We start from the raw sequence: 57,514 nt of genomic DNA, 5'->3' as shown, positions 1-57,514 counted from the left end.
TGTTTCAGACTCAGGTGAAGGTCGCTGGACTATCCTTGCAGGTATTGAAGAAGCGGTTCCAATGGGCGTTCTGAGCGCAGCATTGTTTGAACGTTTTTCTTCGCGCGGACGGGGTGATTTCTCGAATCGGATGCTGTCTGCAATGCGCAGTGAATTTGGTGGACATCTGGAAAAAATTGATGCGCTTCCAACGAAGGGGTCATAATAATGTCTCCTGAAACAGAGCCCGGTCTCAAAGAAATTCCCGTCAGAAAAAGCCTGGTGTTTCTAATTGATGTTGACAACACCTTACTCAACAACGACCAAATTTTATATGAATTCGGTCAACTTCTTTACACAGAGTTTGGCTCCGCCAACGCTGCGCGCTATTGGGATATCGTAGAGCAGTTGCGAATTGAATCTGGCTATGCCGACTATTTTGGCGCATTACAGCGTTTTCGATCTGATCCAGCCTTTTCGTCAGACAATGCGCCTGACAATGCATCTGACAATACGCACAGCACAAACAATCAGGCATTACTACGACTATCCAGTTTTCTGATGGATTATTTATTCGCAGACCGTTTGTATCCTTATGCGCTGGAACTGATTGCACAGCTTGAAACGATAGGCAGTACCGTGATTGTGTCTGATGGTGACATAGCCTATCAACCACGAAAAATATTTCGCTCGGGCTTGTGGGACGCGGTAGGTGGTCGTGCTCTCGTTTATATTCACAAAGAAAAAATGCTGGCCTCCATTGTCCAGCAATATCCTGGGCAGCATTATGTGATGATAGACGATAAATTGCGCGTCCTTACGGCAATGAAAAAATTGATGCAAAACCGCCTGACGACTGTCTTCGTTCGACAAGGTCATTTCGCTTTGGATGCGGACACACTGGCCATGTATCCACCAGCAGACATCAGTGTAGCTTGCCTCGGCGATCTGATGGACTATAAATACAGTGCATTCGTCAGCTTTGACAGTCCGATCACTGTCAACTCATGGCCGTTCAGCAGTTAAAACTACCAAATGGAAACTATATGAATGCTCATACCAGCCAATTGCGTGATCTGGGTCAAAGTGTATGGCTGGATAATATTCATCGCCAGTTACTCACAAGTGGAACACTGCAATGCTACATCGTTGATTTGAATGTGTCCGGCTTAACCTCAAATCCTAGCATTTTTGAACATTCCATAGGATCAGGGACTAGCTATGACGCAAGTATTCTTCAGCTCTACAAGGATGGATTGGCGGGTCAGGAACTCTTCTTTGCGTTAGCGCTGGAGGATTTGACACAGGCCGCTCAATTACTGCGTCCTATATTTGATGCCAGCGACGGTGTGGATGGCTGGGTCTCGCTTGAAGTGTCGCCACTTCTGGCACATGACATGCTCAACACGGTCAGAGCCGCCACGCATTTACACAATCACGCGGCACTGCCTAACCTGTACATCAAAATCCCAGGTACGCCAGCAGGTATTCTGGCGATTGAACAAGCTATCTTCGACGGCATACCGGTCAACGTCACTTTGCTATTTTCGCGCGAACAGTATCTGGCTGCGGCCAATGCCTATTTACGTGGCATGGAAAGACGTCAGCTGGCAGGCTTGCATTTGCATATTCAGTCTGTGGCGTCGGTATTTGTGAGCCGCTGGGATGTCGCAGTGAAAGAAGAAATATCACCCGAGTTTCATAACCGCCTTGGTATCGCCGTTGCTGTGCAATGCTATCAAGCCTATTGCGAGTTGCTCTTGTCTGAGCGCTGGCAAAGGCTAGTGGCTGCCGGCGCAAGGCCACAGCGCCTGCTGTGGGCCAGCACCGGAACAAAAGATGCCAAGGCCTCAGATACCATGTATGTCGAGGCGTTAGTGGCAGCCAATACAATCAATACCATACCAGAGAAAACACTCCTTGCATTTGCAGACCATGGCAAAGTGGTTGGCGTATTGCCGGCTGATGGAGGTTATGCCAATTCGGTAGTAGAAGAATTCAGGCGTGAAGGTGTTGATATTGAAGCGCTCGCGGCACGACTGCAAGACGAAGGTGTGATGGCATTCACTACATCCTGGAATGAATTGATGTCCGTCATCAATGAAAAGAGTAAGCAGGCTGACATACCTTCAAATACGATGCACACGGTTCCGCAAACAGCAAGAAACTTACCATGAATACCCGCTACCCTCTCAAGGAGTATAGCGCTATCGCCACGCCAGATGCGCTGGATGTACTTGATGTGCTTTGCATCAACACCTTGCGTACACTTTCCATCGACATGGTGCAAAAGGCGAATTCTGGTCATCCCGGCACGCCTATGGGCGCAGCACCAACAGCGTATTGCCTCTGGCAGCGTTACCTGAATTTTGATACTAACGATGCTGATTGGCTCAATCGCGATCGTTTTGTATTATCGGTCGGCCATGCGTCAGCTTTGCTCTACAGCATGCTTTATTTATGCGGAGTAAAAACAAAAGGGAATAATGCATCTGACAATCTTGCCGTCAGCATGGCAGATCTGCAAAGTTTTCGGCAGGCTGGCAGCCGCTGCACAGGCCATCCGGAACACGGCTGGACGACAGGGGTAGAAGCTACCACAGGGCCACTTGGCCAAGGTCTGGCTAACAGCGTTGGTATGGCTATTGCACAGCGCTGGCTTGCTGCTACCTACAATAGGCCTGACTATGCCGTGTTTGACTACAATGTGTACGCCTTATGTGGTGACGGCGACATGATGGAAGGTATCAGTGCGGAAGCCGCCTCCCTGGCGGGCCATTTGGAACTCGCCAATCTTTGCTGGATTTACGATAGCAATCACGTCAGCATCGAAGGGGCGACGGCCATCACCTTTACTGAAGATGTCGTGGCACGTTTTCGGGCCTATGGCTGGCAAGTCATCAGCGTCGCAGATGCAAATAACCTGGAACAACAGGCAAATGCCTTACAGCGTTTTGTTGACACCCAGGACCGGCCAACGCTCATCGTGGTGCAAAGCCATATTGGATATGGTGCGCCACACAAGCAAGACAGCCGGGAAGCACATGGAGAACCGCTTGGTGTTGACGAGGTAAGACTCGCCAAGCAGTTTTACCAGATGGACCCAGATACTCAATTTGTCGTACCGGATGGCGTACCAGTCCATTTCAGCACACATTTTGGTAAACGTGGAAGGAATGCTCGCGCATCGTGGGATAGCCTGTTCGTCGAGTACCGCAAGCAATATCCGCAGCTTGCGAACCAAATTGATTGCATGCAGCACAGCCAACTGCCGGACGGCTGGGATCTCGTTTTTCCAGATTTCCCGGCAGACGAAAAAGGACTTGCCACCCGTGAAGCATCAGGCAAAGTATTGAATGCCATCGCTACCCAGATGCCATGGCTGCTAGGCGGAGCAGCCGATCTGGCACCGTCAACCAAGACCCATTTAGATTTTGACGCAGCGGGTGATTTTGAGGCTTTCGTTACCAATGACAACGCCTACTTCAGCGCGGAACTGGGAAATGAATCCGCCAGCTACGCAGGACGAAACTTCCATTTCGGCATACGTGAACACGCCATGTGCGCTATTGCCAATGGCATGGCACTCTCGCGGTTACGGCCGTTTGCCGCCAGTTTCTTTGTATTTACCGACTACTCTCGTGCGGCAATCCGGTTGTCGGCAATGATGGGCCTGCCGGTCATTTATTTATGGACGCACGATTCCATCAGCATGGGTGAAGATGGGCCTACCCACCAACCTGTAGAGCAACTGGCCTCGTTTCGTGCCATGCCGGGCATGGTTCTGCTGCGTCCTGCCGATGCCAATGAAGTAGTGGAAGCCTGGCGTGTCACCATGCACATCAGTGATCGCCCTGTCAGCATAGTGTTATCACGACAGGCGCTGCCAACTTTTGACAGAACGCGATACGCCAGCGCCAGTGGTGTCGCAAACGGTGCCTATATACTTGCCGGTGCACTTGCAGAGAAGCCCGAAGTGCTGCTGCTGGCAACAGGTAGCGAAGTGGCGCTGTGCATTGCCGCGTATGAGCAATTGAAGACAGAAGGTATTTCCGCCCGTGTCGTCAGCATGCCATCATGGGATTTATTTGAAAGGCAAAGTACAGCCTATCGCGACGGCGTGCTGCCGCCAACAGTATTGGCCAGGGTGTCGGTCGAGGCTGCTTCGGCTTTTGGCTGGGAACGTTACACGGGTCAGCATGGCACAATGATCTCCATGCAGTCATTCGGTCTTTCTGCTCCGGGGAAAGTGGTTGAAGCACATTTTGGTTTCGATGTCGCGCATGTCGTCGCCGCTGCCAAAGCACAGGTTTTACGTCATCGCTCAGTGGTCGAGTAACGCCATGCCGGTATCTATTCATCCAATGGCAGGCAAGTCAGGGCCGGTATCCTCACTCATCAATGTCGCGAAATTAATCACGGCTTATTTCGCCTTAAAGCCGGACCCGTCAATTCTGGAACAAAGAGTTAAGTTTGGTACATCGGGGCATCGTGGCTCTGCATACGACAGTTCATTTAACGAAGCCCACGTACTGGCAATCACGCAGGCAATTTGTGATTTTCGCAACTTAAATGACATCAACGGCCCTCTTTTTCTGGGAATGGATACCCACGCTTTATCAGAACCTGCGTGCGCCAGTGCAATGGAAGTACTGGCCGCCAATCGTGTGGAAGTAATGCTTGCCAGTAATGATGAATACACGCCTACCCCCGCGATTTCGCTGGCCATATTAAGTTACAACAAGCACCGGGACCGTCATACCGGGCTGGCAGACGGTATCGTTCTTACGCCCTCACACAATCCGCCTTGCGATGGTGGATTTAAATACAATCCGCCCAACGGTGGACCTGCCAGTCAGCAAATTACTGAATGGATAGAAATCGCGGCGAATCAATATCTTGATACAGATCTGGCTGGCGTGCGACGGATCACCAGCAGCAAAGCAATGCAGGCCAAGACGACCCATCATTACAACTTCATGGATTTCTACGTGGATGAGATCGGCAGCGTCATTAATATGCATGTCATTCGTGATGAACAGATACGAATCGGTGTGGATCCCCTTGGCGGTGCAGGCGTCCATTACTGGGCCGCCATCGCTGACCGTTATCGGTTAAATCTGACGGTGGTCAACGATGTGATAGATCCCCGCTTTGCTTTTATGCCACTCGATTGGGACGGCAAGATCCGCATGGATCCCTCTTCAAAATATGCCATGCAAGGTCTTATAGGCATGCAAGACAAGTTCGATATTGCTTTCGCCTGCGATACCGACCACGACAGGCATGGCATTGTCAGCAAGTCTGTTGGCTTGATGCCACCCAACCATTACCTATCGGTCGCCATTGACTATCTTTATAGTCATAGACCACATTGGACCAGCACTGTTGGAATAGGTAAAACAGTCGTCAGCACAAAGATGATAGATAGTCTGGCAAAAAAATTTAACCGCCGCCTGTACGAAGTGCCTGTTGGCTTTAAATGGTTCGTTGAAGGTTTACAGGGTAGTGAGCTGGGTTTTTGCGGAGAAGAAAGTGCGGGCGCAAGTTTTTTGCGCATGGATGGCTCTGTGTGGACCACAGATAAAGATGGCATTTCCAGCGCCCTGCTGGCTGCAGAAATGACTGCAAAGATGGGCTGTGATCCCGGTGTTTTGTATCGCAATCTCACGAGCGACCTAGGGGAACCCTTTTTTGAAAGGATAGATGCCCCTGCGACAAGGTCACAAAAACAAAAACTGATGGCATTATCTGCGAAGCAAATCAGCGTAAACAATCTGGGGGGCGACAAGATAGAACAGATACTCAGTCACGCACCCGGCAATGACGCTGCTATTGGTGGTATCAAGATCGTGACTGCCAATGCATGGTTTGCTGCACGGCCATCCGGCACTGAGGAAACCTACAAAATATATGCCGAAAGCTTTATCGGTGAAGCCCATCTTCAACAAATTCTTCATGAAGCGCAGGCTATTGTCGATACTGCGATTGCATCTGCTGAAGAGGAGATATAGTTCATGGCAGCATTTAATCCCTATGCTTTGCATCCGCTTTCTGTTGAGTTGCTTGAAAAAATGCACGCCTATTGGCGGGCGGCGAACTATCTGTCAGTAGGACAAATTTATCTGCAGGCGAACCCTCTTCTCAAACAGCCATTGAAACTGGAACACATTAAGCCGCGCCTATTGGGACATTGGGGTACAACTCCCGGTTTGAATTTTATCTATGTGCATTTAAACAGGCTAATCAAAGAGAATGACCTCAATATGATGTATGTGATCGGCCCTGGCCATGGTGGGCCGGGCATAGTGGCACATACCTATCTTGAAGGTTCGTACACAGAACGTTATCCAGCCATAGAAAGGAACGAAAATGGCATATTACGTTTGTTTCGCCAATTTTCATGGCCGGGCGGCATTCCCAGTCATGTATCGCCAGACATTCCTGGCTCTATCCATGAAGGCGGTGAATTAGGGTACTCCCTGGCACACGCTTATGGCGCAGCATTTGATAATCCTGACCTGATCGTTGCCTGCGTCATCGGCGATGGTGAAGCTGAAACCGGCGCTCTGGCAACAAGCTGGCATTCGAACAAATTTTTAAATCCTGCTCAAGATGGTGCGGTACTGCCAATTCTTCACTTGAATGGCTACAAGATTGCTAACCCCACATTGCTGGCCCGCATCAGCCGTGAAGAGTTGAATGATCTGTTAAGAGGCTATGGTCATGAACCTTACTTTGTTGAAGGTGATGACCCCGCACTGATGCATCAGGCTTTTGCTGCCACGCTGGACGCAGTATTGCAGAAAATCAGAGATATCCAACACATCGCTCGCAATGCCATTGCCAAAGATGCGCTACGACGTCCACGCTGGCCTATGATCGTATTCTCCAGCCCCAAGGGATGGACTGGGCCCAAATTCGTGGATGGCTTAGCGGTCGAAAATACCTGGCGGGCACACCAGGTACCGATTGCCGATTTCAAAAACCCTCAACATATGGCGCAACTTGAAACATGGCTGCAAAGCTATCAGGCCCATGCGCTTTTCGATGAAAACGGACAATTACTGGAAGAGTTGGCGGACCTGGCACCAACCGGACATCGCCGTATGGGTGCTAACCCCCACGCCAACGGTGGCGAATTATTGCAAGCCCTGAAAATGCCTGATATGCATAATTATGCCGTCGCAGTCCCTATGCCAGGTTCGGTTAAAGCTGAGGCAACGCGGGTACTTGGTGACTTCTTGCGGGAGGTGATGCTCAATAATCTTGACACAAAGAATTTCCGCCTCTTTGGCCCCGATGAAACCGCATCAAACCGCCTGGATGCAGTCTTAAAAGTCACCGGCAAAGCCTGGATGGCAGACACCAATGAGCTTGACCTTCACCTCAGCGCCAATGGCCGGGTCATGGAAGTCTTAAGCGAGCACCTTTGTGAAGGCTGGCTGGAGGCATATCTATTGACGGGCAGGCATGGACTATTTTCTTGCTACGAAGCCTTCATCCATATTATTGATTCGATGTTGAATCAACATGCGAAATGGCTCAAAGTCTGCAATAACATCCCATGGCGCACGCCGATTGCCTCACTCAATTATTTACTGACTTCGCATGTCTGGCGCCAGGACCATAATGGTTTCTCGCATCAGGACCCAGGTTTCATTGATCATGTCGCCAACAAGAAATCGGAAGTAGTACGTATTTATCTGCCCCCGGATGCCAATTGCCTGCTATCGGTTGCTGACCACTGCCTGCGTAGTCGTAACTATGTGAATGTCATTGTTGTTGGCAAACAGCCAGAATGGCAATGGCTGGATATGGCAGCAGCTGTGCGTCATTGCACCGCAGGTGCCGGTATATGGCATTGGGCCAGCAACGACATGGGCAATCCGGACGTCGTGATGGCTTGCGCAGGTGATGTACCAACCTTGGAGACCATGGCTGCGGTGAGCCTGTTACGTGACTATATTCCGGGCATTCGTATCCGGGTAGTCAATGTTGTTGATCTGATGGTACTGCAACCACAATCGGATCATCCCCACGGTCTGGACGAGCATGAATTTGACGCCCTGTTCACGACAGACAAGCCTGTTATTTTTGCATTTCATAGTTATCCGGCATTGGTACATAAATTGACCTACCGTCGACATAACCATGGCAATTTTCATGTTCGTGGTTATCGCGAAGAAGGAACAACCACCACGCCGTTCGATATGGTTGTACTCAATAACCTTGACCGCTACCAACTGGCACTCGATGCGATTATGCACATACCGCGCTTTAGAGACCAAATAGCAGATGCACAGGCACGGTATTGGACGACGATGGAACACCACAAACGCTTTATATGCGAACATGGTGAAGATTTGCCTGAAGTACGTGACTGGCGCTGGATGAATTAATTAACGCTGGTTCCCACTAGAAAAGTCGTGGCAATCACTTTCTCTGTCATGAACAATAAAAAAGCCCTTGATGATCAAGGGCTTTTTCTGTTTTTGAATATGCTCATCTATATACGATTAAACCACCATTCCAATGGTAGCCACAACGCCACAGCAAATGTGTAACGGCGAGATCACTCCGTCCATACCACATCCCCCGATCAGGCAACAAGGCGCATGGCTTTGCTGTTGGATGGTGCCATGTCCACGATTTTAAAGACCCTGACTGCATCCATCAGTTGTTGCGCCTGGTCCTGGGTGCTGCCGGCTGCTGCGGCGGCCTGTTCAACCAGGGCGGCATTCTGTTGGGTTGCTTCATCCATTCGTATCACAGCCGTATTGATCTGATCGATGCCCTGGCTTTGTTCGATACTGGCGGCGGTAATTTCAGCCATGATGTCGGTGACATTTCTGATGGAGTCCACGATCTCATTCATGGTCTTGCCAGCGTCATCTACGAGTTTGCTGCCGGTATCCACTTTCTCTACCGAGGTATCAATCAACTGCTTGATCTCTTTCGCGGCACTGGCAGAACGTTGGGCCAGGGTGCGGACTTCGCTGGCGACTACGGCAAAACCACGGCCCTGCTCGCCGGCACGTGCGGCTTCTACAGCGGCATTCAATGCCAGGATATTCGTCTGAAAAGCAATGCCGTCAATCACACCGATAATATCCACGATCTTGCCTGAGCTCTCTTTAATCGAATTCATCGTGGTGACGACATGACCCACCAGGGTGCCGCCACGCACCGCCACTTCGGAAGCGGCGATAGACAGTCGATTCGCCTGCTTGGCATTGTCTGCATTCTGTCGCACTGTTGAAGTCAGCTCTTCCATCGATGACGCAGTTTCTTCCAGGCTGGCGGCCTGTTGTTCAGTACGGCCAGACAAATCCATATTGCCCTTGGCGATTTCATCGGTTGCAGTCGCGATGGAACTACTTCCCTTGCGCACACGGGCAACAGTCTCTACCAGACTGACGCGCATTTTTTCCAGGCCTGCCATCAAATGTCCCATTTCATCACGGGAAGTAGCATGGACAGGTGCCGTCAGATCGCCAGCCGCAATCGCATCAAAATGCTCCAGCATCTGATTCAGGGGGCGGGTAATGGCACGCAATAACAAGACGCTGGAAACAATCACCAGTATCAATCCCACGAACAATGCGCTGATGCTCAACCAGCGGAAAGTACGGTTCATGGCCTGGCTTTCCAGATACTGTTGTTCTGTCGTTTTAGTCTGATAGGCAACCAGTTCATCTGCCTTTTCCGAAAACGCGGTATACAATTTTGCAGCTTTACCCATGACGATGGCATCAGCATCTTCCTGCTTACCAGCCTTCAACGCTACCACCAGTGGCTTGAAACCCTCGTTGAGGAAATTATTGCGCTTTGCAGTAACGTCATCGGAAATTTTCCTTTCTTCTGCATCACTGGGCAATGCCAGATATTTTTCCCAGGATTTATCAGCCCGGCTGATAAAGTCTTCAGATCGCTTGATGGTTGCCGCGGCTTCGCTGGCGTCAGGATGCATCACCACCCTATCAATTGCAGCCCTTGCACGCAAAGTGTTTACCTGAGTCTCACCAATGGCAACAGCGGACGGTAGCTGGTTGGTAAAAATATCGTTGATCACACCATTGCTGCGGTCACCACCAACCATGCCCAGTACCGCCACGATGACCAGCAGGCCTCCCATGACTGCCATGGTCAGAATAAGCCTGAACCGAATAGTAAGATTGAACATTGTGATCTCCTCAATTTAAACGCTGCAAATCATTGCCATTAAACAATATCCATTGTCCACCCAAGCTATTGCCATGCTGGTGAATTATTGTTAAATGTTTAGTTCTTTTTGACAATCCAGGATTTCAGAATAGCAAATATTTTCAATTGTTGAAGATTAAGTTGGCAAAAGGACATAGATCAAAAGCATGCGCTTTGAGAAATCATGCCGCAGCTTGTCGTCTTGATTCGCTTGACCAGTCCGGTACTGTTGAGTTTGCTCACAAGAATCAATAGAGAACAAGACTGTTATTTTTATGGCCCGGCATTTAGACTAGGGCATGTTGACACAGCCTTTTCCTTGATACGGACATCACTATGAATCACTGGATTTCCCTGGGGATCGCCATCGCAGGCGAGGTAATCGCAACGTCTGCACTTAAGGCAAGCGAAGGTTTTTCCAAACCAATTCCATCGATTGTTGTTGCAGCAGGTTACCTGATTGCATTTTACTTTCTGTCACTGACATTAAGGACCATGCAAGTTGGTGTCGCCTATGCGATATGGGCGGGGCTTGGTGTGGTTGCGGTGAGTGCAATTGCCTGGATCGTGTATGGTCAAAAACTTGATCTGCCCGCCATGGTGGGAATGGCTCTGATCATCTCGGGCGTCATGGTGATGAACCTGTTTTCAAAGTCTGTTGCGCATTGAGGGTGCTGGTTAATTTTTGACCGGAAGCAATACTGAATCTACTATTTCCCTCTTCCTGGATAAAGCCATGTATGCTCATCCACACTTGCAGAGGTGTACTTGATGGCATTCCAAAACTTATTTCTTCAAGAAATAAATCCGGACAAGACGATTCAGCATGCAATGCAAGGCACCTCAAGCACCCGTCCACACCACTTGCAGCGACTGGTCGTGGTTAAAATTAAGGAGTCGAATGGACCACAGTATTTCTTTGATCACCACTGTTGCTGCCGCTTTCGCCGGTGCACTGGTCCTCGGATTCATTGCAGAAAAAATTAAAGTTCCTGCCCTGGTTGGTTATCTGCTGGCAGGGATCATGATAGGCCCCGCCACACCTGGTTTTGTGGCGGATGTGAATATCGCTTCACAATTATCAGAGATTGGCGTCATGCTGCTGATGTTTGGTGTAGGCCTTCATTTCTCACCCAGCGATCTTTTGGCGGTAAGACGGATCGTCATTCCTGGTGCAGTCTTGCAAATGGGCGTGACTACTGCTGTGGGTGCAGTCATTGCGTCATGGTGGACCTGGAGCCTGGGCGGCTCACTGATTTTTGGATTATCACTGGCCTGCGCCAGTACGGTCGTTTTGCTGAAATCACTGGAAGCACGTAATTTGCTGAACACCATGAACGGTCGCATAGCAGTTGGCTGGCTGGTGGTTCAGGATTTGGTTACCGTGCTGGTACTGGTTTTGCTACCGCCGCTGGCGGGCGTGCTAGGCAGCACAACTGCCATCGCGGCAGGCTCTGCACCGCTGTGGATGACCATCGGTAAAACACTGTTGCAGGTATCCATATTTATCGCCTTGATGCTGGTTGTCGGCCGCCGCGCCCTGCCTTGGTTATTGTGGCAGGTTGCGCGTACCGGCTCGCGCGAGCTATTCACCTTGTCGGTGATTGCGACAGCCATCGGCATTGCTTATGGTGCCTCAGTCATATTTAGTGTGTCTTTTGCCTTGGGTGCGTTCTTTGCAGGTACGGTCATGCGCGAATCCGAATTCAGCCATCGCGCTGCTGAAGAATCACTGCCGTTACGAGATGCCTTTTCCGTACTGTTTTTTGTATCAGTCGGCATGGTATTTAACCCTGGCATCCTGGCAGCAGAGCCCATGCGAGTTCTTTGTGTGGTCGCCATCGTCATCCTGGGTAATTTTTTCACCTCTGCGGCTTTGGTTATCCTGCTGCGCTATCCACTCAACACTGCCCTTTCAATTGGTGCCAGCCTGGGGCAAATCGGTGAATTTTCCATCATCCTGGCTGGTCTGGGATTATCACTCGGCTTATTGCCTGCCGAAGGGATGAGCCTGATACTGGCGGGCGTACTGATCTCCATAGGTTTGAATTCTTTTTTGTTCACGCTGATAGGGCCGATACGAAAATGGGCCCTATCGCATTCTGACCTGGCGCGCCAGCTGGACCAGCGTCAGGATCCCTATGCAGAACTACCCATGAGCACAGAACGCAAATACCTGGAAGGTCAGGTCGTGCTGGTTGGTTATGGCAGAGTAGGCCGCCGCATCGCCAAGGCCATGGATGAAAGAGGTATTCCCTATGTCATTGCCGAGCAGAATCGTGAAATAGTGGAAGGCATACGCAAAAAAGGCATTGCAGCCGTTTCCGGCAATGCTGCAGACCCGGCAGTATTGATACAAGCGCATATTGCCAATGCCGCGATGCTGGTGGTGGCAACACCAGATACACTGAATGCGCGCCACATGGCAAAAACTGCCCGTGCACTCAACCCCAACATAGAAATTTTGCTGCGCACACATAGCGAAGATGAATCGATTTTGTTACGCAAGGAGGCAATAGGCGATGTTTTCTTTGGCGAAGAAGAATTGGCGAAAGGCATGGCGCATCATGTATTGAATCGCTTCAAACCAGACGACGACAAGCATACGCAGATGTAATTTGCATCAATGATGCATACCAGTTCCCAAGCATATTTGACGCATCCACCTTCATTTTAGCCTGGGGAAATTCACCCCATGAAAGCGCTTCCAAAGCGGCGCAAGCTTTCGCTGAAGCTGCCTAAGCTGCAAAAACAGATAGCCCCGTACAAAGCTGCAGCTTGCCACTTGCTCGCCCCGTTCCTGACCAAGCTCACCCAACAACCTGCCGGCAACGACGGCATCGTTGATCATACCTAACCGGTCTTGCAATACGCTTAATGAAGCCAGATAACCATCCATATCTTGCTTGGAAAAAAATCTTCTGAAAAATAGGCAGGAATCGCGCGCATGCTTTACCTCTATCCTGAATTGATGACTTTCCTTTGGACTATGCTCACTTCTTTTTCCAAACAGTTTGTCACCGTGCTTGAGCAAATGAAGTTGCTGTCGACGTAAATTCTTTTGAATGAAATGTCTTAATTTTTCACAGGGTTTTTTCTTTTTATGCGCACGAGAATTGCTGGCAGGTGCATGAGGTGCCTCAATCCGACTTGATAAACCCGATAATAATCGCTTATAACGGCTGGACCGTATGGCGGCATAGGCAATTTTTTCTCTTTCTTGCGCCATTTGCAAAGCAACCTGGCGCAAGGCCAGTATCTGTGGCTCTTCAGCCGTCGCTTTGATTGCAGTCAAGCATGAATCTGAAAGAAGACGCCAATCATGTGCCGTTCCCAATTTCGATGACAAGCTACCTAGCTCTGCTTGCAGCTTTTCTGGAAGAAACATGAATTCATTAAACAAAGTCAACGCTGACTGCAAGTGACGCAAGCCTATATGCATACGATGAATGCACTCGGGGTCATCGCGTTCAGTCATAGCTGACTGACTATCCTGAATTTGCGTCACGCAATGTGCGATGATTATTTGCGCTGCCTGTTCTATTTTCATGCTCCGGCGCAATTTTACCTGATGCGACTTCACCCTCATTGACTGCTTTAATTGTGATAACAAACTTGTCTCCCAATTTTTCTGCCAGGTATCAAGGTACCAGATTCGGCACCATGCGATTTATGCCCTATGAATACCAGCAATTGCCATGCGTCCTTTACGCCAGTTTATCCGCCTTCAGAAAATAAGCACGCGCATGAGCAAGTAATTGTGCGTCGCTGGGATGATCTACTGTCTCTATGCTTTTGACCTTTTGCGCAATCGCATCATAGTTTGTCAGTAAATGCTTCATCAGTTCCAGTTTTTCAAAGCCAGGCCCGACAATCAGAATTCCCAGGGCGTCTTTTAGCTTTGTGGCAATGTCGTCGAAATAATGGACATCTTCCGGAGCGCGCCCCGCCCCGATAACGCCGGCCTTGGTGTGCAAATGCGGATGGTTTGAATGCGTATAGACGATTTCAGTTTCAGCCTTTTCTGGATTGAAATGAATAAGGTGTGCCTGGACATGATCAATCCACACCAGGACGTTGTTAGATAGCATGAAATATCTCCACGGAAAAAATCTTACATTCTAAAGTTTGATAAACAAAGCAATCCAAAGGGAACATGCGGCTCTTATCGTCGTCCCCACAGATATTTCGGTGAGAGCTTCGACAATGCATCGCCTGTTGCTATCAAAATTTTTATACAAACACACATTGCACGTATCGCATCACCACAGTCTGTGTGCCACCGAACAGATAGTCGCTTCTTATCAATGCAGTCTGAACATCTGCTGGTTTGCTAAAAAACGTAAATAGCGTTCAAATAAGCTTGGTACAGGCCTACTGTTGAAGCCCAAAGTAACGCTAAAAGTCTTATGCCTTTGAATACGGTGCCGGGATAGCAAGGCACCTGAATGATGCAGAGAAAATTAATTGAGCTTGGATCCCCATGAAATATAAAGACTACTATCAGGTGCTGGGTATCACCAGAAATGCGACGTTAGACGATATTAAAAAAGCTTATCGGAAACTGGCGCACTTGTACCATCCTGACGTATCCAAAGATCCCAAAGGTGAAGACAAATTTAAAGAAATTGCTGAAGCCTATGCGACTTTGAAAAACGCAGAGAAACGTGAAGAATATGATCAAATAGGCAGCCACTCAAATGGCGAAAACTTTACCCCGCCACCTGAATGGCAAGCGCAATATGGCGCGAATGCCTCGTCCTTCGATGATGTGGACATTTCTGATTTCTTAAATGCATTCAGGTCTGGTGGTCAGCGGAGAGCAAACTCTTCCGTGACAGGTGAAGATTATTCAGTAGCTGTTTCCATTTCACTGGAAACCGTGTTCAATGGTGGTGCCACTGATGTATCGCTCGAATTACCGGAACTTGATCAGCACGGCTTGCCTCATCGTGTGCCACATACCTTCCGCATAACCATCCCCAAGGGCGCACAGGAAGGCCAGCGCATGCGACTTGGTGGCAAAGGTGGTCCTGGTCACAATGGCGGTAAATCCGGTGATCTTTACGCGATTTTGACAATAGCACCGCACGCTCTATTTCGCCTTAGCGGGCGTGACCTCTATTTTGATCTGCCGATGGCACCGTGGGAAGCTGCACTGGGTGCAACTATTGAGATTCCAACTCTTGGAGGTCAAGTCGAGCTCAAGGTAAAACCAGGGACATCTTCCGGGCAACGCCTGCGTCTGGCAAAGCGTGGATTGCCGACAGCGGATGGACAAATGGGAGATCTGTATGTCGTCGCCCAAATCCAGATGCAAAAAGAAGTCAGCGAAGCCGAACAGGGTTTGTACCGACAACTCTCCGAGATATCCGCCTTCAAACCCCGTGCCCAGTTCAATAAGGAGGCGAAATGAAAGTTCAAATTTCTGAATGGGTCTTGCTCAATGAGCAAAATGCCTGCTCAGTGTCGTATCTGAGTGAAGTATCTGGTCTGTCTGCCGAAGAATTAAGCGATTTGATAGAGAATGGTATTCTCGTTCCCATCGATGGCAAGGCAACGGAGAAATTCTTTCCATTGCATTCCATTGTCATTGCGAGTAGTGCCCGCAGATTACGTGATGATTTCGAACTGGACAGGCACGGCATGATGCTGGCCCTGACATTGATGCGACGCATAGACGATTTGCAAGGCGAATTGAATGTACTTCGTGCACGCTTCCAATAAGCCTTAGCTGTAGCTTACGCCAGACATTGCTGCGCAAATCCGCCCAGGCTGCATTACAGCGCCTCTCCTGTGCATTGCTTGCTTTTCAGATTGAACTGATCAAAACAGGGATGCGTGCTCCTGCCTCATCAGGAAGAGCCCATTATCCAACTCTGCGCAGGGTAATTGCCTTTTCCGGACAAGCTGTCACACACAGGCCGCAAGCGCTGCACGCATCGGCACGCGGCGTGTAGGCGACCTTCATGCCATGTACGCGTTGCTTGATCTGTGCCAGCAAACCCAGTTCTTTATAATCTTCAGTGGTAATTCTGCGAATTTCAAAGACATGCTCAGGACAGACCGGCACGCAATCGGCCTTGCCTTCGCATCGACTAAAATTCACTACCGGGACGATGATGCCGGGGTCTTGCTTGCATTCGTCCAGTTCTTGGGGCTGCATTGGCGTCTGCATCAGGCTTGCTCGTGATTTTTGACGTTTACCTCGTCCCTATGCTTTCTGCGGCCAAACAGACCATGCTGGAATTTTTCACGTTCTTCCGGCGTCAATTTTTCCCAGCGCTGATGCTGCCAATGATGCCCGCCATGCCTGTGCCAACCACCATGGTGGCCACGAAACCCGCCAAACAGGATTTTACTGAGCACCAGCAAAGCGACTGCCTGCAAGAAATCAATGCTGCGGGCACCGACAAACAAGGCTGGCATGAGCCAGTTCCATAACATCATGACGACCCAGCTCAATGCGGCGATGCCGCCGACAACCAGGATGATGAACTTCAATACTTTAAAACGATGTAACATGGTAATACTCCTCTTTCAATTCAATTCGTCAAATATTTCCTGCAAGCGGCTACGCAGATGCAGGACGGCATAGCGTTTGCGTGCCAGCAGGGTATTCACGCCCAGGCCGGTTTCGGCTGCCATGTCTTTAAAGCTGCGACCTTCTATCTCATGACCAATGAAGACGTCGCGCTGCTCTTCAGGTAATTCTTCCAGGGCATCGTACAGTTCCGCCAGCAAGGCGTTGCGTGCATAGGCGGCTTCCGGCCCGTCGTCTGTCGATGGCAACAGCTTGTCCAGCCAGATGTCGTCATCGCTTCCGTCCCCCGCCTCTGGCAAAGGCAATTCTTTCTTTTTACGAAAACGGTCAATAATGCGGTTACGTGCCACACGAAACAGCCATGCACCTATCTGTTCAATAGGTTCTGGCAGCCGGTAAGCCTCGACTAGTTCATAAAACACATCCTGCAAGATATCCTCTGCTTCACCGGCATCGGCGACACGCTTGCGTATGAAACTACCCAGGCGGGCACGCTCGCGCAATACCGTTTCAGTGATGTGATTATCTTGATCAGCCATCAATTCGTCAGGGGTTAATGTGGTTTCCATGATGGTGTAGACGCATCATGACCAGCAATATTGTAGGGAAACGAGAAAACTGCAGAAAAGTCAGGCCAACATGCCAGAAATGACTTTTTGTTATGTGATTATGAGGGGAAACCGGCTTCGAAACCAGTGTCTTTACCAGTGCCCCTTGCATTCTTTTCATTGGCAAGCTGCGGTGCTACCAGCGGCAGGGTCATGATGAAGGTCGTTCCTTCGTCCAACTTGCTGTGCAGTTGTATCTCGCCTCCCAGCACGCCAGTCACCAGGTTGTACACAATATTCATTCCCAGGCCCGATCCTCCCTGCCCCAGCTTGGTGGTGAAAAAAGGGTCGAAGACCCTTTTCTTGACATGCTCATTCATTCCTATGCCATCGTCTGAGAATATGATCTGCACACTGCCATCGTCCTGCAGATGGGTGCTCAGGCGCATTTCACCATTGGTACGATGCTCGAACCCATGCGTCAGTGCATTCGTCATGAAATTGGTCACGATCTGCCCCAGTGGCCCGGGATAACTATCCATGTCTATCCCCGGTGCCAGATCGGCCAACAGGGTATAAGGGCTATTTTTGTACATCGGTGCCATGGTCACGATCAGTTCTTCCAGCACCGTCTGCAAATCGAAATTGCGCCGGTGGCTACTCGACTGGTCAACGGCCACCTGTTTAAAACTGCGTATCAATTCCCTGGCCATGCCAAGCGTGCGCATCAGCAGTTCAGTTCCCTTGCTGGCGGTATCGACATAAGTATCCAGGGTTGAACGCCTCAGTCTGCCTTCACGGAGATCCGCCATTAAATCTTTGGTTTTGTCTTGCAGGGTACTGGCAACGGTCACACTATTACCTATGGGGGTATTCAATTCATGCGCAACCCCTGCCACCAGTGAACCCAGGGCCGCCATTTTTTCGGCACGTACCAATTCATCCTGGGTATGCCTGAGTGACGCCATGGCGGATGCCAGCTCGGCATTGGCCTGCTGTAGGCTAAGGGTGCGCAATTTCACCCGCTCTTCCAGTTGTGCCGTCATCTCACGGATTTCATGCTCGATCTCTACCTGGCGGGTCACATTCAGCAGTGAGAAAATACACATACGCTTGTTGCGCATTTTAATCAACCTGGCCGACAGCAGGAAAATCAAGCTGGTACCATCCTTGGATTTCAGATGGACTTCCATCTGATCCACCTTTTTTCCACGCAATAGCGCCTGATCAAATTCTTTTCGCTTTTCTACCTGCGCATCAAAACCAAGTGCGCTGGTAAGCTGCCCGACAACCTCATCCCTGGTATAGCCGAATTCCTTCAGCCAGACATCATTCACTTCGACGATGCGATCGGCCTTCACATCCACCAGACCCAAAGGAATCGGTGACAGCTGAAACAGTGTGGAATATTTATGTTCGTTTTCGCGCAGCAGTGACTCCACTTGCAATCGCGTTGCGTCTGCTGCGATTTCACTATCAATATTACGTGAAGACAGCAGCAAATATTCTTCATTTCCTGCTTCAAATTTGGAACCCGAAATGCGACATTGCGTGACCACCCCATTTTTACGGCGGAACGAAACGTGCATGTCCCTGACTTCGCCATCGCGCTTGATGCGGGCGATCAGTTCGTCGCGCTGCTCTGGCTTGGCCCATAAATTCATCTCATTCGATGTACGTCCTATCGCATACTCACGGGTATAACCAGACATGGGCTCCCAGTTACGGTTGACTTCTATATACTGCCCGGTAGCCATCCTGGTAATGGTGAGTAAGTCGGGTACCAGTTGAAATACGGTAGCCAGGAGTTTTTCACGTTCCTGCAGTTCCCGCTCTACCTGTACCTGCAGTTTTTCCACCCGGCGCAATGCAGTCACATCCTGCATGGCATAGGCGATGTAAGGTTCACTGCCGGCATCAAAGCGGGTGCCGGAAATCAGCACATGATATTCATGTCCCTGTTTGTGGCGGTATATCGTTTCGTAATTATTGACTTCACCATCGCGCGCAAGAATGGCGAGCATTTCCGGGCGCTTGCTGGGGTCTGCCCACAAATTCATTTCGAGTGAAATGCGCCCCAGCGTTTCATCCCTGGAATAGCCGGTAACGGTTTCCCAATGGCGGTTCACATCCAGGTAACATCCGTCTTTTTCGCGGCAAATGGTCAATACGTCCGGCACCAACTGGAATACTTTTTCAAACAGCGCATTACGTTCTTTCGACATGCGTTCTATTTGTTGGCGCTCCTGTATTTCCTGCAGCAGGTTTTCATTGGTGCGGTAGGCATCTTCCTGCTGGCGCAGCAAGGCAGCCACCATGAACAGCATGCCTATCGCCAGATCAAGAAAAGCACCGATGCCAAAGCCCAGTGAGGCGAATTCAGGGTAGTCTCGCAACAGGGGGAAATCCAGCAAATGCACCCCCTTCAGGAAAATCAGCGCACCCAGTACGATGTAACCCAGGCTGTGTTTTCCACTTTTCATGCGCCAGAAAGTCATGGCTGCAGCGATCAGCAGGCAACCTGCCAAAAAGTAAACCGGCAGTGTGCGCCAGAACAGGGCGGCACCCGTCACGTACGTCATCAACAGCCACATGACAGCGAGAGAAAAGCCCAGCATGACGGGCATGACATACACCGTCACCGCGTAAAAAATTCTTGTTCCTGCCCACAAAAAACAAACATAAGCAAGCAGGGATATATCGGCCCCCAAAGCAAACAGCGGTGCAGGAGTCAGCGCCAGCAAGCTGCAAGCGCCACGCAACACCAGAAAGGCATAGGCCAGCGCCCAACAACGGGTGGTCCTGGCATGCACATTCAAATGCTGGGCATAAAACAGCACCAGCATGGTCAGCAACGAAGCGACCAGAGAACTAATAATGGCGGCGGGAAGAAAGGACGAAGGCATGGCTATCATGCGACGCTATCGAGAGCGGAAACCTGGAGTTACCATCAACGTCTCCCAAATGAGGCTTTTTAGTCATGACGAATCACAAAGCATCTGGCGGTGCAATACCTGTGGCTTGTTTGCACTCTATAGGATTCATTTTAATTGAATACCAGTACTTGTCTGCAAATTTAATTGTCCGTTAAAGTACTGATTGCCAATAAATACAAGGCCATGCTGCATTTTAGCTGTGCAAACCACGGTTATTTGCCAGCAGAAGATCGCCAAATCATGTGACTGTTTTGTCTCATTGCAGCCAATCTGCCTCTGTCAAGCTGCTTTTTTTCGCCGATTTAGCAAGTTCATAGGGCAGATTCAGCAATCTCGAATGCCCTGTGTTGCAATAAGGATTATTTACCCTGTTTCAATTTTTTGAGCTTGATTAAGCTGAGCGCTTCACATAAGATTAAACTGAAAGTAAGACAATTCAAGCAACAGGGAGCGCACTGATGAAGAATCAACACAGTAGAACACCCGGCTTGTTACAAAATGATCTTTATGCCGCCGTCATGGCTTGTGACCGTATGGCAAAAAATGAAAGATCATCGGGTAGTGGTTTTTTTTCGTATCTGGATGGTAAATTTTTGTCCGACGCTGGATTTGGCAGCAACAAGGACGATGACATTATTGATTTTATTGACGAAGACGAAGAATCATCACAAGCAAAAGTTGAGTTACATCCCTGGAAGATCCTGATCGCGGATGATGACAGCAATGTTCACGATACAACCTTGCTGGCCCTGAGCGGTGTCAAAATACATGGCCGCCCACTGGAATTTGTGCATGCCTACTCAGCAAAAGAAGCTGGCACCGTCATCGGCACCAATCAGGATATCGCCCTGGTGTTACTGGATGTGGTAATGGAAACTGTCGATGCAGGTTTGAAATTGGTCAGTGTAATCCGCAATGAAATGGGCTTGACCAATTTGCGCATCGTCTTGCGTACCGGACAACCAGGCTATGCGCCGGAACGGCAAGTCAGTGAAGCCTTCGCCATTGACGGCTACACCACCAAATCCAAACTCACACGCTCGCTGCTGATTTCAGTATTGAACGACACGCTTAAAATGGACAGTGACGGTTCTGAACTGCCCAACTGAATCTGCACTGCCCTTCCGTCTCCATAAAGCCAGGGCCTCTATCGAGGCCCTGATCTTTTACACTGTATCGCCAGTCAGGGGCTGAATTGCTTATTGCATTTCATCGCTACTCACTTCTGCACTGCTCAGTCCATCACTATTCTGCATCAGGCTGGTTGGCTGGTACGGCCTTGATAAAGGCTGGATGTTCAAGACAAGTCTGGTGTATGCGCATCAGGACTGGCATGCCTGATAAATCGCAATTGAAACGCTGGGCGTTGGCAATCTGCGGCACCAGAAAACAGTCCGCCATGCCAGGCGCATCACCAAAACAAAAACGGCCGGTGCGCGTATCCGCTGCCAGTTTTTGTTCCAGCACTTTCAGGCCTTCCTCACACCAATGGCGATACCAGGCATTTTTTTGATCATCACTGACCTGTAAAGTCCCAGTCAAATAGCGCAATATCCGTAAATTGTTCACCGGATGGATTTCACAGGCAATGGCCAGGGCCAGTGAACGCACATGCGCACGTGCCACTGCGCCGCGTGGCAACAGCGCAGGCTGTGGATAGACTTCATCCAGATATTCAATCATGGCCATGGACTGCGTCAGCGTCACGACGTTACCTTCATACTCATCCTGCAAAACAGGGACCAATGCGTCAGGATTAAGTGCGCGATAAGCAGGGGCAAATTGCTCGCCTCCATTTTTCACCAGATGCACAGCCACCTGTTCATAGTCCAGCCCTTTCAGGTTCAACGCAATTCTTACCCGATACGATGCTGAACTGCGGAAATACCCATAGAGTTTCATCATATATCCGCCACTTAAACCAGTTTGACTTTCAAATCACTCAGCCCGGCAATACTGGCCTCAAGCAGGTCGCCACGCTGCACGGCTGCAACGCCTGCGGGCGTGCCGGTATAAATCAGGTCGCCCGGCTGCAAGGTATACAACTGCGACAGACAGGCAATGATTTCAGACAGCTTCCAGATCAGCTTGCCGGTATCACTATCCTGACGGGTTGCACCATTCACATCCAGCCGTATGCTGGCCTGTTCCATGCCGGACACCGTGTCGGCCGTATGGATGGCACCGATAGGCGCAGAAAAATCAAAGCCTTTGGATGTACACCATGGTCGTCCCTGCGCTTTTGCTTCGGCTTGCAAATCACGACGTGTCATGTCCAGGCCGACTGCATAGCCCCAGATATGGCTGAGGGCGTCTTCTTCACGAATATCCCTGCCACCCTTGCCTATGGCCAGCACCAGTTCAACCTCATGATGCAGGTTACTGGTCATGGAAGGATAAGGCATTTCCCCCACCTTGCCAGGGACTACAGGCAATACCGCGTCAGCCGGTTTCATGAAGAAAAACGGTGCCTCACGACCGGTTCCGCCCATTTCTTTTGCATGCTCTACATAATTACGGCCAACACAGTAAATTCTGTGTACAGGAAACAGCCCCGTGCTGCCAGCCACCGGAACGGCAGCCTGTGGCTGAGGGGGAATAAGGTAATCCATGTCATCTCCTATCATTGCGTGCACGTCTCTCCACAGCAGTACATCTGCATAACAGCCCTGCCTGCACTGCCTGGGCTCCGCTCTATTATGGCATTTTCCCTTGATGCCTGCCATGCATGCGGATGACACCTGACTTTACTATGCAGCCATCCAATCACGCCTGTTGATGATCCAGTGTAGTGTTGCACGCAGATTGGCGCTTATAAAATCGCGAATTTTTCGTTGAGACAAGGAAGAAACCGCAGCAATACAGAGGTATTGCGAGGATTTTTGACGCAGTATCGGCGGAAAAGGCGCATTTTATAAGTGGCAAGAAGAGTGCAGCACTACACTGGTTATAATGCATGATCAACGCGGAGTAAAAAATGAAGACTTGCCTACACCCCAAATACCTGATCCCCATAGAACCGGCTGCCACTGTCCTGCAAAATCATGCACTGGTGATGCAGGATGAAAAAATTCTGGCCATACTCAGCAGCACAGACGCGCGGCAACAATACCCCGATGCCCAGCATGTGGAACTGCAGGATCACGCGCTCATGCCTGGTATGGTCAATCTGCACGGCCATTCCGCCATGAGCCTGTTGCGTGGCCTGGCGGATGACCTGAGCCTGATGGACTGGCTGAACAAGCATATCTGGCCAGCAGAAAAAAAACACGTGTCAGAAGAATTTGTCTTCGATGGCAGCGTGTATGCCATGGCCGAGATGCTGCGCGGTGGTACCACTACCATCAATGACATGTATTTCCACCATGAAGCGGTAGCACGTGCGGGCCTGCATACCGGCATGCGTACCGTAGTGGGTTGCAGCGTACTGGAATTTCCAACTGCTTACGCCGCCGATGCAGATACCTATCTGGACAAAGCCATGGCAGCACAGCAGGCTTTCCAGGGGCAGAGTGGGGTTGAATTCCGGCTGGCGCCGCATGCACCCTATACGGTGTCAGATATCACCTTCAAGAAAATTGTTGACCTGGCAGACAAGCATGACATGGGCATACATTGCCACATTCATGAAAGCATGGATGAAATCAATGACAGCCTGCGCGACCACGGCATGCGCCCTCTGCAACGCCTGCATCAACTGGGCTTGCTGTCACCACGCCTGATTGCGGCGCACATGGTGCATGCCAATGAAGATGAAATTCAATTGCTGGCCCAACAGGGTGTGCATATAGCGCATAACCCCGCCAGTAACCTGAAACTGGCTTCCGGCTTTGCCCCCATCCACGCCATGCAAACAGCAGGCGTGAATGTGGGTATAGGTACGGATGGTGCTGCCAGCAATAACAAACTGGATCTGCTGGGTGATTTGCGCATGGCTGCCTTGCTGGCAAAAGCCGTGTCCAGCAATCCAACCGCACTGAATGCCGGCAAAGCGCTGGAAATGGCGACCCTGGCCGGTGCCAGGGCTTTAGGTAAGGATAAGCAGATCGGCAGCCTGGTGGCCGGCAAGCTGGCCGATGTCATTGCAATTGACCTGTCGGCTATAGAAACCCTGCCCCTGTTTGATCCAGTATCACAAATCGTCTATGCGGCTGGCCGTGAGCAGGTGAGTCACGTCTGGGTGAATGGCCGCTGCCTGATGGCAGAACGCCAGTTGCTAACCCAGGATGCAAGCCAATTGAAAGACAAAGCCATCTGGTGGCAGCAACGCATTACGGCTGCCTGAACAAACTCATTTAACTTCCATCATGAAATCATTACCTGCGTTTATCAAGACCTCTGTGTATTCTGGTTTGGCCGGGCTGCTTGCCAGCGCCCTGCCCCTGTCACCTGCCTTTGCAGGCAACGATCCACTGACCACGGTGGCAGAACAATCCGGTTTCCTGAAAACCGGCCGTTACGAAGAAGTGGAAAAACTGTGTCTGGCGTTTCAGAAAAACTATCCCAGGGAAGTACGCTGCCTTGAATTTGGACGAACGCCAGAAGGCCGCCCCATGCTGGCCTTGCTGGCGACGCGCACGGGTGTCTTCCAGGCTGGCGAAGCGACCAAGAGAAACCTGCCTGTCACCCTGATACAGGGCGGCATTCATGCCGGAGAAATTGATGGCAAGGATGCCGGTTTCCTGGCCCTGCGTGAAGTGCTGGACAACAAGGCTGCACCGAATGCGCTGAATCACCAGATACTATTGTTTGTGCCGGTATTCAATATCGATGGACACGAACGTTTCGGTGCATGGAATCGCCCCAATCAGCGCGGCCCGGAAGAAATGGGCTGGCGCACGACGGCGCAAAATTTCAATCTGAACCGCGACTACGTCAAGGCTGATTCTGCTGAAATGCAGGCCATGCTGGCACTTTTTAATACCTGGAACCCACTGGCTGTCATCGATTTGCATGTGACCGATGGTGCCAAGTTCGAGCATGATATTTCCATCCAGGTAGAACCTGTCAATTCCGGCGATGAAGAGATGCGCAAGGCCGGTATAGTCTTGCGCGACAATGTCATCGCTGACCTGGCAAAGCAAGGTTCTTTGCCGCTGTCGTTCTACATGACGTTTGCGCACGAAGACGACCCCATGTCAGGCTTTGTCGACAATGTACCGCCACCACGTTTTTCGAATGGCTACCTGCCCTTGCGCAACCGCTTTGGCATGCTGGTGGAAACCCATTCATGGAAAGATTACCCTACACGCGTGCGCATTACCCACAACACCATTATTTCTGTGCTGGAGCAAGTCGCGCAGCATGGTGAAGCATGGCTGAAAACTGCCCAGGCAGCAGATCAGCGCGCCGCGCAAATGGCGGGCCTAGCGTTGGCTGTGACCTATAAAACCAGCGACAAGAGCAAGGATATCGCCTTCCGCGGTTATGCATACACCCGTAACATGTCAGATGTGTCAGGTGCCCTGATGACACGTTACGATGAAAACAAACCACAGGTATGGAATGTCAAATTGCGCGATGAAATTTTACCTGACACCACGGTCACGCTACCCAAGGCTGGCTACCTGATACCCGTCGCTTACAGCAAAGCGGTAAAGGAAAAACTACAGCAGCACGGTATACAGTACAGCATCATGCAAAAAGAACTGGGCAATGTTGACACTGAACAGTTCAAGGCAAGTAAAGTCAATTTGCAGGCCCAGTCGTTTGAAGGACATCAGGCCTTGAAACTGCAAGGCCAGTGGGAAAGCAAGACGCAAACCCTGCGCAAGGGTGCTCTGTTCGTTCCCATCGCACAGGCAAAAGCCCGTCTGGTGGCTGCCCTGTTCGAGCCATCAGCGCCAGATGCCCTGGTCAACTGGGGCTGGTTTAACGGTGCCTTTGAACGAAAAGAATATATGGAAGCCTATGTGGCAGAAGATGTCGCCCGCCAGCAACTTGCCAGCGATGCGCAACTGAAAGCTGCCTTTGAAAAGAAAATTGCCGACGAGCCGGAATTTGCCAAAAGTCCTTCTGCCCGCCTGGAATTTTTTGCCCAGCGTCATTCATCATGGGACCAGCGTTATCAGGTATATCCGGTATTACGCCTGAATACCAGACCCTGAAATTGAAACGGCATGCAGTACCTGCATGCCGTTTCAGATGAACCTTGCTACTTGATACTACTTGATACTAATGGAAGAACAGGTAGGCCACAAATATGGCTGCCACGACACCTGCCAAGTCGGCCAGCAAACCCATGGAGATGGCATACCGTGTCTTGCGTATGCCGACTGAACCAAAGTACAGCGCGACGATATAAAACGTGGTATCGGCCGAACCCTGGAAAATGCAAGTCAGGCGACCGATGAAGGAATCCACGCCATACGTCTTCATGGCGTCCACCATCAATGCCCGTGAACCCGAGCTGCTGAGCGGTTTCATCAAGGCTGTCGGCAAGGCAGCGGTAAAGTCAGTATTCACACCCATCTGCGTAAAGAACCAGTTAAAGCCCGATACGATAAAACCCAGTACCCCGGAATTGCGCAAGACACCTATCGCCACCAGCATGCCCACCAGATACGGGATAATCGTCAGCGAGGTTTGTATGCCACCCTTGGCCCCTTCGATAAAGGCTTCGTACACATTCACTTTTTTTCGCATCGCCCCCACAATGAAGCTGACGATGATGGTGAACAGTAAAAGATTGCTGCTGACCTTGGAAAACACTTCAATCTCTGCCCGCGTCATATGCTGACTCAGATACCAGACCATGGCAACGATAAAGCTGCTCATGCCACCCAGCCAGGCGATGATCACCTTATCAAACAGATTGATGCGCTGCCTGATGGCCACAGCCACCAGGCCCACCACCGTGGCTACATAGGTGGCGATCATGCAGGGGATGAAAATATCTGAAGGATCTTTCGCGCCCAACACCGCACGTTGCGCCATGATGGCCAGCGGTATCAACGTCAGCCCGGACGTGTGCAAAACCAGGAACATGATCTGGGCATCGGTGGCTTCTTCCTTGTGGGGGTTCAAGCTTTGCAGGCTTTCCATCGCCTTCAGGCCAAACGGCGTGGCAGCATTGTCCAGCCCCAGCAGATTGGCGGAAAAATTCATCACCATGTGACCATTAGCCGGATGATTTTTTGGTACCCCAGGAAAAATACGGGCAAAGAAAGGGGCAATCAGTTTCGCAATAAAATCGATGGCACCGGCTTTTTCACCTATGTTCATGATACCCAGCCACAGCGTCATGACACCTGCCAGCGGCAAGGCAATGTCCATGACACCGATGCGTGCCGAATCAAAGGTTCCATCCATGATGCGCTTGAATACCTCTACATCTCCCAACACCAGCCACTGCACCAGGGCAGCAATAAAGCCGATCAAGAAAAAGCCGGTCCAGATATAGTTAAGTAACATGAATGTGTGTTTGATGTGCATTTGATGTAGGAGTGCAAGCTTTTTATCATGAAAAGCTGGTACCGTAGTATGAAAATTTCATTTGCGGCCATAGACGGCAGACATACCTGAAACATCCTGTTGCAGTTTTTCCACCGGATATACAAATTCATGTAGCCCTGGCGGCACTGGCCTGCGTTATATGGACATCGCAACAAATCAGAGGTGGGGTCATGAAAACCAGCTTACTCGTGAAATGCCTGTTGTCCGCAACAGTTCTATACGCTGTCAGCACAGGAGTGGCCGCAGCACATGATGTTGACCGTGGCTGGCGCAACTATCCGCCCCCGCATCATGCAGTGCGCAATTACAACTATATTTACTACCCTTCACATCAGGTGTATTACGCGCCTGATCATCGCATCTGGTATTGGGCGAATGGTCGTCGCTGGGAAACCGGCAGCCGCCTGCCCTACTTTGTAAATGCAGACATGCGACTGGGTGGGGTACCTATCGTACTGCGCTCATCCACACCCTATGTCGAACATGTGTATGTGGAACAGACTTATGGCCGCCCATGGCGCGACAGGCACGGCTGGCACCAGGAAAGACGCTATGAGCGGGATTGGCGTGACGAAAGACGCGACCACCACCACTGGCGGTAGTTGACGCCTTAGAAACAGGTCCTTAGTTACCAACCAGGGCAGCCGCAATATTGATGGAAAAGCCCACCACGGCAACATTGAAGAAAAAACTCAGCACAGACTGCGCAAGCACCGTCTTGCGCGTCTGGCGGTTCATGACGCACACATCTGAGGTTTGTGCAGCCACGGCGATGGTGAAAGAAAAATACAGGAAATCCCAAAAATCCGGCATCTCCACATCATCCGGGAAGTGCAAGGCACGTTTTTCTTCGGGCGAATTGTAAAACAGCAGTGCATAGTGAAAACAAAAGACGATTCCCAGCAAAACCCAGGAACCAAGCACAGTTGAGACGGCAAACAGGTATTTCATTATCCGGACTTCGCTGCTGAGGCCTGACATGCCAGACAATTCGTGAATAATGGCCAGCAGGCTGATGGTCGCTGACAGCGACAAGATCACCAGCACCCCCACCGCACCTTCATCTTCCTGCTGCGCCATCTTGCGGACCGCGTGTTTATCAGCACGCATCATCAGCAAGGCCATCGAAATCAGATAGAGCCAGACGCCTACATTCCAGCCGCACAGTGCCCGCGTCACCAAGGGTGTCGTCGTCGGCAAGACCAGCGCTGCCACGGTACCCAAACCAAGGGTAATCAACAGTCTGGGGCGTCTTTTGATGAATTTTTTGATAATTTTTCCTGTCAATAAAATCTGGCCCGCGCTTTATACAAAGGATATATAAAGGGGGTTTCCCCCCAGGAAGTATAACCAGGCAGGTCTTGCGAAATCAATCAGGCCACTGATTGCAGTGCCTGTCCGTTGCCTGACGCAGTATCAAGGCCGGGTGTAGTATATACAATAATAAGTGAGTGATAGGTGAGTGAGTGACAGGTGAGTATTCCCAGGCCTGCTGTTATAGCATGACATTTTATTCAAAAAGAAACTTTCAAATACGCAATTTTTTATTACACTGCAACTACTTACACTGTAAGCCTGGCTGGAATCTTACTGACATAGGCAGCGAATATGAATAAACGTACACATTATGTAGCGCTTTCCAAAGTCACCGCCGGTGCCGTGCTGGCGGATGACCTGCTCGACAAGGTAGGGCATGTATTGCTGCCGGCCGGTGTGACGCTGACGGATCACATGCTGCATTCCATCGCTCACCACGCCATACATCAGCTATCCATCGTTGCTGCCCCGGTTTCAGAGCAGGAAGAAACCCAGGAACGCGAAATCAGGCTGGCACGCCTGGAACGACTGTTCCGCCACGCCCCCGACAGTGGGCCAGCCAGCCTGTTGAAAGCCTATGTCTTCCATTACCGCCATGGTGACTATCAATGAATGACGCGAGCGAGTATCAGGTGCAGCTGGAAGATGTGGTCAAACACATCAAGGACTTGCCTACCCTGCCGGCAGTTGCCATGGAAATGCTGCAAAACCTGGAAGATGACGACAGCAGCATGGACATGATCACTGAAAAAGTGGCCATGGACCATTCCGTCACCGCCAAGCTGCTGCGAATGGCCAACTCATCCTATTTTGGGAATAATTCCAAAGTGGTCACCCTGCAGCAGGCAACAGCCATGCTGGGCGTTAAAAATGTTAAGAACTTGATACGAATGACCCTATTAAGTGACAAGTTCCCGACCGCTAATTGTCCTGCCTTTGATTTTCGTGCTTTCTGGCGCCACAGTATAGGGACGGCCATCTGTGCAGAGCTGATTTCACGGGCATTGCACATGAAGCACGATTTTGCGTTTACCGCCGGTTTGCTGCACGACATAGGCAAACTGGTGCTGGTCACCGGTTATCCTGACAATTACAATCAGGTACTTCACTATAAGGCAGCACATGATTGCTACCTGCTCGAAGCAGAGCGACACATCATGCACATAGATCATGTCGCTGCCGGCCTGGCACTGGCGCATCAGTGGCATTTTTCGGAAGCTGTCAGTGATGCCATACGCGGCCACCACGATCCGGAACAGGAAAACCTGCACGCGCTGGCATCGGTGGTGCACGTTGCCAATGCCATTGTGCATGCACTCGACTTGTCCGCGGAAGAAAACGACATACTTCCCTTGCTGTCACAGGCTGCTTGGGATACGCTAGGGCTTAGTGAAGCTGACTATATAAGCATATTTCGTGAAACTGAAATGCGTTTCGATGCTTTGGATCAGATCGTACTCTGACTTTTTCTTTTTGGCCCATGTATCTGGATAAAACAATTTTGGAACACTTGATGCTTTTCAGATCAACGGACTATCGCATAGAAGATATCCACCTGTTTCGTGACATCAACGAAGAAAACCGAAAACTGATCGCCGACATCATCAAGGACTGCCAGGTCGTCAAGGCCCGCGCCGGCCAGATTGTGCTTGATGCCAATAGTTCAGGTGCCAGACTATTCATAGTCCTGAAAGGTGCACTCGGCGTCAGCCGCCTGACAGAAAAAAGCAATCACCTGGAAAACACGATTACTCAATATCTGCCGGGTGAATGCGTGGGCGAGATATCGGTGCTGGATGAAGAAATCCATTCCGCCACCATCTCTGCCATCAGCGACAGCGAATTATTGCTGATTGAAGCTGAAACCCTGTGGAAACTCATCGATGAATCAAACGGTGTTGCGCGCAACCTATTGCAGTTATTGTCCTTCCGCATCCGGGCGGCCAATGCACAGATACGCAACCGCCAGAAAGTAGGCGAATTTTATCGCCAGCTTTCCATGGTCGATGGCCTTACCGGCCTGCATAATCGCGCCTGGCTGAACGCACAACTGCCGGGTATGATCGAATATGCCCACGCTGCCGGTGCGCCACTCAGCATCATCATGGTGGATCTGGATCACTTCAAACGCTTCAATGATGACTATGGTCACCTGCTGGGCGACGACGCCTTGCAGACCGCCGCCAAAGTCTTGAATGCGGGCCTGCGCCCCAGTGACTTTGCTGCCCGCTACGGCGGCGAAGAAATGATGGTGATCTTGCCGGGTGCCAGCCATAAGGCGGCCATGGGTGTGGCCCAGCGACTGTGCAATCGCCTCGGCAAAACCAAAATCTTTAGCGACCGGCAAAAAGTCCTGCCGCATATCACCGGCTCTTTTGGGGTGGCAACACTGACCCCTGGTCAGGACAGCAATGCCCTCATTAGTACCGCCGATGCGGCACTTTACCGCGCCAAGGCGGCTGGGCGTAACCAGGTTGCCAGTTAAACTGTGGTTGTCACGGGCGGGCACCTGCCTTCCCTGCCAAAATCTACCCGCATGTCAAGAAGCCAAACAGGCTGGGTTTCATCTATAGAATCTTGACCACGACCTTGCCTTTGGCACGTCCTTTTTCGACATAGGCCATGGCTTCGCCAGTTGCTTCGAATGGAAATATCTTATCTACCACCGGGCGTATGGCCCCGGCATCGATGAGCGTAGTGATCTCGCGCAGTTGTCTTCCGTGTGCTCGCATGAACAGAAAAGAATAGTCTATGTGTCGACGCATGGCTTTTCTCCTGACACCAAAACTCAGCAGGCGCATGATGAATTGCACAAACCATGGAGCGCCGATTTTTTTTGCGAAATCAACATCCGGCGGACCAGAAATTGAAATGAGTTTTCCACCAGGTTTGAGTATTTGCAATGACTTTTCGAGCGTCTTTCCATCCTGGCTATTTAAAACCACATCGTAGTCTTGCAAGATTTTTTCGAAATCGTCTTTCTTGTAATCGATGACGATGTCTGCACCCAGGCTCTTCACCAGGTCAATATTTGCGGTACTGGTGGTGGTAGCCACGATTGCCCCCATATGCTTCGCTAACTGAATCGCAAATGTGCCGACCCCACCCGAACCAGCCTGGATAAATACCTTTTGCCCTTTCTTCAAATTGGCCAGCTCTATCAGCGCTTGCCACACCGTCAAACCTACCAGCGGGATAGAAGCGGCTTCTTCCATCGTGAGCGATTTCGGTTTCATCGCCAGCGAGTCTTCTTTGATGGCAATCAATTCTGCGAAAGCACCAATGCGAAAGTCATCTGGCCGCGCATAGACTTCGTCGCCAAGCTTGAATTGCCGTACCTGAGGCCCTACTTTTACCACCACCCCGGCCACATCATGACCCAGAATCAGCGGCAAGTGATAAGGCAGGATAAGCTTGAACTCTCCATTCCTGATCTTGGAATCCAGCAGGTTGACGCCAGCAGCGTGGACCTGGACCAAGACTTCATTCGGCCTGATCTCCGGGACTGGCATAGGGCCAATCCGGCCATCCACTTTTTTTCCATAACTATCGACAATAAAAGCTTTCATCATGATTTTGACTCCATTCTAGTTAAAACGGGGTGATAGCTTGCCGGCAAAAATCTGCTCACCAGGTGCGGCTGCCGCGGGCTTTGCATTTCACTTCTGGTCTGCGTCATCCGCAGTCTTTGAACACGCAGTACAAATAGGGGCTAGTGGGCTGTAACAGTTGAAACAGAAGTGAAAGACGCTTGCCCGGCGATCGGGGCAAGGCGCAAAGCACAGCGATAGTGAACTATCGCGCGCATTTGCAACGCAGCCATGATCGTCGCGCAAGCGGAAGGCACTCTGTTTTCAACTGTTACAGTCCACTAGGCTTCAAGCCGCAGGTCTTTACGTATCCCGGCATCCATCAGACCCGCAGGTGCATAGGTGCGCAGCAAGCGTAAGCGATTCGCCAGGCTACCGGCGGTGTAACGTAACTTGGGATGATGCGCGGTTGCCGCCTTCAGCACAACCTCGGCCACGACTTCAGGCCCCTCTGCTGTCGCCATCACTTCTTTCACCCTTTTATTCACTACCGCACGGACTTCACGGTATTCATCCAGCTTTGTGTCTGCTTCCAGCATATTCGCGTCGAACGGTGTCTTGGTGTAAGCAGGCTCAACCACACTGACACGGATACCCCTGGTACGCAGTTCATGGTCAAGGGATTCCGAATAACCCTCAACCGCGTGCTTGGTCGCCGAGTACAGGGCACCGTAGGGCATGGGCAAAAACCCGAGCACCGAGCCAATGTTGATGATGCGCCCCGCCCCTTGATGTCGCATATACGGCACGACTGCCTGTGTCACGCGCAAGAGTCCAAAAAAATTCGTATCAAAAATCGCCTGGGCTTGTGAAATCGAGACCTCTTCTGCGCCAGCAGGGGCGATGCCTATGCCAGCATTATTGACCAGCAGATCAAGGCGCCCACTCAAGCGTATCACCTCATTAACGGCTGCCGTTACCGATTCATCGCTGGTCACATCCAGTTGCAACATGTTAAATGACCGATCACCAGTTGAAGCACCCCGCCGACTGGTGCCGTACACGGTGTAACCTGCTTTCGCCAGTCGTTTGGCAGTCGCTTCACCTATACCCTGCGAAGCGCCGGTAACCAATGCTACTTTGTTGTTCATCATGTTCTCCAATCTGTATGGACTATGTATTTAAGGGGTGGTAATACGTTAATTTCCACTACAAAATATGATGATCATCATATTTTAAAACAAACAAAAACCGGCGAACATCCACCGACATCAACTATTTACGGGAACCAGTTTTTCCCGCGCGGCGTCGAGAAAACTTTCTGATAACCTGGCATCGTCAACCGCCCGCGCCAACAGCAGCGTGCCAACCATGGTGGCGACCACCATCAATGCCTGCTCATGCGCACCTGGCTGCCCCCAATCTGGCAACTGACGTGCGACGACATCAATCATTTCCTTGATACGACGGGTAGCTGCACGCCGCACCTCTGGTGCCTGGCGGGGCATCTCCGAGCCGAGAGCACTTACAGGGCAACCATACTCGATGCTATCGACATGTTCCTTCGACAAGTAGGCTTGTACCAGTGCCTGCAAGGCTCGCTCTGGCGGTACGGCTGCGGCAATCTGCATCGAAACAGCCACCGCTTCAGCACCAGCGCGATCCGCAGCCTCTGCCAGTAACGCTTCGCGGGAAGCGAAATGGCTGTAAAAGCCACCGTGCGTCAACCCGGCTTCCTTCATGATGTCGGCGACACCGGTGCCAGCATAACCACTACGCCGTATGGCACGCGCTGCAACTTCAACAATACGTTGGTGCGTAATTTCTTTGCGGCTGCCGCTTTTTAACTTTGTCGATTTATTCTGCATGACGATCATCATATATCATTTCAGGATAATGTGCCGGATTGTTCGTAAAAAAACCAGAACTCATTTCGTCAATAGAGCAATGCTGCGAGTGCGACGAATACGCTGGGCACAGGACAAATCCATAAGAAAAAAAGGGTTCCAATGTTGAATTGGAACCCTTTTAGCTCTACCGAAGAAGAATCTTAGAAGCTATAACCCAAGCACAGGCCATAAACAACTGGTCGGAAGTTGATGGTAGTTTTACGCTCAATACTGCCAGTTGTAGCTTTCATATCCGTCTTGACGTCTGCCGCAGCAATAGACGCATTGACAGACCAGCGATCACTGAATTTGTAGCTCAGACCGACCTGGCCTGCAAAACCAAATGAATCCTTCAGATCAATCTTGGTCGGACCACCTGTTGCAATATTGCCGGCAGAAGTGGATGTCGCATCAAAAAATTGCGTGTAATTAAAGCCCAGGCCTACATAGGGACGCAGAGCATCTGTCGGCGCACCAAAGTTGTAGTTGATGAAGAAAGTCGGTGCACGTTGCTTGACTTTGGCAATCGTGCCATAAGGTGCCAAGGTGCCACGACCGACTACATCATGCTCAGGTGGAATACCCGCAAGAAAATCAAAATCAAAATGATCAGTCAGCCTGCGGGTATATCCCACCACGACTGTCGTTGCATTACCAATGGTCAGGCCTGCCGGTTGTGGCGTCAGGAAAGCCGGGCCATTGCTGGTGAAATCCGGAGATTCGGAATGCACCTGCACATTAATGATACCGGCACGGACAGTATTGTCATACGCCATGGCGGAGACAGAAGCCAGGCCCAGCGCAACGGCGATAGCGATTTGTATTTTTTTCATGATGGCGTCTCCTCTTATTTAGCCAAAACTTGCTGGAAGAAGGCGCGTGCTGCAGCGTTGCAGAACGGTGGAACCAACGTGCCATGGTAAGCAGCGGCGACCGCTGTGGTCGGGTCCTGCTTGGCGGCAATGGCTGCATTGATGGCTGCCGTTTTGCTTTGACCAAAACCGACCTTGGCAGCAGCAAACGGATCTGCTGCACTGGTTGGAGCCGAATCCACGTCCAACACTGTCAAGGCTGCTGCTGGCAAACCTTTGGCCTGGAAGTAACCTGCCGTTGCCTGAGTACTGGCAAAGAACACGGTAGGATCACCACTGCCACCACACAACATGACAGGTACAGTAGGCACATAGTTACGCAAGTCATTCTTCACGCCAGCCTTACGGAAAGGATTGGCAGGCGTACAGTTCAACGGATCTGCAGGATTGACGTTGCAAGGATTTTTCTGCGCATCAGCCAGATAAGTGTTGCGATAACTGGTTTTCACCAGGTTACCGTCACCGAAGAAAGCAGCAAAGGCAGCAGATGATGGACCTGGCAAAGAATCCTTGGCAAACATCGCGTACGCTGGCAACTTGCCTGTCGTGAACAGGTCATTGAAGGTCAGCGCGCCTGGCAACAGTGTTTCGATGCCGGTTGCGTATTTGTCTTCATACACTTCGTTCGGGTTGGCATACAAACCACCATAAGATTTTTGCCAGCTGGTCGTGATCAAAGGAATGAACACCGTACCACCCGCATTCGGGCTACCGGCAAACGTTGCATCACCCAGCAGGGACATGGCGTAAGGGCCAGACATACCTGCCAGGGCAGTTACCTTGAATTCAGACGCATAGGTAGTCTGCATCGCGCGCTGCGTTGCCATGGCCACGTGGCCACCTTGGGAATAGCCGCTGATGACCAGCTTGCCAGAATCCTGCGCACCGATAGTACCGAATGCCTTGCGTGCAGCACGCAGGGAATCCACCATATCATTGGCTTGCTGTTCAGCATTCAGGTAAGGATGGTAGCTCAATGCCGATGTATCGTAACCGGCATAGTTAGGCGCAACCACGATGAAGCCTTGTGCGGCATACATGGCTGCCAGCAGAATCGCTTCCGAGTTATCACGCAGATTAGCCATGTTGAAGGACTTTTCTACTGTCGTGCCATGCGCATACAGCAACACCGGACGTGGGCCGGTACAGGCAGCATCTGTACCGGACGGTACCATGATGGCACCAGTTGCATCAGTCGCTTCGTTGGCGCCGCCAACCGTGGTGTACTTCATATAGTAAGTACTGATTTCGCACTTAGGTGCGCCGGTGATCTGGGTCAGGCCAGGTTTTGCCGCATCCAGCGAAGCCTTGAAGACCACTGGATCAAGCTTGGTCAATGCCGGGCCACTCGCCTGAGGAATAGGCACCAGGACAGGGGGATTGGCAACCAGCGTACCACGCGCAGGTGTTGTATCGATTGTTGGACCAGCACTACCACTGCCACCGCAAGCCGAAAGAACGGCAGACGAAAGCAGACCCAGCGCTATATGGATTTGACGCATTATTGTCTCCTGTTAAGTATTTTTTTTGCAAGTCAGTAGAACCACCGACGTTCAAAGATAAAATGGAACGAGCGTTCTAAAACTCAGTGAGTAGTATGTCATTTACGCAATTTGCTGAATAGCGAAAATTTCATATCTAGAGTAAACACTCTTAAAATTCTGATTGAATTTGGTGCAAAAACTGCTTACGCGTACCAAATACAACACAAGGCATAATTTTAATGTCTGTTGAGAGAAAAACAAGAGATCATTTCACTCATTTCATCAAATGCGATGCGCCCTCAGGGCCATCACGGAAATGAATCATGGTTGAGTTTGTCTTTACAAACACGAAGGAATGCTGACTGCCATGAGCCTATAAAAGTTCATTTTAAGAACGCATTTTATTTTTTGCGTCGCAATATAAAAGATTTGCGCAGGCATGACGTTTTTCAGAGTTACATCTGAGCACACCAAGCCGCTGGCACAAGTATTAACAAAATGAAACATTACACGACAAATTAACCGCTACATCGGGATTACAATGAACTCCATCGTCATTTTTTGACGTGACATGTGCGGGATAAAAATCCTACCTGCATCTATCTGTATGTAGCCGTACTTACCTATACGTTCAGTTTTTTCATCAATTAAACACCACAAATATGCGAACACTTGATGACGATGAATATGCCAGAGTTTGGAATAATTTCGACAAGAAATTCTCTTTTTGCCCTTCAGTTGAAGGCCCCTTTCCAGCAATAACCGAACCTACGGACTCAATTACATTTTTGCTGGCACATGACTACGATGACACATTGATCGATGAGCTTGGAAACGTTCTTTTTCAAGCTTTTATCGAATGTGGGTATGAGTCAAAAGAAGTCTATTATCTTGATTGGCAGCACCAATGCTATGCCATCACTATGAATAAAAATAATGGCTCGCGGATATCTGGCTTTCCAGACGGTGACTATGCCATCTTGCTTTCGGAAGATATGCAAGTTGGCACTTTCGGGCATCCCTGGGAATACAGTATTTGCATTTTTGGTAAATCCTTTGTCCAGGCCATCATTAAGCGTAAGCCTGCTATTTTTCAGAAGGTCATCAGAAATGCTGGTGGCTACAACGTAGAATGAAATCTGGATTGAAGGATCCCGTCAATGCCATTATTATTGCTATGCAAAACGACTTGGAACTGACTAGACACAAAAATGATCTCCATTCGCTTCAACACAAACAAATTCGATGTTACGTTGGAACGCACAAATCCGATCAATCCGATTCATGGCGAATCCTTGCTTATATGGTTGCGCGAACAAGCTATGCCAGGTGTCGAAGTCAGCGAACCCGATGCAGAAGATTGGGGATGGTATTCGTACGTTGACTGGAAAGGGAGAGCCTACTTGCTGGGGAGTGCAAGTACATCAGAAGGTGAGAATGGAGAGCGTGAATGGGTATTACTGTTTGAAAAACAGCGCACGTTAAAAGAAAAATTGTTGGGCCGGGCAAAAATGACGAAGGACGATGCATGTATGCATTTTTTCAAAGAACTGTTGGAGCGAGAGCCAGCCTTTTCAAACATGAGTGAAGATGACGATTAGAGTCGGCTGCATTTAAATAAATACTTTTTTTACCATCTGCCCCCCTAACCTGGCCAAGGTAATTTGTATGTTCACACCTGAATTTATCAATTATGCAAAAAACGAATATGTGCTCTTTGCCAACCACAATCTTGAAAACCAGGACGCAATCAATTTAAGTGTGCAGTACAACAAGGCACGCATCGCTTTTGGTGCGACACACCTGCCTCCGCACATGAAATCATGTCGTATCATTTATGATATCCGGGGTCAGTCGGTATCGAGCTTGGCAATTGATGAAATTATCCAGGCACTAGCTGCACTTTGTACGGTGGAGTTCAAACGATAATGGGTATCCAGGTCATTGTAAAAGCCAAAGTGGCTAGCGATATTGAGTCTGCGCTTGGGGACATCGCATCAGAATGCGAAATTTTTCCCATCGACAATGCCAACTGGGGCATTTCCATTCCAGCGAAGCTCATTGACATCGTTGGCGAAAAAAATGTCAGAGAATCCTTGGGGAAACTCGACCATTTTGATCTCTGGACTGGTGTATGGATGCCGACAAAACCAAGATGGAAATTCTGGTAGGCGCGGCTTATATTCCAAACTTCAAAACCTTAGCCTGCATAAAAGTCTCGTAAGACGCTTCTCACTCTACAGCGCCCACCCCACACGCCCACAAACTCAGTGCGGTATCCGTACTTGCCTACCCCATCAAAAAACTCAATCCCCCCGCTTAGCCAACCACGCATCCACAGAAAATTTACCCGCGCCAAAACTGACCAGTACCAGCAACAAGATGCCCCAGTAAAAATGGGCGTTGATTGCGGCGGGACATTCGAGCATGAATAAGGCAGGATAAGAAATTACAGCCATGGCGTTGACGGCAAACAGGGCAAGTGCTGTGGGGCGGGTGAAGATGCCGACGACCAGCAGGACAGGCAAGATCAGCTCGCCCCCGGCCCCCATCCAGGCGGCGAGTTCGGGCGGGATGACGGGAACCATGTATTCTTCCCGGAACAGGGAAAGTGTGGCGGACCAGTCAGAGACTTTGACCAGGCCAGCTTTAAAGAATTGCCAGCCCACATAAATTCTGAGTGCCAGGCATAAAACAGAGCCGGCCCAGTCATTCAGATTCTTGTCAAAACGGCGGCTTAAAGTATGAACGTATTGCAGGATGTACATTGAGATTCTCCAGTTTTTTTAACTCCTGCAACTTAGTCAGACCAGCAGCCGTATCCTTACAGACTATCGTCAGAAAATCTGACTTTGGTAAACAAACCCGCATGAAACCAGGCTTGTACATTACTGTTGATGTCAAAATCACAGTCGGCATTGACTGCTGCTTCCAATGCCTCAGATAAGCTTGCACCTGCCCGCAGTGCCTGCAAGGCCAGGTATGCTGGCTGCTGGATTTCTGTCAGTTCTACCGACCACTGTGTGCGTAAGATCAGTCCATAACTGCTGTGCCGGATGTTGTTGGGGAACCCTGTCTGTGTTCCGGGTTGATGCGCCAGCCAGATAGCGACTGTCGCCCAGTCTGATGCATGCAGGCCAAAGGCTGGATGCAATTCAAATCTGGCTTGCTGTAAATCCTGGCCGGTCTCACCAACCAATTGCACCAGCGCTGGCAGGCTCATGCTGTCTGCATCGGCGGCATAATAAGCGCGATGGATTTGCCATTCCAGCGCAGCCACATCAGAAAAATAAGGGTAATCAGCGGCATCTGGCGTCTGCGTCAGAAACGCTGGCAAGTGTGCGCCAAAATCATTCAGGTCACCGGATTCAGAAGGAAAGCTGCGCCCGAAGCTGCGTGCCATTTGCGCAAAATAGTCTTCGCCAACCAGTGCATGCAATACCGGATAGGCATTGCGCAGTGCGGCGGTCCAGATGGCTGTCAGGTTGCCACGGTACAAAGCCAGGCGGTCATCCTGTGCTGGGTGGGCAGCAAACAGTTCAGCGGCATCAGCGGCATCAGTTGCAGTTTTGGGCTGCAACAAGGCTGCAGCAAATTGCTGCTGTATCTGCGCAAGTGATGAGGCACTCATGATGTTGAAAATTTCATGGAATGATGGTGCCGATGCCGGATTTCGCCAGCCTTGGCAGCCTCGTCCAGCAATACTGGCAAGGCAGGGATTGCCGTATCCCACTCTATCAATACCGGGATATCGGCAGACAGCAATTGACAGGCGTGCGCATACAAATCCCAGACCGGGCTGGCAACCTGGCTACCATGATCATCGACCAGGCATATGTCGGTCTGCAAATGGCCCGCCAGATGGATTTCACCAATCGCGCCGGGCGGCAATGCCGCCATGACGTGCAAGGCATCCAGCGCGCTCTCGCCGTGATTGTATTGGTTAACAAACAGGTTATTGATATCCAGCAGCACGCCACAACCGGTGCGGCTGACCAGTGCAGCTAAAAATTCAGCCTCGGACATATCATCGCGGGCAAAGCGCACATAGGTCGATACGTTCTCTATAAGTATCTGGCGCTGCAACAGCATTTGTAGCTGATCAACACGCTCGCATACCAGATCGAGTGCGCTTTGCATCAAGGGTAAAGGCAAAAGATCATTCAGGTGATGCCCAGCGATTGCGCCCCAGCATAAATGTTCGGATACCAGATCTGGCTCTGTGCGTTCGACCAGGCGTTTGAGTTTACCCATATGTCCTGCGGAAAACCCCTGGGCTGATCCCAGGCCCATGCCGACGCCATGCAGGCTCAGCGGATAATCACGGCGCAATGTCTGCAATACATGCAGATCATAGCCACCGTCACCAAAATAATTTTCTGAATGCACTTCCAGCCAGTCAATATCCACAGGCGCATTCAGAAAATCACGATAGTGCAGGCTACGTAAACCCACGCCCACCCCTTGCAGGGTGGGCGTGGGCCTGGGGCTGGCTAGTGAACGGGCAGTATCAGTCAATATCATTCCAACCCGTCAAAAAAACAGCCGTCAAGTGTAATCAGGATTTAGGCGCTTCCAGTTTGCCGCCCATTTTTTCGCAAGTACCGGATGGTACTTTTTTCCATTCTGCAGGGTCATTGTCTTTTTTACCTTGACCAGCACAAGAATGGGAACCGGATTTGGTCGCGCAGTCATTCTGACCTGCTTTTGCAATACCAAAGCATTTTTCTGTTTTTACTGGCTCTGCAGCCATTGCTACACTTGTGCCAAGCAAACCAGCCAGTGCTACTGCAACCATTGCCTTGTTATTCATTGTCTTCTCCTGAAAAAGTAAAACGTCCCACAGCGGGAAAAATTAAGAACTACAGCCTGTAAGTCGATACAGAAACGGCAAACTTACAAAAACTTTGAAAAAATTTTCATAAAACCGGACCTGCATCACAATATACGTTGAACTGGTTTGTTTGGATTCAAGCTATAGTCAGAATATCGTACTATCTTATTACTTTTTTTCAAGAAAAACTTTTTTCATGCTTAACATCATCCAGCAATTGGGCACCAGCATCACGGATTTGTCAGAAGAACGCATCAATATCCGCCAATTTTGCCAGCTATGGCGTGCGCAAACAGATTTGCTGACAAGCTTGCCACCCCAATTTGCCGAAGTGATGGAAAATTTGCTGGGCAGGATGGAAGCCAGCAGCCTGTTCACCGAAGAAAGCTGTTCTTTTAGTCAGGCTGACCTGACGGCGCAACTGCGTATCTGGTTAGATAAAGCCCAACGAGCCATAACGCGCCCGCAGAAATAGTGTAAGCTGCGTCCCTTTTTATTAGAACTCATTTCATAAATAGGGATGAGTGCGAGCAAGGCGATTCGGGAGGCAGTGCAAGGCGTCGTCGCGCAGCTAAGGCTGGTGCCTTAGCTGCGCGATGTGACAACCTTGCGCTGCAATGCGCCCGCAAAGAGTAAATGCAGCCAGCTCCCGGAGGGTTTGCCTCATAACGCGTGCTGGACTGCGTTGGACTCGTTGTCAATAGGCACACTATTGACTGCCTCGTCCGCCTTGCCAGCTCGCGTTATGAGGCAAACGCATCTCACCCCTATTTATGAAATGAGTTCTACCATTCGTAGGAGTTGTTATGCAAAAACTGAGTTTTAGCCTGGAAGGCGAATACGTAGAGTTGAACCAGTTGTTGAAACTGGTCGGGCTGTGCGAAAGCGGCGGTGCCGGCAAGGTCATCGTCGCCAGCGGTGATGTCAGCGTGGATGGCCAGCAAGAACTGCGCAAGACTGCCAAGATCCGTGCGGGTCAATCGGTCAGCCTTGGCGATATTGAAATCCGGGTTCAGGCGGGTTGAGCCTGTCCCTGGTCGTCCGTTTGGTGCGTCTGGTCGGGTAACGGCGTGGCCTGCCCTGCGGCCATAAAGCGCGCCAGCATATTGTCCATGGTATCGACATGATGCTCAAACCATAGTGGCAACTCTTCTGCCAGGCGGGCCGCCAGGTCTGTTTCACCCAGGGCGACACGGCGCCTGACTTCCTGCATGACTTCCAGCACGGCCTCATGCTCTTGCCTGTGGCAGCCGACAGGCGGAAAGGCCGTTTCTTCCATCCAGTGGTTTTCCTGCTCGAAATGGACGATGGAATGCGCGATGAGGGCATCCAGCCGGTTCAGGAAGGTATCCGGATTATCTTCAGACAGGGCAGCACATAATTCCACGAATTCTTTGTGTGTCTCGTCCATAGGTTCATAACTGAGGCTGAGGCGGTCGGACCAGCCCCAAGAATTTTGCTCCATGCTTTTTCCTGAAATCGATGTTGGCCCAGATTATCGCTGATTTATCGCTGATCAGGGCCAAGCTTGCTTGCGCCCTATCAGCCCATCCAACAAATATCCACCAAAAACAAAGCGCGCCGATGGCGCGCCTCTTGATTCAAACACAAATCCAGCAATTAATGCAGCCAATACCGCCCTGACTACATCAGCTTCATGCCGTCGTGTTGATATTGCGACCCAGATTGGGTGGCAAGTTGGCAACAGATTTGTTGTCGGGTACTGCCTCGATCAGCGCAGTTGCACTTTCGGCAGCAATGTCATTTGCTTTTTTTAATACAGCAATACTCACCGCCTGGCTCGTACCCACATCTGCCAGCGTTGTTGCCACATTGGCTATTCCAGTCACATCCATGACAATTCTCCTTATCTGTCTACCGATAATAACGGCAGCTTTAAGATGATTCTTTAGGCTTGCTTGCGCTTTTTTTCAACAAGTTGTTCTGCATCGCAGCAAGCAACCAGTCTAGCACCTGTTGCGGCTGGTTCAAATCCAGCCATGCCAGCCCTACCCGCAGATTGGCTGGCGCGGGTATATCGGACGCCACCGCCAAAATATGGACATCGTGCGGATAAATGGCTGGCTTGCCAAGTGCGGGGCGATGCACTTCCAGCTTGGGGATGGCTTCCCATTTATACCCTTCCACCAGCGTCAAATCTGCTGGCGACATGCGCAACAGCAAATCACTGAGTGGTGGCTCGGCTTCTTCACGTAACTCACGTGTGATGACATAGCGGTAGGGTGAAGCCAGCAATACCTCGGCGGCCCCCGCCAGACGCAGCCTTGCACTGTCTTTCTGGGGTGGTTCGATGATGATGTCGTGATGACTGTGCTTGACGATGTTGATCTGTTTGCCAGACGCTGCCAATTCCTTTACCAGGTATTCCAGCAGGCTGGTTTTACCACTGCCCGACCAGCCGATGACACCAAGTAGTTGTCCCTGCATATATGCTGCGCTCCTTTTGTCTTTACATTAACGAAATTGGCGAAAAATTAGCTTTTCAGGCAAATTGACTCTACACATGCCTCTCCACCCGAGATGTAAGATCACATTACGTCTACACAATACATGTGCGAGCCCGCTCGTTTCCGTCAGTTAAAACCAGCAATATACTGCATTGCACATTGATAAGCGCTCCACTGTCCGGCTTAGCCAAGGTGTGCCAGCTTGCTTAGGCCGCCCTCCTGGTGAGGGAGGATGCGTGGTGAATATGGGAGGCATTGATCTTGAAGGTACTCATGGTGCTGGAAAGTGCGCTGGCCTGATCATTCAGCGATTGAGTTGCCGCGGCAGCTTCTTCGACCAAGGCCACATTCTGTTGCGTTACCTCATCCATTTGACCGACTGCAATATTGACCTGATGAATACCGTCTGCCTGCTCCTGGCTTGCATTTGAAATTTCATTCACGATTTCAGACACCCGCTTGACGCTGAATACAAGCTCGCCAATCGTGCTGCCAGCCTGCTCGACCAGCCTGGCACCTGCATCCACCCTGGATACCGTGCTGTCAATCAGGCTTTTAATTTCCTTGGCTGCTGACGCTGACCGCTGGGCCAGATTACGTACCTCGGAAGCAACGACGGCAAAGCCCCTGCCCTGCTCACCGGCACGCGCAGCCTCAACCGCCGCATTCAAGGAGAGGATATTGGTCTGAAAAGCAATACCGTCGATCACACTGATGATCTCTACAATCTTGCCAGATGCCGCGTTGATGTCATTCATGGTGTGCATGACCTGCTGCATTACCTCACCACCACGGGCAGCAACCTGTACGGAGCTTTCCACAAATTTTTTGGCATCTTTCGAATTGGCTGCATTATTTGCCACCACACTAGTCAGTTCTTCCATGGAGGCCGAAGTCTCTTCCAATGAACTCGCCTGACTTTCTGTCCTTGACGACAAATCCATATTGCCAGCTGCAATTTCTTGTGAACTCACATGAATTGACTCTGCGACGGTTCTTACCTGGCCTACGGTCCTGGATAAATCCCTGCGCATGCTCTCAATGGCGGCGATCAACTGACCAATTTCATTTGTGCTATCTACTTTGATGTCGGCAGTCAGGTCCCCTTTGGCCACCTGATCAAGCAATTGAACTGCATGGTCCAGTGGCTTCAAGATGATTTTCTTTGTAGCAAGATGCGCGGCGACAGCAACAAGCAAGGACACAATAATTGCCAGCACATATACTTTTACAGTCGTTTGATATTCAAGCTCACTCGCTTCCATGATGGATTGAACCTGCTTATCTGCATTCGATTGAAATTTTTCCAGCAGCGATGAAAACTCAGCCCCTTGCGAGGTTAATTTGTCTTTATTGATGGTGCTGTAATTATCGTAATCCTGCTTCTCCAGTGTTTTATATGCATCTTCGATTGATTTGATCAATCGTCCGCCCGCCTTCAACAAGTCCGACTTCAGGTTTGCATCTTCATTCTGATAAGCAGGCAGATTTTCAAAATTCTTCAGCATTGTTTCAGCCTTCGATAAAGAATTTTTTGCACCTTTTATCGCAGCTTCTTTGTCTGTGCCCGCGTCATTCTCTTTGGCCGAAGCATAAACCCTGGTCAATGCTGAACGGGCTCTGGTTGTGTCCTTGTAAGAGTCATTGATCATCATAATGCGCTGAGAAATTTCATGGACCAATGCTGTCGAAAAATTCGACTGTCTGACAACGTAAATACCTATCACTCCCTGTGAAAGAATGATTGCTACAAGTACGAGCAGGATACTGTTCAAACTAAAATTGACGGAAAGATTTTTCATGGGATTCATTTCTTAAAAATTCAACAGTTGCTTTTAAGATAGCAAATATTCCTACAAGGCAAGAGTTTTATACAAAATCTAACATTTCATGCGGAATGAAATTGCGCCACATCAAAATACTTTGCCATCAAAGTCATCAGATAACCAAATAAAAACAAGCCGATCAACTTGCCTTTTTAAAAATTGCACCATAGACAACATCGTGCCACAACAATGTAAGCACGTCTCAAAATAACAATACAGAAATCGCATTTACGCTGAAAACAATGTTGTACGACATCATATAACAATGTATAGTTTTCCAATTTTGTATTCAGGCTTCCGCATGACTTGCGACACAAAGTACATGCTAGGTCGTCAATTTTTTGCAATTGGAAACCCTATGACAGCATTGCAGTCACCATCGTCACCGTCAGACCAGACCAATACCGGCAACCGCACAAACATACGGTGGAGTATTTTGCTGATCTTGTTTATTGTCACCACGATCAATTATGCTGACCGGGCCTCTATTTCCATTGCAGGCCCGGAATTAAGCAAGACCCTTGGTCTGTCATCGGTAGAGATGGGCTTTATCTTCTCTGCATTTGCCTGGTCTTATGTCCTGGCGCAAATGCCAGGCGGCTGGCTGCTCGACCGGTTTGGCTCGAAAATAACCTACTTCTTCAGCATCTTTCTCTGGTCGTTTTTTACACTGATGATGGGAACAGTTGGTTTTCTCTCTGGAGCAGCGGCAATCACACTGCTGTTCGCTCTGCGCTTGCTGGTTGGGGCGGCTGAAGCACCTTCATTTCCGGGTAACAGCCGCATCACTTCTGCCTGGTTTCCGGTCAGTGAGCGTGGGCTGGCGGCTGCGATTTTCAATTCGGCGCAATATTTTGCCACCGTCATTTTTGCCCCCTTCATGGGATGGGTCGTGCATAACTGGGGTTGGCAAAGCGTGTTTTACGTCATGGGCGTCTTAGGGATAGTGATGGCGGTCATCTGGCTGTTCACTATATATGATCCCAGGAATCATCCAGGAATCAACGCAGCTGAACTGGACTATATCGAAGCAGGTGGCGCCCTGGTTGATCTGGAGACTGTTCACCAATCGCCAGAAGCAAACCGTATTGATACCTTTTCCATTATCAAGCAATTGCTGTCCAACCGCATGCTCTTAGGTGTATATGTTGGCCAATACTGTATCAATACCCTCACCTATTTCTTTTTGACGTGGTTCCCGGTGTACCTTGTCAAAGAGAGACATATGACCATTCTCAAAGCTGGCTTTGTTGCCGCCATACCCGCCGTCGCCGGTTTCGCTGGTGGAATGCTGGGTGGCTTCATTTCTGATCGCATGATCAAATCTGGCATGTCGCTGTCTGTATCAAGAAAAACCCCTATTGTCATCGGCTTGCTCTTGTCGACATGCATGATCTTGTGCAATTTTATTTCTACCGATGAACTGGTGATCGCTATCATGTCCCTGGCATTCTTTGGTAAAGGAATAGGTGCACTTGGCTGGGCTGTCGTATCAGATACCTCCCCCAAAGAAGCCGGCGGTTTGAGTGGCGCCTTGTTCAATACTTTTGGTAATGTCGCCGGTATCACGACACCGATCGTGATTGGCTACATTGTTCAGGCCACAGGCACATTTGCCGGGGCACTAGTGTTCGTGGCAGCCAATGCGGCAGTAGCCATCTTTTGCTACCTGGTCATCGTTGGTGATATCAAGCGCGTCACATTTGACACTGCGGCAAACCAGAATCCTGCCCCGCCTTTGAATTAGCAAGACTTGCTTGCATACCGGGATTCAGCCAGATGCTGTTTCCCGGTCCATCCAGGTTTATCCCGCCAAACCAGCCACGCGCTAAGCTTGCCTTTTCCGAACCAGGGAAAAAATCATAACCAAATCACCTGTAAATATAACCAAATGATGCATCGTCATTGCGGCGTAACATTCTCATGACAGAATTGTTGCATTGCAATCAACAACAGGTTATTCAGGATGATTTCTTTCCTCAGGCAATGCATCATTTGCGTTTGCTTATTTTCGGGCATTTTTTGCGCGCCAGCCCAGGCTCAGGGCAACGTAATCATTATCGGCCAGGCCATCGACTTATCCGGGCCAAATGGCAGTATAGGTCGCGACTATGTCGCCGGTATCACGACTTATTTTGACAGTATCAATGTTGCAGGTGGCGTAGGTGGGCGCCGCATCAAATATCTGGTGCGTGATGATCAGGGGCTGCCGGCACAATCGGCCCAGGCAGTGACTGAGCTGATAGAAAAAGACAAGGCAGAATATCTGCTGGGCGGTATAGGGGCGGCAGTCACTGATGCCGTGCTGGCTGCACCAAAATTTGCACAAAGTGGGCAAACCCTGTTTGCGCCGCTGGTAGCATCGGTGAAAAATTACAATTCCCGCGTCCTGTTCTGGCGCCCTAGCCCTGAACAAGAGATGCAATACATATTTTCCTATTTCGATAAATTAGGTATTAAAAGTGTAGGCATCGCGGTGCAGGATTCTGCGCTGAATCAGGACATGTACCAATACGTGGTTGCCGAACTGCGCAAACGCAATATGCTGATGAGTGGTGTCGTCCACATCAGCGGCACGGCAGCAGATATGGCCAGAGAATCCGCGGTGCTGGCCAAAACCAATCCGGGCATCGTGATTGCTATTTCCGACACGCTGGGTACCGGGATTTTCCTGAAAGAATTCAGGAAATATGCACCACGTACTTTTGTCGCCGGCATGTCCCTGATCAATCTGGACCGTCTGGCAGAAGTAGCCGGACCTACCGCGCTGGAGTGGACAGTATTTTCCCAGGTGGTGCCCAATCCCCTGAGCAAGAAGTCGCCCATACAGATGGACCATAGCAATATGATGAAAAAATTCAGGGATGAAGATTTGTCGTCACTGACTTTTGAAGGCTTCATGGTCGCCAAGACGCTGGTCAAGGGCATACAAATGGCCAAACCAGGACGCGATGCCGTGCAGTCACTGGCCGTACAAAAGAGCATCATTGACCTGGGTGGCATTACTGTCATGCCATCCGATGGCACCCATCGCATGTCCAGTTTTGTGGACATGGCGCTATTTCGTAAAGGTGGCGGCCTATTGTTTTAAGGTGAAAGTTGCATAAAAAACAAGCACAGCCCCAATAATGTCAGCAATGAATATTTAATAATTTTTGACATTTTGCAGATTACAGAATATAGTGCTGCGCCGCAACATCACCATTTAATATGTATTTTCTGATAAATACAAAAAATGCTTGTTGCGCTATTCTAATAATCAATCAGGTACACAATGTTTAATAAAAAGATTATCGCTGCTGCTGTAGCACTCTCTGCTCTGTTGACCGGCACTACTGCCAATGCGCAAATGTATGCTGGCGCAACAGTTGGTCAAGCTCGCTGGAACATGGACTGTGCAGGCACATCCAATTGCAAAACCAATGACACATCCTTCAATATCCTGGGTGGTTATAATTTGAATACTAACTGGGGTGTAGAAGCCAGTTATTACAATCTGGGTACAGTGAAAGCCACGGTGTACGGTGTTGCGGCAGAAATGAAAGCAACTGGTGTTGACCTGTCTGGCGTCTATCGCACTCAATTTAACAGCAACTGGGGCATGTTCACCAAGTTGGGTTTGGCCTACTCAAAAGCTGAAGCAACTGCTGCACTTGGCAATGTACGTGCTTCCACCAACAAGAATTCTGCACAATTAGTAGCTTCAGTTGGCGCCACTTATTCATTCACGCCAAATCTGGCTGCACGTGCTGAAATCAGCAGCCGTAAAGTAGAATTTGTTGGCGGCGACGGCAACATCACCAATTTCAACATTGGTCTGCAAGCAGCATTCTGATATTGCCTTGTCGTTGCCCCATTTGCTGCAAGCGTGACGACTACGAGGCAACTACGGGGTAACTACAAGTTGAATCAAGAAAGCCTTCCCTGCTAAAAACAGGGAAGGCTTTTTTATGCGGGGACAATTGCTGCTTAGCCGCTATTGCGCAAGCCGGCAGCAATACCATTGATGGACAAATGTATACCACGGCGCACGCGCTCGTCTTCATCTCCATTGCGATAACGCTCCAGCAATTCCACCTGCACATGGTTCAAGGGTGACAGGTAAGGGAAGCGGTTACGTATCGAACGTGCCAGCAATGGATTGGCTGCCAGCAATTCGTCCTGACCGGAGATAGCCTTCAATATCGCGATCGTCGCTTCATGTTCAGCCTGTATGCGCGGGAAGATGCGGTTACGCAAAGATTCATCTTTCACCAATTGTGCATAGCGGCTGGCAATGCCGATATCGCTCTTGGCCAGCACCATTTCCATATTCGACAACACCGTCGTGAAGAATGACCATTCCTTGAACATGGCCTGCAAGGTCTGCATGCCGGTATCCGGGTGCGCGGTCAGATAGCTTTGTACCGCGCTGCCAAAACCAAACCAGCCCGGCAACATCAAACGGCATTGTGACCAGCTGAATACCCAGGGTATGGCACGCAAGTCTTCTATCGCTGTCGATTTTTTACGTGATGCAGGTCGGCTACCGATGTTCAGGCCGGCGATCTCGGAAATCACGGTCGATTCCCAGAAATACTGTTCAAAGCCTTCGGTTTCATACACCAGATTACGGTAAGCCTTGAAGGCATGGTCAGACAATTCTTCCATGGCAGACAAAAATTCAGGCTTGGGTGCCGTTTCGGTATACGCCAGCAAGCTGGCTTCCATGGTGGCCGCAGCCAGCACTTCAAGATTGCGGCGACCGACTTCGGGATTGCCATATTTGGCCGTGATCACCTCACCCTGCTCGGTCAGACGGATTTGCCCCTGCACGGCACCGGCAGGCTGCGCCAGGATAGCCTGGTAACTGGGGCCACCACCGCGGCCAACCGAACCACCGCGCCCATGGAACAGGCGCAGACGCACCTGATGTTTGGCGAATACTTCCACCAGATCCAGTTCAGCCTTATACAATTCCCAGCCCGAAGTCAAAAAGCCGCCATCCTTGTTACTGTCAGAATAACCGAGCATCACTTCCTGCGCATTGTTGCGGCTGGCCAGCAAGCGTGCATAGGCCGGTATGCCAAACAACCTGTCCATGACGGGGGCACTGTTTTGCAGATCACCGATGGTTTCAAACAGCGGGATGATGTTGACATCAACACGCCCTTCAGCCGGATGCAGCAAGCCTGACTCTTTCAGCAGCAAGGCCAGTTCCAGCATATCAGACACGCCATCGGTTTTGGAGATGATGCAATTCGGTACCGCACCTTTGCCATAGCGTTGTTGTGCCGTGCAGGCGGCACGGTAAATTGCCAGTTCTGACTGGGTTTCTTCAGAATACGTCAGGTAAGGCGAAGCCAGTGGGCGGGCCGAACTGATTTCCTTGATCAAGACCTCGATGCGCTGGTCTTCATTCAAATCCAGGTATTTCAATTCAGGATTGGCCGCCTGCAATAGCTCGGCGACCACACGTTCATGTACATCCGAATTTTGACGCAAATCCAAGGGGGCCAGGTAAAAGCCAAAGACTTTGACTGCACGGCGCAAGTGGCGCAAACGGCCACGCGTGATCGCTGCAGAACCATTCGCATGCAAGGAATAATGGACAATATCCAGATCAGCCACCAGTTCTTCCGCCGTTGCATACGGCTCGGCAATGCCGCTGGGATGAATCACCGGTTCAAGATCAAGCAATTGCTTGTACGTGGCCGCCAGACGTGCATAGACGCCACTGATTGCCAGGCGATACGGTTCGTCCGCACGATGCGGTGAATGATCGGGTGAACGTTCTGCCAGTGCCAGCAAATCATCCGACACCTTGACCAGCAGATTGGCCATCGACAATTGCGAGCCCAGGGTATGCAGTTCTTCCAGATAAAATTTGAAAGCGCGGGCCGCCTGCATGGCCAGGGTTTTTTCCAGCACAGTGGCAGTCACGAAAGGATTGCCATCGCGGTCGCCACCTATCCAGCTGCCCATTTTCATGAAGCTGGGCAATTCATGTTGCGCGAACGTGGCATCCTTGCTGGCCAATAAATCTTCCAGACCGGCATACAGGTGCGGCAATTCACGCAGGAAGGTGTAGTCATAAAAGCTCAGACCATTTTCCACCTCGTCCAGCACCGACAGTTTGGAAGTGCGCAGCATGCGTGTCTGCCACAGCGTCAATACAGCACGCCCAATTGCCTCTTCATTGGCGGCAGATTCTTCCGGCGTCAATTGCATGCGGTCGCGTTCATCCAGCAAACGCGTAATCACCATCTGACAATTCAAGATACTCTTGCGCTGCACCTCAGTAGGATGGGCCGTCAATACCGGGAACACTTGTGCCGTCTGGAAAAAATCCAGCAATTGCTGGCTGCCGTGGCCGGTGTTGTACAGCGCTTCTATCGTGTGCGCCAGGCTGCCCTGGCGCGGCGCGGAACCCGCAATCAGATGGGCACGGGTACGGCGTATGTGATGCTGGTCTTCTGCCAGGTTGACCAGATGTGAAAAATAACTGAAAGCGCGTATGACTTGTGTGGTCTGGTCATTGGTCAGCGTATCCAGTGTGGTTTCCAGTTCGGCACGTGCGGCTTCATCAGCATCACGGCGAAAGCGTATGGAATTCTGGCGCACCTGTTCGATCAGGTCGAACACTTCATCGCCATGCTGGTTTCTTACCGTATCGCCTAAGATACGCCCCAGCCTGCGTATGTCTTCCCGCAGGCTCTGGTCTTTGTCGTCGCTGATATCGTTCATTTTTAATTGTGGATGTAGGTGGGCGTTCATGCTGACAAATTCTACGGTAAGGATAAAATCGGAGTGATGAAAATTCTTGTGTTCTTGACTGAGACCATATATCAGGCAATAGTTTTGCAGCTTCAGCACGCAGCGCTACAGAGTGAGCATCTGCCAGGACAACAAGCACACGCCATAATCTGAGGCTTGATATATCAAACAGGCTGAGGCTTGCTTACAACAAATGCCTGTGTGCAGACCAGCACGAAGGACATATTGCCCTAAGAACCTGTTTGCGATCTGTAACGAGCGAGCGTCAGCGGGGTAAGGGTAACAAAAACGCAGCGCAAAAAGCGGAATGTACTTTAGTACATGAGCATTTTGAGCAGCGCATGAGCCCCGATCACGCTCGCGCAGTAAGATCGCAAACAGGTTCTAAGCGGCCTTCTTCAGCTTATGGCTGCGACCCACTGCCTGCAATAAACCCTTGGTTGAGCTATCGTAATCTTCCTTGACTGCGTCTGGATCAAGGCTGATCAATTGCTGTGCCAGGGACTTGCCCAGTTCCACTCCCCATTGATCGAAGGCATTGATATCCCAGATCACGGATTGCACGAAGACCTTGTGTTCATACAAGGCAATCAATGCACCCAAAGACCGTGGTGTCAAAGAATCCAGCAAGACGGTAGAGGTTGGGCGATTGCCTTCAAACACGCGGGGGGCCAATATTTTTTCTGGCAAGTCTCCCAGTTCTGAGCGCACTTCTTCCATGCTCTTGCCCCAGGCCATGGCCTTGGATTGGGCAAAGCAATTCGCCAGCAGCGCCTGGTTGTGGCCAGGCAAACCGGCATCATCATCTGCCACCACGATAAAGTCGGTAGGGATGATGGTTGCCCCCTGATGCAGTAACTGGAAATAAGCATGCTGGCCATTGGTGCCCGCTTCGCCAAACAGGATGGGTGACGTCGTGTAATCTACCCGTTGACCTTCACGCGTGACTGACTTGCCATTGCTTTCCATTTCCAGCTGTTGCAAGTAAGCTGGCAGACGTGTCATGCGTTGATGGTAAGGCGCAATCGACAAGGCTTGCAGGCCGAGGAAATTGATATTCCATACGCCTATCAAGGCCATCAACACTGGCAGATTCTGTTCCAGCGGTGCCTGGGCAAAATGCAAATCCATTTCATGTGCGCCGGCCAACATTTCTTCAAAACGATCTGCGCCCACGTAGAGCGCAATCGACAGACCTATCGCACTCCACATCGAATAACGGCCGCCGGCCCAGTTCCAGAACGGGAACACATTTTCAGGGGCAATACCAAAATCAGCTGCGGCCTTGACGTTGGTGCTGAGTGCCACGAAATGCTGGCGTATCTGATCAAGCGGGCAACCATGCGACAACATCCATTCACGCGCCGTGCGGGCATTGGTCAATGTCTCCATGGTGGCAAAGGTTTTTGATGCCACCACAAACAAGGTCGTTTCCGGGTCTGCATTCGCCAGCGCATCCGCCACGTGGCGGCCATCCACATTAGAAACAAAATGCAGTGACAGGTTTTTTTGTGACCAGGGTGCCAACGCAATACAGGCCATCTGCGGCCCCAGGTCAGAACCGCCGATACCGATATTGACGATGGTACGTATGGCTTTGCCGGTGTAACCCAACCAGCGCCCTTCCCTTACCGCGTCACTGAAGCTGCGCATCTGCGCCAGCACCAGATGCACATCCGCCGCGATATTGTCGCCGTTCAAATCAAAGGCTTCTCCTTTGGGCAGGCGCAAGACCGTATGCAGAACAGCGCGATTTTCCGTCTGGTTGATTGCTTCACCGCGCAACATGGCATCCCGCCTCGACTCCACATCCTGCTGCCTGGCCAATGCCAGCAAATTCAGCTTGGCGGTCGTGTCTATGCGTTGCTTGGAATAGTCGAGCATGATGCCGCAGGCGGACGCAGAAAAATGCGTAAAACGCTGCGGATCAGCACGAAACAATTCTTTCAGACTGGGCATATTGGTGGCACGTTGCTGCAACAAACACCAGAGCGGAGTACGGGAAACGGAAGTAGCCATGATCTTGCTTAATTTGCGAAAAGTGATTTACGAAAACTGCTAAAACATATCTGCTAAAACATATCTGCTAAAACATATCCAGCAGCACAAATGCAGCGCTGTACCTAGCCCGCATTCGTGACAATATTTACTTCTTGCCAGCTGCGGCTGCCGCTGCTGCCAGCACACCTATGGCGGCCCAGTCACAGGCATTGATCAGTGAAGCCGGACACATCCATGATCCGCCGACGCACAAGATATTTGATTGCTGTAACAAGGTCGGCGTCGCTTCTACGGTCACGCCACCTGTCAGACAAAATTTCACATCAGGGAAAGGGCCGCCCAGGGCCTTGGCCATCTTGGTGCTGCCTACGATGTCCGAAGGAAAGAGTTTGACAACATTAAAACCATGTTCCAGCGCCAGCATCAAATCACTGGCACCGCCAACCCCAGGAAAATACGGCAAGCCGGAATCAGCCGCAGCCTTGGCCAATACCGGCGTGATACCAGGGCTGATACCAAAGGCAGCGCCTGCCGCCTTGACCGCGTCCAGTTGTACCTGCGTCAGTATCGTGCCGGCACCCACAGTCACTGTCGGGCAAGCCTTGACGACTTCACGCAATACCGTCATGGCATTTGGTGTGCGCAGGGTGATTTCCACCGCTGGCAAGCCATTTTCTGCCAGGGTTGTGACACAGCGTATCGCCTGATCCACATCATCGGTGACCAGTATAGGCAGCACGCGGATTTGTTCGAGCTGGGCGATGATATTACGCTTGCTCATACTGATATTGAGGCTCATGATCTTGTTTCGCTTTCAGAAATAGTGATGTAGTTTTCGGCATTAGTCGATGAACAGTGTGGATGCGCCATGTTCTGGCGCAGTCACGACACGACGTTGCGCAGCAAACAGGTCACGGCCATAACCAAAGGTCGGCTCCTTGCTGAGTTCACGCACGGCGCGCTGGGCCCAGACATCGGCATCCACCAAGGCACGCAATTCGCCGGTATGCACATTCAACTCTACCAGATCACCGTCACGTACTTTGCCCAGCGGGCCACCTTGTGCCACTTCAGGACTGACATGCAATGCCGCCGGCACTTTGCCGGATGCACCGGACATGCGGCCATCCGTCACCAGTGCCACCTTGTAGCCAGCCGACATCAGGCTGCCCAGCACAGGGGTGAATTGATGTAGCTCAGGCATGCCATTCGCCTGCGGCCCCTGGAAGATCACCACCGCAACAAAATCCATATTCAGCTCGCCCGCCTTGTACGCCTTGACTAAAGCATCCTGCGATTCAAACACCTTGGCAGGTGCCTTGATGATCCACGCATCTTCAGGCACGGCAGAGGCCTTGACGATGGCTCGCCCCAGATTGCCATGCAATAAACGCAGGCCACCGGTAGGTGCAAATGGATCAGTCACATTACGCACCACCGTGGTATCAGTCGACTCTGCCGGTAAGGCTTCCCATCTGACCTTGCCATCGTCGGTCAATACCGGGCGACTGGTGTGTGAGTTCAAACCGTCACTACCAAACACGGTCATGACATCCGCATGCATGAGACCGGCTGACAGCAGTTCGCGGATCACAAAGACCGGGCCACCGGCATCTTCAAAGGCATTTACATCGGCAGTACCATTAGGATAAACACGCGTCAGCAAGGGGATGACCGATGACAGCTCATCAAAATCCTGCCAATCGATGATGATACCGGCAGCGCGGGCAACTGCAATCCAGTGGATAGTGTGATTGGTGGAACCACCCGTTGCCAGCAGGGCAATCACGGCATTGACGATGGTTTTTTCATTGACCAGTTGACCGATAGGCTTGTAGTTGCCGCTTTGTTCTGTCAACTGCAGGACACGCTCCACCGCTGCATCGGTCAGGACACTACGCAAAGGGTCAGACGGATGTATGAAGGCCGCACCGGGCAAATGCAAGCCCATGGCTTCCAGCAACATCTGGTTGCTATTGGCCGTGCCATAGAAAGTACAGGTACCGGCACTGTGATACGCCGCGCTTTCTGCAGCCAGCAATTCTTCTTTTGTCGCCTTGCCTTGCGCATAGCGTTCACGCACAGCCGCTTTTTCTTTATTCGACAAGCCAGAACCCATGGGGCCTGCCGGTATAAAAATGGTTGGCAGATGACCAAAGGCCAAGGCACCGATCAGCAGGCCAGGCACAATCTTGTCGCAAATACCCAGGCACAGGGTCGCGTCAAACGCATCATGCGACAAAGCCACCGCAGTCGCCTGGGCGATCACGTCACGCGAAAACAAAGACAATTCCATGCCAGGGCGACCTTGCGTCACACCATCGCACATCGCAGGTACGGAACCGGCCACCTGGGCAGTACCGCCAAAGCGCAGGGCCGTATGGCGTATCTGTGCCGGATAGTTTTCATACGGCTGGTGCGCCGACAACATGTCATTATAGGCAGTGACAATACCGATATTCGGTTTTTGTGCCTGGTTGAGCCAGATCTTGGTGCCACTATCCATGGCCGCATTGGCATGCGCCTGATTGGCACAAGACAGGCTGGCACGACGCGGGCCGCGACCACGCATATGTTCTAACTGGGAAAGATAAGCACTGCGCAAGGTTTTGCTGCGCTCGGTAATGCGCTGTGTGACCTTGTCGATAACAGGGTGCAAGCTAGTGGATGGGGATGTCGTCATATAAACACCTGAGGCCCAAAAGGGCGAAAATAAGAAAGCTTTGGCAATACTGATGCAATACCAATAAAGATAGCATAAATCCTGATTTTTTGTAACAAACTTTCAGTATTTCATTTATTAGCTGATTTATTTAGAAAAAACATCAAATTTATCGTAATGAAACTACATTTTTGAATATTTTCTGGC

Annotated in this window: 54 protein-coding genes (1 of these 54 running past the window's edge); 26 read left to right on the top strand and 28 right to left on the bottom strand. The window is 50.6% G+C overall.

Annotated elements, in window-relative coordinates; all coding sequences use genetic code 11:
- The 6 genes in view from gnd to ACO0K9_RS20705 are tightly spaced (at most 4 nt apart) and all read left to right on the top strand, a layout consistent with a single transcriptional unit that may run on beyond the window.
- Positions 1-205 carry the 3' portion of a phosphogluconate dehydrogenase (NAD(+)-dependent, decarboxylating) gene (gene gnd / locus ACO0K9_RS20730; protein WP_422987987.1) on the top strand. It extends 845 nt beyond the left edge of the window, so only the last 205 of its 1,050 coding nucleotides appear in the window; its start codon lies off the left edge, out of view; its stop codon occupies positions 203-205.
- A gap of 2 nt (positions 206-207) precedes the next feature.
- Positions 208-1,005, top strand: coding sequence for an HAD family hydrolase (locus tag ACO0K9_RS20725; RefSeq protein WP_422987986.1), 798 nt, complete (start codon positions 208-210; stop codon positions 1,003-1,005).
- On the top strand, positions 987-2,156 hold the full coding sequence (gene tal, locus ACO0K9_RS20720) for a transaldolase (RefSeq protein ID WP_422987985.1): 1,170 nt from the start codon (positions 987-989) through the stop codon (positions 2,154-2,156). The genes ACO0K9_RS20725 and tal overlap by 19 nt, the downstream gene beginning before the upstream one ends.
- A complete protein-coding gene (gene tkt / locus ACO0K9_RS20715; RefSeq protein ID WP_422987984.1) occupies positions 2,153-4,318 on the top strand; it encodes a transketolase in 2,166 nt (721 codons plus the stop codon). The genes tal and tkt overlap by 4 nt, the downstream gene beginning before the upstream one ends.
- Positions 4,319-4,322: 4 nt before the next feature.
- The gene (gene pgm / locus ACO0K9_RS20710) at positions 4,323-5,993 is read left to right on the top strand and encodes a phosphoglucomutase (alpha-D-glucose-1,6-bisphosphate-dependent) (protein ID WP_422987983.1); all 1,671 of its coding nucleotides are present in this window, start codon (positions 4,323-4,325) and stop codon (positions 5,991-5,993) included.
- Positions 5,994-5,996: 3 nt separating this feature from the next.
- Complete coding sequence (locus ACO0K9_RS20705; RefSeq protein WP_422987982.1) at positions 5,997-8,381, top strand: phosphoketolase family protein; 2,385 nt, start codon at positions 5,997-5,999, stop codon at positions 8,379-8,381.
- A gap of 200 nt (positions 8,382-8,581) precedes the next feature.
- Here ACO0K9_RS20705 and ACO0K9_RS20700 read toward each other — a convergent pair whose 3' ends face one another.
- On the bottom strand, positions 8,582-10,165 hold the full coding sequence (locus tag ACO0K9_RS20700) for a methyl-accepting chemotaxis protein (protein WP_422987981.1): 1,584 nt from the start codon (positions 10,163-10,165) through the stop codon (positions 8,582-8,584).
- Between the two features lie 356 nt (positions 10,166-10,521).
- Between ACO0K9_RS20700 and ACO0K9_RS20695 the strand changes: the two genes are divergently transcribed.
- Both ACO0K9_RS20695 and ACO0K9_RS20690 read left to right on the top strand, forming a co-directional pair.
- Positions 10,522-10,854, top strand: a complete 333-nt coding sequence (locus tag ACO0K9_RS20695; RefSeq protein WP_422987980.1) for a DMT family transporter — start codon at positions 10,522-10,524, stop codon at positions 10,852-10,854.
- 232 nt (positions 10,855-11,086) lie between these two features.
- Positions 11,087-12,802 (top strand): cation:proton antiporter, encoded by a 1,716-nt coding sequence (locus ACO0K9_RS20690; RefSeq protein WP_422987979.1) that lies wholly within the window; start codon positions 11,087-11,089, stop codon positions 12,800-12,802.
- A 51-nt stretch (positions 12,803-12,853) separates the two neighbouring features.
- Here ACO0K9_RS20690 and ACO0K9_RS20685 read toward each other — a convergent pair whose 3' ends face one another.
- Entirely contained in the window at positions 12,854-13,735 is an 882-nt protein-coding gene (locus ACO0K9_RS20685) for a CHAD domain-containing protein (protein ID WP_422987978.1), read from the bottom strand.
- A 157-nt stretch (positions 13,736-13,892) separates the two neighbouring features.
- Positions 13,893-14,255, bottom strand: coding sequence for a translational machinery protein (locus tag ACO0K9_RS20680; protein ID WP_422987977.1), 363 nt, complete (start codon positions 14,253-14,255; stop codon positions 13,893-13,895).
- Positions 14,256-14,668: 413 nt separating this feature from the next.
- Between ACO0K9_RS20680 and ACO0K9_RS20675 the strand changes: the two genes are divergently transcribed.
- Both ACO0K9_RS20675 and ACO0K9_RS20670 read left to right on the top strand, forming a co-directional pair.
- Positions 14,669-15,601, top strand: a complete 933-nt coding sequence (locus ACO0K9_RS20675; RefSeq protein WP_422987976.1) for a DnaJ C-terminal domain-containing protein — start codon at positions 14,669-14,671, stop codon at positions 15,599-15,601.
- Positions 15,598-15,912: a chaperone modulator CbpM gene (locus tag ACO0K9_RS20670; RefSeq protein WP_422987975.1), complete on the top strand. Its 315-nt coding sequence runs from the start codon at positions 15,598-15,600 to the stop codon at positions 15,910-15,912. The genes ACO0K9_RS20675 and ACO0K9_RS20670 overlap by 4 nt, the downstream gene beginning before the upstream one ends.
- Positions 15,913-16,054: 142 nt before the next feature.
- Here the strand turns inward: ACO0K9_RS20670 and ACO0K9_RS20665 are convergent, their stop codons facing one another.
- The 4 genes from ACO0K9_RS20665 to ACO0K9_RS20650 all read right to left on the bottom strand — a co-directional run bounded on the left by ACO0K9_RS20665 (position 16,055) and on the right by ACO0K9_RS20650 (position 20,192).
- The gene (locus ACO0K9_RS20665) at positions 16,055-16,351 is read right to left on the bottom strand and encodes a 4Fe-4S dicluster domain-containing protein (protein ID WP_422987974.1); all 297 of its coding nucleotides are present in this window, start codon (positions 16,349-16,351) and stop codon (positions 16,055-16,057) included.
- 11 nt (positions 16,352-16,362) lie between these two features.
- Positions 16,363-16,710, bottom strand: coding sequence for a hypothetical protein (locus ACO0K9_RS20660; RefSeq protein WP_422987973.1), 348 nt, complete (start codon positions 16,708-16,710; stop codon positions 16,363-16,365).
- Between the two features lie 15 nt (positions 16,711-16,725).
- Positions 16,726-17,298, bottom strand: coding sequence for an RNA polymerase sigma factor (locus tag ACO0K9_RS20655; protein WP_422987972.1), 573 nt, complete (start codon positions 17,296-17,298; stop codon positions 16,726-16,728).
- Between the two features lie 98 nt (positions 17,299-17,396).
- Positions 17,397-20,192, bottom strand: a complete 2,796-nt coding sequence (locus ACO0K9_RS20650) for a PAS domain S-box protein (RefSeq protein ID WP_422987971.1) — start codon at positions 20,190-20,192, stop codon at positions 17,397-17,399.
- 479 nt (positions 20,193-20,671) lie between these two features.
- Between ACO0K9_RS20650 and ACO0K9_RS20645 the strand changes: the two genes are divergently transcribed.
- Positions 20,672-21,322 (top strand): hypothetical protein, encoded by a 651-nt coding sequence (locus ACO0K9_RS20645; protein ID WP_422987970.1) that lies wholly within the window; start codon positions 20,672-20,674, stop codon positions 21,320-21,322.
- Positions 21,323-21,458: 136 nt separating this feature from the next.
- On the opposite strand, the gene maiA is transcribed toward ACO0K9_RS20645, so the two are convergent.
- Positions 21,459-22,115: a maleylacetoacetate isomerase gene (gene maiA, locus ACO0K9_RS20640; protein WP_422987969.1), complete on the bottom strand. Its 657-nt coding sequence runs from the start codon at positions 22,113-22,115 to the stop codon at positions 21,459-21,461.
- A 14-nt stretch (positions 22,116-22,129) separates the two neighbouring features.
- The gene (locus ACO0K9_RS20635; protein ID WP_422987968.1) at positions 22,130-22,825 is read right to left on the bottom strand and encodes a fumarylacetoacetate hydrolase family protein; all 696 of its coding nucleotides are present in this window, start codon (positions 22,823-22,825) and stop codon (positions 22,130-22,132) included.
- Between the two features lie 365 nt (positions 22,826-23,190).
- On the opposite strand from ACO0K9_RS20635, the gene ACO0K9_RS20630 reads away from it, so the two are divergent.
- The gene (locus ACO0K9_RS20630) at positions 23,191-24,498 is read left to right on the top strand and encodes a TRZ/ATZ family hydrolase (protein ID WP_422987967.1); all 1,308 of its coding nucleotides are present in this window, start codon (positions 23,191-23,193) and stop codon (positions 24,496-24,498) included.
- A 22-nt stretch (positions 24,499-24,520) separates the two neighbouring features.
- Entirely contained in the window at positions 24,521-26,320 is a 1,800-nt protein-coding gene (locus ACO0K9_RS20625; protein ID WP_422987966.1) for a M14 family zinc carboxypeptidase, read from the top strand.
- Positions 26,321-26,387: 67 nt separating this feature from the next.
- On the opposite strand, the gene ACO0K9_RS20620 is transcribed toward ACO0K9_RS20625, so the two are convergent.
- Complete coding sequence (locus tag ACO0K9_RS20620; protein ID WP_422987965.1) at positions 26,388-27,626, bottom strand: nucleoside recognition domain-containing protein; 1,239 nt, start codon at positions 27,624-27,626, stop codon at positions 26,388-26,390.
- Positions 27,627-27,838: 212 nt separating this feature from the next.
- Between ACO0K9_RS20620 and ACO0K9_RS20615 the strand changes: the two genes are divergently transcribed.
- Positions 27,839-28,270, top strand: a complete 432-nt coding sequence (locus ACO0K9_RS20615) for a hypothetical protein (protein WP_422987964.1) — start codon at positions 27,839-27,841, stop codon at positions 28,268-28,270.
- A 22-nt stretch (positions 28,271-28,292) separates the two neighbouring features.
- Here the strand turns inward: ACO0K9_RS20615 and ACO0K9_RS20610 are convergent, their stop codons facing one another.
- The gene (locus ACO0K9_RS20610; protein ID WP_422987963.1) at positions 28,293-28,907 is read right to left on the bottom strand and encodes a DUF1345 domain-containing protein; all 615 of its coding nucleotides are present in this window, start codon (positions 28,905-28,907) and stop codon (positions 28,293-28,295) included.
- Positions 28,908-29,276: 369 nt separating this feature from the next.
- On the opposite strand from ACO0K9_RS20610, the gene ACO0K9_RS20605 reads away from it, so the two are divergent.
- Genes ACO0K9_RS20605 through ACO0K9_RS20595 form a run of 3 tightly spaced genes read left to right on the top strand, consistent with a single transcriptional unit; the run spans position 29,277 to position 31,470 of the window.
- Entirely contained in the window at positions 29,277-29,597 is a 321-nt protein-coding gene (locus ACO0K9_RS20605; RefSeq protein WP_422987962.1) for a hypothetical protein, read from the top strand.
- Positions 29,594-30,448: an HDOD domain-containing protein gene (locus ACO0K9_RS20600; protein ID WP_422987961.1), complete on the top strand. Its 855-nt coding sequence runs from the start codon at positions 29,594-29,596 to the stop codon at positions 30,446-30,448. Before ACO0K9_RS20605 ends, ACO0K9_RS20600 begins: the two co-directional genes overlap by 4 nt.
- Before the next feature lie 50 nt (positions 30,449-30,498).
- On the top strand, positions 30,499-31,470 hold the full coding sequence (locus ACO0K9_RS20595; RefSeq protein ID WP_422987960.1) for a diguanylate cyclase: 972 nt from the start codon (positions 30,499-30,501) through the stop codon (positions 31,468-31,470).
- Positions 31,471-31,552: 82 nt separating this feature from the next.
- Here the strand turns inward: ACO0K9_RS20595 and ACO0K9_RS20590 are convergent, their stop codons facing one another.
- The 5 genes from ACO0K9_RS20590 to ACO0K9_RS20570 all read right to left on the bottom strand — a co-directional run bounded on the left by ACO0K9_RS20590 (position 31,553) and on the right by ACO0K9_RS20570 (position 36,778).
- Positions 31,553-32,554, bottom strand: coding sequence for an NADP-dependent oxidoreductase (locus ACO0K9_RS20590; protein WP_422987959.1), 1,002 nt, complete (start codon positions 32,552-32,554; stop codon positions 31,553-31,555).
- Positions 32,555-32,856: 302 nt separating this feature from the next.
- On the bottom strand, positions 32,857-33,666 hold the full coding sequence (locus tag ACO0K9_RS20585) for an oxidoreductase (protein ID WP_422987958.1): 810 nt from the start codon (positions 33,664-33,666) through the stop codon (positions 32,857-32,859).
- A gap of 120 nt (positions 33,667-33,786) precedes the next feature.
- On the bottom strand, positions 33,787-34,395 hold the full coding sequence (locus ACO0K9_RS20580; protein ID WP_422987957.1) for a TetR/AcrR family transcriptional regulator: 609 nt from the start codon (positions 34,393-34,395) through the stop codon (positions 33,787-33,789).
- Positions 34,396-34,565: 170 nt separating this feature from the next.
- The gene (locus ACO0K9_RS20575) at positions 34,566-35,237 is read right to left on the bottom strand and encodes an OmpW/AlkL family protein (RefSeq protein WP_422987956.1); all 672 of its coding nucleotides are present in this window, start codon (positions 35,235-35,237) and stop codon (positions 34,566-34,568) included.
- A gap of 14 nt (positions 35,238-35,251) precedes the next feature.
- Positions 35,252-36,778, bottom strand: coding sequence for an alpha/beta hydrolase (locus tag ACO0K9_RS20570; protein WP_422987955.1), 1,527 nt, complete (start codon positions 36,776-36,778; stop codon positions 35,252-35,254).
- A gap of 644 nt (positions 36,779-37,422) precedes the next feature.
- On the opposite strand from ACO0K9_RS20570, the gene ACO0K9_RS20565 reads away from it, so the two are divergent.
- The 4 genes from ACO0K9_RS20565 (at position 37,423) to ACO0K9_RS20550 (ending at position 38,931) form a co-directional block, all read left to right on the top strand.
- A complete protein-coding gene (locus tag ACO0K9_RS20565; RefSeq protein WP_422987954.1) occupies positions 37,423-37,896 on the top strand; it encodes a DUF2716 domain-containing protein in 474 nt (157 codons plus the stop codon).
- Between the two features lie 75 nt (positions 37,897-37,971).
- Positions 37,972-38,361, top strand: coding sequence for a hypothetical protein (locus ACO0K9_RS20560; RefSeq protein WP_422987953.1), 390 nt, complete (start codon positions 37,972-37,974; stop codon positions 38,359-38,361).
- Between the two features lie 67 nt (positions 38,362-38,428).
- Positions 38,429-38,689, top strand: a complete 261-nt coding sequence (locus ACO0K9_RS20555) for a hypothetical protein (protein ID WP_422987952.1) — start codon at positions 38,429-38,431, stop codon at positions 38,687-38,689.
- Positions 38,689-38,931: a hypothetical protein gene (locus ACO0K9_RS20550; protein ID WP_422987951.1), complete on the top strand. Its 243-nt coding sequence runs from the start codon at positions 38,689-38,691 to the stop codon at positions 38,929-38,931. The genes ACO0K9_RS20555 and ACO0K9_RS20550 overlap by 1 nt, the downstream gene beginning before the upstream one ends.
- 135 nt (positions 38,932-39,066) lie before the next feature.
- Here the strand turns inward: ACO0K9_RS20550 and ACO0K9_RS20545 are convergent, their stop codons facing one another.
- The 4 genes from ACO0K9_RS20545 to ACO0K9_RS20530 are packed head-to-tail and all read right to left on the bottom strand — an operon-like array spanning position 39,067 to position 41,573.
- A complete protein-coding gene (locus ACO0K9_RS20545) occupies positions 39,067-39,528 on the bottom strand; it encodes a DoxX family protein (RefSeq protein WP_422987950.1) in 462 nt (153 codons plus the stop codon).
- A 56-nt stretch (positions 39,529-39,584) separates the two neighbouring features.
- Positions 39,585-40,391 carry a putative DNA-binding domain-containing protein gene (locus ACO0K9_RS20540; protein WP_422987949.1) on the bottom strand — a complete coding sequence of 269 codons (807 nt, stop codon included), beginning with the start codon at positions 40,389-40,391 and terminating at the stop codon, positions 39,585-39,587.
- A complete protein-coding gene (locus tag ACO0K9_RS20535) occupies positions 40,388-41,284 on the bottom strand; it encodes a DUF692 domain-containing protein (RefSeq protein WP_422987948.1) in 897 nt (298 codons plus the stop codon). The genes ACO0K9_RS20540 and ACO0K9_RS20535 overlap by 4 nt, the downstream gene beginning before the upstream one ends.
- 34 nt (positions 41,285-41,318) lie before the next feature.
- Entirely contained in the window at positions 41,319-41,573 is a 255-nt protein-coding gene (locus ACO0K9_RS20530; RefSeq protein ID WP_422987947.1) for a DUF2282 domain-containing protein, read from the bottom strand.
- A gap of 217 nt (positions 41,574-41,790) precedes the next feature.
- Here ACO0K9_RS20530 and ACO0K9_RS20525 point away from each other — a divergent pair, with 217 nt between their 5' ends.
- Positions 41,791-42,069 carry a hypothetical protein gene (locus ACO0K9_RS20525; protein WP_422987946.1) on the top strand — a complete coding sequence of 93 codons (279 nt, stop codon included), beginning with the start codon at positions 41,791-41,793 and terminating at the stop codon, positions 42,067-42,069.
- A gap of 331 nt (positions 42,070-42,400) precedes the next feature.
- A complete protein-coding gene (locus ACO0K9_RS20520; RefSeq protein ID WP_422987945.1) occupies positions 42,401-42,619 on the top strand; it encodes an RNA-binding S4 domain-containing protein in 219 nt (72 codons plus the stop codon).
- Here the strand turns inward: ACO0K9_RS20520 and ACO0K9_RS20515 are convergent.
- The 4 genes from ACO0K9_RS20515 to ACO0K9_RS20500 all read right to left on the bottom strand — a co-directional run bounded on the left by ACO0K9_RS20515 (position 42,607) and on the right by ACO0K9_RS20500 (position 45,864).
- Positions 42,607-43,059: a hemerythrin domain-containing protein gene (locus ACO0K9_RS20515; RefSeq protein ID WP_422987944.1), complete on the bottom strand. Its 453-nt coding sequence runs from the start codon at positions 43,057-43,059 to the stop codon at positions 42,607-42,609. The genes ACO0K9_RS20520 and ACO0K9_RS20515 overlap by 13 nt on opposite strands.
- Positions 43,060-43,249: 190 nt before the next feature.
- A complete protein-coding gene (locus ACO0K9_RS20510) occupies positions 43,250-43,450 on the bottom strand; it encodes a YjfB family protein (RefSeq protein WP_422987943.1) in 201 nt (66 codons plus the stop codon).
- Positions 43,451-43,490: 40 nt separating this feature from the next.
- Complete coding sequence (mobB, locus tag ACO0K9_RS20505; RefSeq protein WP_422987942.1) at positions 43,491-44,042, bottom strand: molybdopterin-guanine dinucleotide biosynthesis protein B; 552 nt, start codon at positions 44,040-44,042, stop codon at positions 43,491-43,493.
- 226 nt (positions 44,043-44,268) lie between these two features.
- Positions 44,269-45,864, bottom strand: coding sequence for a methyl-accepting chemotaxis protein (locus ACO0K9_RS20500; RefSeq protein ID WP_422987941.1), 1,596 nt, complete (start codon positions 45,862-45,864; stop codon positions 44,269-44,271).
- A gap of 382 nt (positions 45,865-46,246) precedes the next feature.
- On the opposite strand from ACO0K9_RS20500, the gene ACO0K9_RS20495 reads away from it, so the two are divergent.
- The 3 genes from ACO0K9_RS20495 to ACO0K9_RS20485 all read left to right on the top strand — a co-directional run bounded on the left by ACO0K9_RS20495 (position 46,247) and on the right by ACO0K9_RS20485 (position 49,723).
- The gene (locus ACO0K9_RS20495) at positions 46,247-47,635 is read left to right on the top strand and encodes an MFS transporter (RefSeq protein ID WP_422987940.1); all 1,389 of its coding nucleotides are present in this window, start codon (positions 46,247-46,249) and stop codon (positions 47,633-47,635) included.
- Between the two features lie 219 nt (positions 47,636-47,854).
- Entirely contained in the window at positions 47,855-48,979 is a 1,125-nt protein-coding gene (locus tag ACO0K9_RS20490) for an ABC transporter substrate-binding protein (RefSeq protein WP_422987939.1), read from the top strand.
- Between the two features lie 183 nt (positions 48,980-49,162).
- Positions 49,163-49,723, top strand: a complete 561-nt coding sequence (locus tag ACO0K9_RS20485; RefSeq protein ID WP_422987938.1) for an outer membrane beta-barrel protein — start codon at positions 49,163-49,165, stop codon at positions 49,721-49,723.
- A 134-nt stretch (positions 49,724-49,857) separates the two neighbouring features.
- Here the strand turns inward: ACO0K9_RS20485 and ppc are convergent, their stop codons facing one another.
- The 4 genes from ppc to edd all read right to left on the bottom strand — a co-directional run bounded on the left by ppc (position 49,858) and on the right by edd (position 57,328).
- Complete coding sequence (gene ppc, locus ACO0K9_RS20480; RefSeq protein ID WP_422987937.1) at positions 49,858-52,644, bottom strand: phosphoenolpyruvate carboxylase; 2,787 nt, start codon at positions 52,642-52,644, stop codon at positions 49,858-49,860.
- A 384-nt stretch (positions 52,645-53,028) separates the two neighbouring features.
- On the bottom strand, positions 53,029-54,663 hold the full coding sequence (gene pgi / locus ACO0K9_RS20475; RefSeq protein ID WP_422987936.1) for a glucose-6-phosphate isomerase: 1,635 nt from the start codon (positions 54,661-54,663) through the stop codon (positions 53,029-53,031).
- 127 nt (positions 54,664-54,790) lie between these two features.
- Positions 54,791-55,444 carry a bifunctional 4-hydroxy-2-oxoglutarate aldolase/2-dehydro-3-deoxy-phosphogluconate aldolase gene (gene eda, locus ACO0K9_RS20470; RefSeq protein WP_422987935.1) on the bottom strand — a complete coding sequence of 218 codons (654 nt, stop codon included), beginning with the start codon at positions 55,442-55,444 and terminating at the stop codon, positions 54,791-54,793.
- A gap of 42 nt (positions 55,445-55,486) precedes the next feature.
- Positions 55,487-57,328 (bottom strand): phosphogluconate dehydratase, encoded by a 1,842-nt coding sequence (edd, locus tag ACO0K9_RS20465; protein WP_422987934.1) that lies wholly within the window; start codon positions 57,326-57,328, stop codon positions 55,487-55,489.
- Between the last annotated feature and the right edge of the window lie 186 nt (positions 57,329-57,514).

Origin of the sequence: Undibacterium sp. Ji50W (assembly GCF_049340445.1) — a bacterium.
Taxonomy (GTDB): Bacteria; Pseudomonadota; Gammaproteobacteria; order Burkholderiales; family Burkholderiaceae_D; genus Undibacterium.
Note: the sequence above shows the minus strand (reverse complement) of the source record. Positions and strands in the feature narration are given on the sequence as shown.

Excerpts from the sequence above, each read along its gene's own strand:
- ACO0K9_RS20725 (WP_422987986.1), top strand. The coding sequence starts at position 208 with ATGTCTCCTGAAACAGAGCCCGGTCTCAAAGAAATTCCCGTCAGAAAA.
- tal (WP_422987985.1), top strand. The coding sequence starts at position 987 with ATGGCCGTTCAGCAGTTAAAACTACCAAATGGAAACTATATGAATGCT.
- tkt (WP_422987984.1), top strand. The coding sequence starts at position 2,153 with ATGAATACCCGCTACCCTCTCAAGGAGTATAGCGCTATCGCCACGCCA.
- pgm (WP_422987983.1), top strand. The coding sequence starts at position 4,323 with ATGCCGGTATCTATTCATCCAATGGCAGGCAAGTCAGGGCCGGTATCC.
- ACO0K9_RS20705 (WP_422987982.1), top strand. The coding sequence starts at position 5,997 with ATGGCAGCATTTAATCCCTATGCTTTGCATCCGCTTTCTGTTGAGTTG.
- ACO0K9_RS20700 (WP_422987981.1), bottom strand. The coding sequence starts at position 10,165 with ATGTTCAATCTTACTATTCGGTTCAGGCTTATTCTGACCATGGCAGTC.
- ACO0K9_RS20695 (WP_422987980.1), top strand. The coding sequence starts at position 10,522 with ATGAATCACTGGATTTCCCTGGGGATCGCCATCGCAGGCGAGGTAATC.
- ACO0K9_RS20690 (WP_422987979.1), top strand. The coding sequence starts at position 11,087 with ATGGACCACAGTATTTCTTTGATCACCACTGTTGCTGCCGCTTTCGCC.
- ACO0K9_RS20685 (WP_422987978.1), bottom strand. The coding sequence starts at position 13,735 with ATGAAAATAGAACAGGCAGCGCAAATAATCATCGCACATTGCGTGACG.
- ACO0K9_RS20675 (WP_422987976.1), top strand. The coding sequence starts at position 14,669 with ATGAAATATAAAGACTACTATCAGGTGCTGGGTATCACCAGAAATGCG.
- ACO0K9_RS20670 (WP_422987975.1), top strand. The coding sequence starts at position 15,598 with ATGAAAGTTCAAATTTCTGAATGGGTCTTGCTCAATGAGCAAAATGCC.
- ACO0K9_RS20665 (WP_422987974.1), bottom strand. The coding sequence starts at position 16,351 with ATGCAGCCCCAAGAACTGGACGAATGCAAGCAAGACCCCGGCATCATC.
- ACO0K9_RS20660 (WP_422987973.1), bottom strand. The coding sequence starts at position 16,710 with ATGTTACATCGTTTTAAAGTATTGAAGTTCATCATCCTGGTTGTCGGC.
- ACO0K9_RS20655 (WP_422987972.1), bottom strand. The coding sequence starts at position 17,298 with ATGGAAACCACATTAACCCCTGACGAATTGATGGCTGATCAAGATAAT.
- ACO0K9_RS20650 (WP_422987971.1), bottom strand. The coding sequence starts at position 20,192 with ATGATAGCCATGCCTTCGTCCTTTCTTCCCGCCGCCATTATTAGTTCT.
- ACO0K9_RS20645 (WP_422987970.1), top strand. The coding sequence starts at position 20,672 with ATGAAGAATCAACACAGTAGAACACCCGGCTTGTTACAAAATGATCTT.
- maiA (WP_422987969.1), bottom strand. The coding sequence starts at position 22,115 with ATGAAACTCTATGGGTATTTCCGCAGTTCAGCATCGTATCGGGTAAGA.
- ACO0K9_RS20635 (WP_422987968.1), bottom strand. The coding sequence starts at position 22,825 with ATGGATTACCTTATTCCCCCTCAGCCACAGGCTGCCGTTCCGGTGGCT.
- ACO0K9_RS20630 (WP_422987967.1), top strand. The coding sequence starts at position 23,191 with ATGAAGACTTGCCTACACCCCAAATACCTGATCCCCATAGAACCGGCT.
- ACO0K9_RS20625 (WP_422987966.1), top strand. The coding sequence starts at position 24,521 with ATGAAATCATTACCTGCGTTTATCAAGACCTCTGTGTATTCTGGTTTG.
- ACO0K9_RS20620 (WP_422987965.1), bottom strand. The coding sequence starts at position 27,626 with ATGTTACTTAACTATATCTGGACCGGCTTTTTCTTGATCGGCTTTATT.
- ACO0K9_RS20615 (WP_422987964.1), top strand. The coding sequence starts at position 27,839 with ATGAAAACCAGCTTACTCGTGAAATGCCTGTTGTCCGCAACAGTTCTA.
- ACO0K9_RS20605 (WP_422987962.1), top strand. The coding sequence starts at position 29,277 with ATGAATAAACGTACACATTATGTAGCGCTTTCCAAAGTCACCGCCGGT.
- ACO0K9_RS20600 (WP_422987961.1), top strand. The coding sequence starts at position 29,594 with ATGAATGACGCGAGCGAGTATCAGGTGCAGCTGGAAGATGTGGTCAAA.
- ACO0K9_RS20595 (WP_422987960.1), top strand. The coding sequence starts at position 30,499 with ATGCTTTTCAGATCAACGGACTATCGCATAGAAGATATCCACCTGTTT.
- ACO0K9_RS20590 (WP_422987959.1), bottom strand. The coding sequence starts at position 32,554 with ATGAAAGCTTTTATTGTCGATAGTTATGGAAAAAAAGTGGATGGCCGG.
- ACO0K9_RS20585 (WP_422987958.1), bottom strand. The coding sequence starts at position 33,666 with ATGAACAACAAAGTAGCATTGGTTACCGGCGCTTCGCAGGGTATAGGT.
- ACO0K9_RS20580 (WP_422987957.1), bottom strand. The coding sequence starts at position 34,395 with ATGATGATCGTCATGCAGAATAAATCGACAAAGTTAAAAAGCGGCAGC.
- ACO0K9_RS20575 (WP_422987956.1), bottom strand. The coding sequence starts at position 35,237 with ATGAAAAAAATACAAATCGCTATCGCCGTTGCGCTGGGCCTGGCTTCT.
- ACO0K9_RS20570 (WP_422987955.1), bottom strand. The coding sequence starts at position 36,778 with ATGCGTCAAATCCATATAGCGCTGGGTCTGCTTTCGTCTGCCGTTCTT.
- ACO0K9_RS20565 (WP_422987954.1), top strand. The coding sequence starts at position 37,423 with ATGCGAACACTTGATGACGATGAATATGCCAGAGTTTGGAATAATTTC.
- ACO0K9_RS20560 (WP_422987953.1), top strand. The coding sequence starts at position 37,972 with ATGATCTCCATTCGCTTCAACACAAACAAATTCGATGTTACGTTGGAA.
- ACO0K9_RS20555 (WP_422987952.1), top strand. The coding sequence starts at position 38,429 with ATGTTCACACCTGAATTTATCAATTATGCAAAAAACGAATATGTGCTC.
- ACO0K9_RS20550 (WP_422987951.1), top strand. The coding sequence starts at position 38,689 with ATGGGTATCCAGGTCATTGTAAAAGCCAAAGTGGCTAGCGATATTGAG.
- ACO0K9_RS20545 (WP_422987950.1), bottom strand. The coding sequence starts at position 39,528 with ATGTACATCCTGCAATACGTTCATACTTTAAGCCGCCGTTTTGACAAG.
- ACO0K9_RS20540 (WP_422987949.1), bottom strand. The coding sequence starts at position 40,391 with ATGAGTGCCTCATCACTTGCGCAGATACAGCAGCAATTTGCTGCAGCC.
- ACO0K9_RS20535 (WP_422987948.1), bottom strand. The coding sequence starts at position 41,284 with ATGATATTGACTGATACTGCCCGTTCACTAGCCAGCCCCAGGCCCACG.
- ACO0K9_RS20530 (WP_422987947.1), bottom strand. The coding sequence starts at position 41,573 with ATGAATAACAAGGCAATGGTTGCAGTAGCACTGGCTGGTTTGCTTGGC.
- ACO0K9_RS20525 (WP_422987946.1), top strand. The coding sequence starts at position 41,791 with ATGCTTAACATCATCCAGCAATTGGGCACCAGCATCACGGATTTGTCA.
- ACO0K9_RS20520 (WP_422987945.1), top strand. The coding sequence starts at position 42,401 with ATGCAAAAACTGAGTTTTAGCCTGGAAGGCGAATACGTAGAGTTGAAC.
- ACO0K9_RS20515 (WP_422987944.1), bottom strand. The coding sequence starts at position 43,059 with ATGGAGCAAAATTCTTGGGGCTGGTCCGACCGCCTCAGCCTCAGTTAT.
- ACO0K9_RS20510 (WP_422987943.1), bottom strand. The coding sequence starts at position 43,450 with ATGGATGTGACTGGAATAGCCAATGTGGCAACAACGCTGGCAGATGTG.
- mobB (WP_422987942.1), bottom strand. The coding sequence starts at position 44,042 with ATGCAGGGACAACTACTTGGTGTCATCGGCTGGTCGGGCAGTGGTAAA.
- ACO0K9_RS20500 (WP_422987941.1), bottom strand. The coding sequence starts at position 45,864 with ATGAAAAATCTTTCCGTCAATTTTAGTTTGAACAGTATCCTGCTCGTA.
- ACO0K9_RS20495 (WP_422987940.1), top strand. The coding sequence starts at position 46,247 with ATGACAGCATTGCAGTCACCATCGTCACCGTCAGACCAGACCAATACC.
- ACO0K9_RS20490 (WP_422987939.1), top strand. The coding sequence starts at position 47,855 with ATGATTTCTTTCCTCAGGCAATGCATCATTTGCGTTTGCTTATTTTCG.
- ACO0K9_RS20485 (WP_422987938.1), top strand. The coding sequence starts at position 49,163 with ATGTTTAATAAAAAGATTATCGCTGCTGCTGTAGCACTCTCTGCTCTG.
- ppc (WP_422987937.1), bottom strand. The coding sequence starts at position 52,644 with ATGAACGCCCACCTACATCCACAATTAAAAATGAACGATATCAGCGAC.
- pgi (WP_422987936.1), bottom strand. The coding sequence starts at position 54,663 with ATGGCTACTTCCGTTTCCCGTACTCCGCTCTGGTGTTTGTTGCAGCAA.
- eda (WP_422987935.1), bottom strand. The coding sequence starts at position 55,444 with ATGAGCCTCAATATCAGTATGAGCAAGCGTAATATCATCGCCCAGCTC.
- edd (WP_422987934.1), bottom strand. The coding sequence starts at position 57,328 with ATGACGACATCCCCATCCACTAGCTTGCACCCTGTTATCGACAAGGTC.